This is a genomic window from Pseudomonas sp. 3B-A001-10F (assembly GCF_056313565.1).
Map to the genome: position 1 here is coordinate 57672 of NZ_JBQYFW010000021.1, position 49240 is coordinate 106911.

15 protein-coding genes (1 of these 15 running past the window's edge) are annotated in these 49240 nt (G+C 61.9%); 9 read left to right on the forward strand and 6 right to left on the reverse strand.

Annotation, left to right across the window (positions count from 1 at the left end; all coding sequences use genetic code 11):
* From AC0ZWN_RS19160 to AC0ZWN_RS19170, 3 genes are all read right to left on the reverse strand, one after another.
* Nucleotides 1-15539: the 5' portion of a non-ribosomal peptide synthase/polyketide synthase gene (locus AC0ZWN_RS19160; protein ID WP_476336126.1), read on the reverse strand. Its footprint begins 2305 nt before the window's first position; only the first 15539 of its 17844 coding nucleotides appear in the window; the start codon lies at nucleotides 15537-15539; its stop codon lies beyond the left edge, outside the window.
* Nucleotides 15536-28552, reverse strand: a complete 13017-nt coding sequence (locus tag AC0ZWN_RS19165; RefSeq protein ID WP_476336127.1) for an amino acid adenylation domain-containing protein — start codon at nucleotides 28550-28552, stop codon at nucleotides 15536-15538. The genes AC0ZWN_RS19160 and AC0ZWN_RS19165 overlap by 4 nt, the downstream gene beginning before the upstream one ends.
* Before the next feature lie 258 nt (nucleotides 28553-28810).
* On the reverse strand, nucleotides 28811-35221 hold the full coding sequence (locus AC0ZWN_RS19170) for an amino acid adenylation domain-containing protein (protein WP_476336129.1): 6411 nt from the start codon (nucleotides 35219-35221) through the stop codon (nucleotides 28811-28813).
* 486 nt (nucleotides 35222-35707) lie between these two features.
* On the opposite strand from AC0ZWN_RS19170, the gene AC0ZWN_RS19175 reads away from it, so the two are divergent.
* The 4 genes from AC0ZWN_RS19175 to AC0ZWN_RS19190 all read left to right on the forward strand — a co-directional run bounded on the left by AC0ZWN_RS19175 (nucleotide 35708) and on the right by AC0ZWN_RS19190 (nucleotide 39171).
* Nucleotides 35708-36502, forward strand: coding sequence for a helix-turn-helix transcriptional regulator (locus AC0ZWN_RS19175; protein ID WP_476336130.1), 795 nt, complete (start codon nucleotides 35708-35710; stop codon nucleotides 36500-36502).
* A 33-nt stretch (nucleotides 36503-36535) separates the two neighbouring features.
* Nucleotides 36536-37930: an efflux transporter outer membrane subunit gene (locus AC0ZWN_RS19180; protein WP_476336132.1), complete on the forward strand. Its 1395-nt coding sequence runs from the start codon at nucleotides 36536-36538 to the stop codon at nucleotides 37928-37930.
* Nucleotides 37931-38086: 156 nt separating this feature from the next.
* Nucleotides 38087-38692, forward strand: a complete 606-nt coding sequence (locus AC0ZWN_RS19185) for an SCO family protein (RefSeq protein WP_007915980.1) — start codon at nucleotides 38087-38089, stop codon at nucleotides 38690-38692.
* On the forward strand, nucleotides 38692-39171 hold the full coding sequence (locus AC0ZWN_RS19190; protein ID WP_116254890.1) for a copper chaperone PCu(A)C: 480 nt from the start codon (nucleotides 38692-38694) through the stop codon (nucleotides 39169-39171). Before AC0ZWN_RS19185 ends, AC0ZWN_RS19190 begins: the two co-directional genes overlap by 1 nt.
* Before the next feature lie 80 nt (nucleotides 39172-39251).
* Here the strand turns inward: AC0ZWN_RS19190 and AC0ZWN_RS19195 are convergent, their stop codons facing one another.
* A complete protein-coding gene (locus tag AC0ZWN_RS19195) occupies nucleotides 39252-39749 on the reverse strand; it encodes a cupredoxin domain-containing protein (protein ID WP_257355369.1) in 498 nt (165 codons plus the stop codon).
* Between the two features lie 221 nt (nucleotides 39750-39970).
* Here AC0ZWN_RS19195 and AC0ZWN_RS19200 point away from each other — a divergent pair, with 221 nt between their 5' ends.
* From AC0ZWN_RS19200 to AC0ZWN_RS19210, 3 genes are all read left to right on the forward strand, one after another.
* A complete protein-coding gene (locus AC0ZWN_RS19200) occupies nucleotides 39971-40345 on the forward strand; it encodes a hypothetical protein (protein ID WP_099756496.1) in 375 nt (124 codons plus the stop codon).
* Complete coding sequence (locus tag AC0ZWN_RS19205) at nucleotides 40342-40539, forward strand: helix-turn-helix transcriptional regulator (protein ID WP_093430734.1); 198 nt, start codon at nucleotides 40342-40344, stop codon at nucleotides 40537-40539. The genes AC0ZWN_RS19200 and AC0ZWN_RS19205 overlap by 4 nt, the downstream gene beginning before the upstream one ends.
* A gap of 103 nt (nucleotides 40540-40642) precedes the next feature.
* The gene (locus tag AC0ZWN_RS19210) at nucleotides 40643-42184 is read left to right on the forward strand and encodes an alkaline phosphatase D family protein (RefSeq protein ID WP_093430733.1); all 1542 of its coding nucleotides are present in this window, start codon (nucleotides 40643-40645) and stop codon (nucleotides 42182-42184) included.
* A gap of 33 nt (nucleotides 42185-42217) precedes the next feature.
* On the opposite strand, the gene AC0ZWN_RS19215 is transcribed toward AC0ZWN_RS19210, so the two are convergent.
* Nucleotides 42218-43234: an ABC transporter substrate-binding protein gene (locus AC0ZWN_RS19215; protein ID WP_476336134.1), complete on the reverse strand. Its 1017-nt coding sequence runs from the start codon at nucleotides 43232-43234 to the stop codon at nucleotides 42218-42220.
* A 420-nt stretch (nucleotides 43235-43654) separates the two neighbouring features.
* Between AC0ZWN_RS19215 and AC0ZWN_RS19220 the strand changes: the two genes are divergently transcribed.
* Complete coding sequence (locus AC0ZWN_RS19220) at nucleotides 43655-45865, forward strand: LTA synthase family protein (protein WP_476336135.1); 2211 nt, start codon at nucleotides 43655-43657, stop codon at nucleotides 45863-45865.
* Between the two features lie 45 nt (nucleotides 45866-45910).
* Here the strand turns inward: AC0ZWN_RS19220 and AC0ZWN_RS19225 are convergent, their stop codons facing one another.
* The gene (locus tag AC0ZWN_RS19225; protein WP_476336137.1) at nucleotides 45911-46309 is read right to left on the reverse strand and encodes a hypothetical protein; all 399 of its coding nucleotides are present in this window, start codon (nucleotides 46307-46309) and stop codon (nucleotides 45911-45913) included.
* 284 nt (nucleotides 46310-46593) lie between these two features.
* Between AC0ZWN_RS19225 and katG the strand changes: the two genes are divergently transcribed.
* A complete protein-coding gene (gene katG, locus AC0ZWN_RS19230; protein ID WP_476336139.1) occupies nucleotides 46594-48864 on the forward strand; it encodes a catalase/peroxidase HPI in 2271 nt (756 codons plus the stop codon).
* The last annotated feature ends 376 nt before the right edge of the window (nucleotides 48865-49240 follow it).

A 49240-nucleotide genomic window follows, 5' to 3' on the forward strand; every position in this document is an offset into this window, starting at 1 on the left:
TCCGCGCGGTAACGCACCAGATCGCCGGTGCGGTACAAGCGGTCCCCGGGCACAAACGGACTGTCGATAAAGCGCTCGGCCTGCATCTGTGGCAGTCCCATATACCCTCGCGCCACGCCGATGCCGCCGATGTGCAACTGGCCAATAACACCGAGCGGTACCGCTTGGTCATGCGCATCGAGCACGTACAAACGGGTGTTACAGATCGCCTTGCCAATCGGCAATTCGGTGGATGGCACGGGCATGTGCGGTTCCAGTGTCCACGCGGTGCTGTCGACCGTGGCTTCGGTCGGGCCATACACGTTATGCAGGCGCACCCACGGCAGTTGCTGGCGCACTTCGCGGGCCAGGGCCGCCGTGAGTTCGCCGCCACCGCAGAACACATCGGTGAGGCTGGTGCATTCACTGACGTCTTGCAGCTCGAGAAATTGCTGCAACAGCGCCGGCACGAACTTGACCACCGTAACCCGCTGTTGACGAATCACTTGCGCCAGGTACGCCGGTTCCCGATGGCCGCCCGGCCGTGCCAGCACCAGACGCACACCGGCCGTCAGTGGCCAGAAGAATTCCCACACCGAACCATCGAAACTGAATGGGGCTTTCTGCAACAACGCGCCCTCTGGAGCTGGCGGGCAAATCTGCGAGCCCCAATGCACCAGATTGCACAAGCCACGATGTTCGAGCATCACGCCTTTGGGTGTGCCAGTCGAACCTGAGGTGTAGATCATGTACGCCAGATTCGAAGGACTCAGGCCTGGCACTTGCGGATCGTATTCTGACTGGTCGTGCCAGGTGCATTGGTCAAAGTCGATCAGCACTGCCCCGGCTTCGGCAAACAGCGATCGCGTGGCCGTCTGCACCAGCACCGCCACCGGCGCGCAATCCCTGAGCATAAAGTCCAGGCGCTCCGCCGGATAAGCCGGATCCAGCGGCACGTACGCGCCACCGGCCTTGAGAATGCCGAGCAGCCCCACCACCAGATCAAGCCCACGCTCGACGCACAGCGCCACCCGCGCATCCGGCCCGACGCCTTGCTCACGCAGGTGATGCGCGAGGCGGTTGGCACGGGCATTCAGCTCGCGATAGGTCAGGCTGTGTTCGCCCGACTGCACGGCGATGGCGTCCGGCTGACGCCGCACCTGTGCTTCAAACAGGCTCTGCACCGGTTGCTCGACCGGGCAATCAAGCGCCGTCGCGTTGAAGTCGCCGAGCAGGCGTTGCTGCTCATCCGCCGCAAGCAACTCGACTTGCGCCAACACCGCCTGATCATCACTGACCAGCGCCGCCAGCAAGCGCTGGAAGTAACCGACAAAACGCTGCACGGTCGACTCATCGAACAGCGCGGTGGCGTAGCGCAGCGAGCCACGCACCCCGTGCTGGCTTTCGCCCAGACTCAGCGACAGGTCGAACTTCACAAAGTGATTTTCCCCGGCCAGGCCTTCCAGCGTCAGCTCGTCGAGTGCCAGGGCTGGCGCCACGCTGCTGTCCCAGCTCAGCAAAGTCTGGAACAACGGTGTGTGGGAAAGGCTGCGCAGCGGTCGGGTGACTTCCACCACGTGTTCGAACGGCAGATCCTGATGCGCCTGCGCGGCCAGCGTCTGCGCTTTGACCCGCGCCAGCAGCGCTGCCCCCGTCAGATCACCCGAGGTATCGATGCGCAGCGCCAGGGTGTTGACGAACATGCCGATCAACCCTTCGATTTCGGCGCGGGTACGGTTGGCGACGGGCGAGCCGATGACCACATCGGACTGCCCGGACAGACGCGTAAGCAGCATCGCCCAGGCGCTCATGATTACCATGTACGGCGTCACGCTGTGGCGCTGACACAACGCCTTGAGACCGGCGCTGGCCTGCGCGTCCAGTACGATCTCGACACTGCCGCCGCGGTGATCCTGTTGCGCCGGCCGTGGTCGGTCAGTCGGCAGGCTCAACAATGCCGGGGCGCCGGCCAGGGTCTGCTGCCAGTAATCACTCTGGCGCTGCAACACCTCACCGCTCAACCAGCGCCGTTGCCATACCGCGTAGTCGGTGTATTGCAAGGCCAGCGGTGGCAGCGGATCGTCCTCGCCACGGCTGAACGCCTGATACAGCGCCATCAATTCATGGGTCAGCACGCCCATCGACCAACCGTCGGAGATGATGTGGTGCATCGTCAGCAACAGCACATGGTGCTCATCAGCCAGACGCACCAGCCGACCGCGAATCAACGGATCGTCCTGCAAGTTGAACGGCCCGCGCGCTTCCGTATCGAGCAATGTGCGCAAGGCCTCCTCGGTCTGCGGCTGTTGTCGCCAGTCTTCCACAATCAGCGGCAGACCACTGTCGACCGGGGCAATCAGCACCTGTGCTTCGTCGTTCAGTTGGGTGAACCGACTACGCAGGGTTTCGTGACGAGCGACGATTCGCGCCAATGCCCGTTGCAGTGCCACGGCGTCGAGTCGGCCACGCAGGTGCAAGCCCAGAGGAATGTTGTAGGCGGTGTTGCCGCCATCCATTTTCGCGAGGAACCACAAGCGTTGCTGGGCGAACGACAACGGCAGTGCCTGATCGCGCGGCGCCGGCAGAATCGGCGGCAAGCTGCTGCGTTCGGCCTGACTCAACACTTCGGCGACCGCCGCCAGTTCCGGGTTGGCAAACAGATCGGCCAGCGCCAGCTCCACGCCCAATTGCTGGCGCACCTGAGAGAGCATGCGCATGGCCAGCAATGAATGGCCGCCGAGCTCGAAGAAGTTGTCATAGCGACCGACCTGCCCGACCTGCAACACCTCGGCCCAGACCTGCGCCAGGCTTGCTTCCAGAGGATTGGCCGGTGCCTCGTAGGCCCGACTGAGCAGTGCCTCCTGCGTCGGTGCCGGCAGCGCCTTGCGATCAACCTTGCCGTTGTTGTTCAACGGCAATACATCGAGTTGCACCCACGCGGTGGGCACCATGTATTCCGGCAGTCGCGCGTGCATTTGCGCGTGCAGCTCAGCGCTATCCAAGTGTTCATCGTGCGCCGTGTAGTACGCCACCAGACGCGGGGAATCCTGTCCGTCGCGGCGCGCCAGCACCACCGCTTCCTTGATCCCCAGGCAATTCAGCAGGCGGTTTTCGATTTCTCCCAGTTCGATGCGGAAACCGCGAATCTTCACCTGATCGTCGTTACGCCCGATGCAATCGAGTTGCCCCGGTGCCAGCCAGCGCGCGAGGTCGCCGGTGCGATAGAGCAACGCGCCCGGCATCTCGCTGAACGGATCGCAGAGGAATTTCTCGGCAGTCAGATCCGCCCGGTTCAGATACCCCAGCGCCACGCCCTGCCCACCGATATACAGCTCGCCGGTGACGCCCATCGGCACAGGCTGCTGATACGCATCAAGCACGTAAACCTGCGTGTTAGCGATCGGCCCGCCAATCGGCACGCTCTCGGCGTTTTCTGCCACTTCGCGCACTTCAAAGGTTGTGGCGTAGGTGGTGGTTTCAGTCGGGCCGTAGCAATGCACGATGCGCAGTGTTGGCGCCTCGGCCAACATTCGACGAAACGCCGCCGGATCGCCACGCTCACCGCCGCACAGCAGAATCCGCAGGCCCTTGAGCGCCTGCGGAATCAGTTGCACGTATTGATTGAACAGCGCGGTGGTGACGAACAGGATCGTTGCGCCACTGCTGCTCAGTTCACGGCCGAAAGCATGCGGATCGAGCAAGGTTTGATGGTCGATGATCACCACGCGACCGCCATTGAGCAGTGGCCCCCAGATGTCCATGGTGCTCGCATCGAACGCCGGGTTCGAGGCGAAGACCACACGATCCTGCGCATTGAAATCGGCGTAACCGTTGTTGAGCACCAAGCGGCCGATGCCCCGGTGCGGCACCATCACCCCTTTCGGCGTGCCGGTGGAACCTGAGGTGTACATGATGTACGCCAGCGACTCGGACGACTGCAGCAGGTTCGGGTTGTGCGTCGGCTGGCCGTTGAGGGTCAGCCTGTCGAGGTCGATACGCGGCGCGGCGTAGTCGATGACTTCGCCGCTCAAGGTCAACAACGCCACCGCGCGGCAATCCTCGACCATGAACGCCTGGCGCTCGCTCGGTGCATTGATGTCCAGCGGCACATAAGCGGCCGCGCATTTGGCAATGGCCAGTTGCGCGACCAGCAGCTCCAGCGAGCGTGGCAGCAGGATCGCCACGTGATCGCCCGGCTGCACGCCGTGCGCGATCAGGTGATGGGCCAGGCGGTTGGCTTGGGCGTTCAGTTCAAAGTAGCTCAGCGATTGCGCGCCATGCACGGCCGCCACAGCTTTGGGATGCGCGGCTGCCTGCTGTTGGAAAACCCCGTGTACGGTCAGTGTTTGCGGGTAGCCACGCGCCGTGGCGTTGAAGTCGTACAGCAAGCGCTGGCGCTCATCGTTTGCCAGCAATGGTACACGTTCCAGCACCGTTTGATCATCGGCAACCATCGCCTCGAGCAGACGTTCGAAGTAGCCGATGTACCGCTTGATCGTCAGCGCATCGAACAGCGCCGTGGCGTAGTTCAGCGTGCCGCGCAGCACTCCGTTGACCTCGCCCAGTGTCAGCGTCAGGTCAAACTTGGCGACATCGCCGGTCCCGGCAACACCCTCCAGCGTCAGCTCGGCCAAGGCCAGTTGCGGGCCAACGCTGCCGTCCCAGCTTAACGTGGTCTGGAACAACGGGCTGTGCGCCAGGCTGCGCACCGGGCGGACGATTTCCACCACTTGCTCGAACGGCAGATCCTGATGCGCCTGCGCTTCCAGTGTCCGCGCCTTGACCTGTGCCAGCAGCGCTTCGACGCTCGGCGCGCCTGAGGTGTCGATGCGCACGGCGAGCGTATTGACGAACATGCCGATCAGGCCTTCGATTTCGGCGCGGCTGCGGTTGGCCACCGGCGCGCCGATCACCACATCGGATTGCCCGGACAGCCGACTCATCAGCAACGCCCAGGCACTCATCAGGGTCATGAACAGGGTCGCGCCATGACGCTGGCTCAACGCTTTGAGGCCAGTACTCAGGCGCTCGTCCAGCAACACTTCGACGTTGCCGCCGGTGTAATCCTGCTGCGCCGGTCGCGGGCGATCGGTGGGCAGCGTCAACAAGGCCGGCGCACCGTCGAGGGTCTGCTGCCAATATTGGCTTTGCTGCTGCAGCACTTCACCGCTGAGCCAACGCCGTTGCCACACGGCATAGTCGCCGTATTGCAACGTCAGGACTGGCAACGGGTCAGGCTGTCCCTGGCTGAACGCCTGATACAACGCCATCAACTCGCCGGTCAGCACACCCATCGACCAGCCGTCGGCAACGATGTGATGCACGGTCAACAGCAGCACATGATGATCGTCAGCCAGACGCACCAACCGTCCACGAATCAACGAATCGTTCTGCAAATCAAACGTTGTCGAGGCTTCCTGCGCCAGCAATATTTGCAAGGTGTGCTCGGCCTGCGGCTGTTGGCGCAGATCTTCTACACGCAGCAGCCAACCGTTATCGACCGGGGCAATCGACACCTGCGCGCTGTCGTCGAGGCGGATGAAACGGCTGCGCAGGGTTTCGTGGCGGGCGACGATCCGCGCCAGCGCCGATTGCAGGGCATCGACGTCGAGGTGACCGCGCAGGCGCAAGCCGAGAGGAATGTTGTACGCCGAGTTGCCACCCGCCATTTGCGCGAGAAACCACAGGCGCTGTTGGGCGAAGGACATCGGCAGCGCCTGATCACGCGGTGCCGGCAAGATCTCCGGTAACGCGCTGCGCCCGGCGCGGTTCAATACTGCAGCGATTGCGCTCAATTGCGCATCGGCAAACAGATCACTCAGCGCCAGTTCGATGCCGAGGCGCTGACGGATCAGCGAGACCATGCGCATCGCCAACAGCGAATGACCGCCCAGTTCGAAGAAGTGGTCGTGACGGCCGACCTGCCCGACTTGCAGCACTTCGGTCCAGATCTGCGCCAGCGCGGTTTCCAGCTCGCCTTGCGGAGCCTCGTATTCGCGGGTCGGCAGCGCGGCCAGGTCCGGTTTCGGCAATGCCTTGCGGTCGACCTTGCCATTGGCGGTCAGCGGCAAAGCCTCGAGCCGGACAAACGCTGCCGGCACCATGTAGTCCGGCAACTGCGTCAGCAGATGCTCGCGCAACTCGCCCACTGCCAGTGGCTCGGCCCCCGCCTGTTCGGTGAAATAGGCCACCAGTCGCGGCTGGCCGGGTTGGTCCTCGCGGGCCAGCAACACCGCTTCGTTGATACCAGGGAGCTGATTGAGGCGAGTCTCGATTTCGCCCAATTCAATGCGCATGCCACGGATTTTCACCTGGTCGTCGTTACGCCCCAGGTAGTCGAGCGAGCCGTCTTCGCGCCAACGGGCAAGGTCACCGGTGCGGTACATGCGCGCATTCGGCAAGGGGCTGAACGGGTCGTGCAGAAAGCGCTCAGCGGTCAGATCGGCGCGGTTCAGATAACCCCGGGCCACGCCCGCGCCACCGACGTACAACTCGCCCATGACGCCCATAGGCACTGGCCGTTGCTGCTCGTCGAGCAAATAAACCGCCGCATTCGCCACCGGTTTGCCGATGTGCAACGCCGCGCCAACGTCGATACGCCCGGAAGTCGCGACCACGGTGGCCTCGGTCGGGCCGTAGTTGTTGATCACGGCGAAGCGCTGCTGACGGCTGAACTGGCGCAAGCGATCGCCACCGATCAGCAAGATGCGCAAGGTCGGATGATCGAGGTTCTGGCTGAACGCATATTCGGCGACCGGTGTTGGCAAAAAGCTCACGTCCAGCGGCTGCACACGCCACCAGTCGAGCAACCCATCGATGTCTTCAGCGCCGTCATGGGTTGGGGCCAGGTGCAGGGTCGCGCCCGCGCACAGGGCCGGCCAGACTTCCCACGCCATCGCATCGAAACCGAATCCGGCAAGGCTTGAGGTGTGGCTGCCGGCGCGTAAATCGAACGCTTCACAGTGCCAGTCGACCAGATTGGACAACGTCTGATGTTCGACCATGACGCCTTTGGGCAGACCGGTCGAACCCGAGGTGTAGATCACGTACGCCAGATGCGCAGCGCTCAGGCCCGGCACCGCAGGGTTGTGCTGCGCCTGCGCCGGCCATGCGCACAGATCGACATCAATCACTGGCACGTCCGGTTGTGGCAGTCTCTCGTGCAGATCGCTTTGAGTGAGCACCGCGACCGGTGCGCTGTCGCTCAGCAAATAACTGATCCGCTCGACGGGATGCGCCGGATCGATCGGCACATAGCCGGCGCCGGCCTTGAGGATGGCGACCAGCCCGACCAATGTATCCAGACCCCGGCGGGCGACGATGGCCACGCGGTCATCGGCTTTCACCCCGATGGCGATCAAGTGATGCGCCAAGGCATTGGCCTGGCGATTGAGCTGCAAGTAAGTCAGTGGCTGTCCGGCAAACACCGCTGCAATAGCCTGCGGACGCTCGGTGACCTGCGACTCGAAGCGCCGGGCAATCGTCAGCCCACGCGGGTAGTCAGCCTCGGTCGCATTGAAATCCACCAGCAACTGTTCGCGCTCAGCTGCCGGCAGGATCGACAACCGGTCAAAGCCCACGTGCGGCGTGTGCTCCAGTGCCTCCAGCAACGTCATCAACGCTCCCTGCATGTACCCGCAGATACGCTGCGCATCAATGCCGGCCCCGGCCAATACCTTCAGGCGGAAGTCTTCACCGAGATCATCAACGCTGAGAGTCAGGCGATAGTTGGTGTGTTCCTCGGCAGCGAGCAATTGCATGCCGTGCCACGCCGCTTGCACCTCAGCGGATATCGGCCCGACCGGCACGCTGTGACGATAGTTGAGCAGCGTGCTGAACAACGGTGTGCCCGCCGGCATCGCGCTGTACTGTTGCACCTGCGCCAGTTGCGCGTGCTCATGAGCGAGCAACTGACTCAGGCGTTCGTGGGTCGCCAGTGCCGCACCTTTAACGCTGTGCGCATTCAGTTCGATGCACAGCGGTAAGGTATTGATGAACACACCGAGTGCGCGCTCCGATCCTTCACCGCCCTGCAATCGCCCGAGCAACACCGTGCCAAACACCACAGCGTCGCGTCCGGACAATTGCCCCAGCACCTGCGCCCAGGCGAGGTGCATCAGGCTGGCGGCGCTGACCCCCAAACGCCTGGCCTGCTGACGGATGCTGTGGCTCAGCGCGTTTTCCAGGTCCAGTTGCGTCTCTTGTGCAGGGCCGTCACTGGCCAGATTCTGTCCGTAAGGCAAGGTCGGCTCATCAACAGCGCCGAGCATCTCGCCGAAGAAACTGGCGTGCGCTTGCGCGGTCAGGCCGGAACGGGTGTGCGCCACGTAATTGCGGTACGGCACCGGTTCGCTCAGCGGCCCGTCGTTGCCCAGCAGAAACGCCTGCATCTCGTGCTGCAACACCTCCAGCGCCACGTGATCCATCACCAGGTGATGGAACAGCAGCAACGCCACCACGCGTTGATTGGCCTCATCGCGGCCGTGCACCACGCGCATCAGCGGCGCCTCGGTGACGGGCATGCGGTAGTTATCGATGGTGAAGCGTCTGCGCAACTGGCTCAGCGCATCGCCCGCTTCGGCGTCTAGCGACAAGGCCTCGCAGCCCAGCGAAGCCTCACGCCAGACCACTTGCACCGGCTCTTCCAGCCCCTCCCAGAACAGCGACGTGCGCAGAATGTCATGGCGTTCGATTACCCGTTGCAGGGCATCAGTGAACACTTGCAAACGCTGTTCATCGGCGAAGGCAAACTGCGCCTGCAGCACATATGGATCGCCCTGCGCGGCCGACAGATGATGGAACAGGATGCCGGTTTGCAAAGGTGCCAGCGGGTAGATGTCCTGAACATTGCGTACACCGCCGGGGACGCTCGCAACAATACGGTCGATCGTCGCTTGGTCCAGCGCTACCAGCGGCAACAATTCGGGGGTGATGCGCGGGCAATCGGCCGCAATGAGGTTTACCGGCACCGCCGCATCAGGTTCGCCGCCCACAGCCGCAGCGAGCGCGGCCAATGTCGGCTGGCCAAAGAGCACACGAATATCCGCCGACAGGCCGGCCCGACGCATGCGCGCAACCAGATTGACTGCCAGCAACGAGTGGCCGCCCAGTTCGAAGAAATGATCGAAGCGCCCTACCCGCTCGACCTTCAGCAACTCGGCCCAAATCCCGGCAATCACGGTTTCGACTTCACCGATCGGAGCTTCGTATTCCCGGCTCAGCAGCGCAGTCTGGTCGGGAGCCGGCAAGGCCTGGCGATCCAGTTTGCCGTTGGGGCTCAGTGGCAACGCCGGCAGATTCACAAACACGGCAGGCACCATGTAGGCCGGCAGATGCTTGAGCAATTGGCTGCGTAGCTGATCTGTTTCGACGAGTTCGCCGCTGTAGTACGCGACCAGACGCTGATCGCCCGGCACGTCTTCACGGGCCAGCACGGCCGCTTCGCGGACACCGTCGACTTGCGCCAGATGCGCCTGAATCTCGCCCAGTTCGATGCGTAAACCACGGATTTTGACCTGATCGTCATTACGCCCCAGGTACTCGATATTGCCATCGGCCAGATACCGTGCGACGTCACCCGTGCGGTACAAACGTGCGCCGGGCTGATCACTGAACGGATCGTCGAGGAAACGTTCGGCGGTCAGCTCAGGCCGATTCAGATAACCCCGCGCCACCTGCACGCCGCCCAGATACATCTCGCCGACCACACCCAATGGCGTCGGTTGTTGGTGAGCATCAAGGATGTACACGCGGGTGTTGCACAGCGGTTTGCCAATCGGTGGCGCGCCTTGCGGTACCGGCGAATTCGCCTCCAACGTCCATACGGTGCTGTCGACGGTGGCTTCGGTCGGGCCATAAACGTTGTGCAGGCGTACCTGCGGCAGATGTTCGCGCACGCTGCACACCAACGCGGCCGTCAGCGCACCGCCACCACAGAACACATCAGTAAGGCTGCTACACTCGCCCACCTCTGCCACTTCAAGGAATTGCTGCAACAGCGCCGGTACAAACTGAACGACGTTGACCTGTTGCTCACGAATCAGTTGCACCAGCGCGGCTGGATCGCGGTGGTCGTCCGGGCCCGCGAGGATCAGACGCATGCCGCAGCTCAACGGCCAGAACAGCTCCCATACCGAGGCGTCGAAACTCAGCGGGGTTTTCTGCAACAGCGCGGCACCGGTAGAAAGCGGACACAGGCTGGCGCTCCAGTGCAGCAGATTGCCCAGGTTGCGGTGCTCGACCATCACGCCCTTCGGCGTGCCGGTGGAGCCGGAGGTGTAAATCACGTAGGCCAGGTTCGCGGCGCTCAGGCCTGGCACCTGCGGATTACTTTGCGCAAGGTCTTGCCAGGTGCAATGGTCGAAATCGACCAACACACCGGCCCACTCGCCGATCAGCGCACGCGTCGGCGCATGCACCAGCACCGCCACTGGTGCGCTGTCCTCAAGCATGTAGGCCAGACGCTCAGCAGGATACCCCGGGTCCAGCGGCACATAAGCGCCGCCGGCCTTGAGAATCGCCAACAGACCAACCAGCAATTGCGGCCCGCGCTCGACGCAGATCGCCACCCGCGAATCGCGGCCCACGCCGCACTGGCGCAGGTGATGGGCGAGCTGGTTGGCGCGATGGTTCAACTCGGCGTAACTCAAACGCAATTCACCGGCCACCACGGCATCCGCGTCTGGCGTGCGCAACACCTGCGTCTCGAAGCGAGCATGAACAGTCTGCTCAAGATCGTGGGTGACAGCGGTGGCGTTCAGATCAACCAGCAAATGCTGACGCTCATCGTCCGCCAACAACGTCACCTGCTCCAACACCGCTTGATCGTTGCTGACCATGGCCTGCAACAGGCGCTGGAAGTAGCCGACGTAACGTTGAATAGTCGACTCATCGAACAAGGCAACGGCGTACTCCAGCACACCGCGAATGCCGTCCGGCGCGTCTGCCAGCGTCAGTGACAGATCGAATTTGGCAAAGTGGCTCGGTTCGGCAACGCTTTCCAGCGTCAGCTCGCCGAGACTCAGGCTGGCACCGTGGCCACTGTCCCAACTGAACATCGCTTGAAACAACGGGCTGTGCGCCATGCTGCGCGCAGGCTTGGTGATTTCCACCACTTGTTCGAACGGCAGGTCCTGATGCGCCTGCGCCTCCAGCGTCCGCGCCTTGACCCGCGCCAACAGCGCCTCGGTGCTCAACTCGCCCGAAGTATCGATACGCAGCGCCAGGGTGTTGACGAACATGCCGATCAGGCCTTCGATCTCGGCCCGACTGCGGTTGGCCACGGGCGAACCGACGACCACTTCCGATTGCCCGGACAACCGACTCAACAGGCTCGCCCATGCGCCGAGCATGAGCATGTACATCGTCACGCCGTGACGCTGGGCCAAAGCCTTGAGTCCGGCACTCAGGCGTTCGTCGAGCACCACCTCGACGGTGTTGCCGGCGTAATCCTGCTGCGCCGGGCGCACGCGATCAGTCGGCAGCGTCAACAGTGCCGGAGCGCCCGCCAGGGTCTGTTGCCAGTACTCACTCTGGCGCTGCAACACCTCACCACTGAGCCAGCGCCGCTGCCACACTGCGTAGTCGGTGTATTGCAGCGCCAGCGGCGGCAGTGGATCTGGTTGACCGTGGCTGAACGCCTGATAAAGCGCCATCAGTTCACGGGTCAGAACCCCCATCGACCAGCCATCGGAGATGATGTGGTGCAGGGTCAGCAGCAGCACATGATGATCGTCGGCCAGCCGCACCAGGCGTCCGCGAATCAGCGCATCGTCTTGTAAGTCAAACGGCCCCGAGGCCTCGCCCTGAATCAGCGCCGCCAAGGTCTGGTCGGCTTGCGGGTGCTGGCGCAGGTCTTCAACGCGCAGCAGCAGACCGCTGTCGACCGGCGCGATCAGCACTTGCGCCTGGTCGTTGAACTGGGCGAAACGGCTGCGCAGGGTTTCGTGACGCGCAACGATACGCGCCAAGGCTTGTTGCAGCGCATGCTCATTCAGTTGCCCACGCAGGCGCAGGCCGATGGGAATGTTGTACGCGGTGTTGGCGCCTTCCATTTGTGCGAGAAACCACAAGCGTTGCTGGGCGAACGACAGCGGCAAAGCGCCGTCACGAGCCACCGCGACAATCTCCGGTTGCGTGCTGCGCCCGGCTTGCGCCACCGCCTCGGCAACCGCTGCCAGTTCGGCGTTGGCGAACAGATCGCCCAGCGCCAGCTCGACACCAAGACGCTGGCGAACCTGGGACACCATGCGCATGGCCAACAGCGAATGACCACCGAGTTCGAAAAAATGATCCTGACGCCCGACTCGCTCGACTTGCAGCACCTGCGCCCAGATCTGCGCCAAGGCGCTTTCCAGTTCGTTGTGCGGCGCCTCGTATTCGCGGGTGAACAGCGCCGCTCGCTCGGGTTTCGGCAGGGCCTTGCGGTCGACCTTGCCATTGGCGGTCAACGGCAGCGCGTCGAGTCTGACGAAGGCCACCGGCACCATGTACTCCGGTAACTGGGTCAGCAGGTGCGCGCGCAACTCGGCCACGGCCAACGGTTCGACCTGGCTCTGCTCGGTGAAATACGCCACCAGTCGCGGCTGGCCGGGCTCATCTTCACGCGCCAGCAGTACGGCTTCCTGAATGCCGGGCAACTGATTGAGGCGGGTTTCGATCTCCCCGAGTTCGATACGCACGCCACGGATTTTCACCTGATCGTCGTTACGCCCCAGGTACTCGATCGTGCCGTCCGCGCGCCAGCGTGCGAGATCGCCGGTGCGATACATGCGCGCATTCGACAAGGGGTGGAACGGGTCGTGGAGGAAGCGCTCGGCGCTCAGGTCGGCACGGTTCAAATAGCCGCGAGCGACCCCGGCACCGCCAACATACAACTCGCCCATGACGCCAATCGGCACCGGACGCTGCTGTTCATCGAGCAGATACACCGTGGCATTAGTCACCTGTTTGCCGATGTGCAAGGCATCGCCTGCCTCGATGCGTCCAGAGGTCGCAACCACGGTGGCTTCGGTCGGGCCGTAGTTGTTGATCACGTCAAATTGCTGGTTGCGGCTGAACTGGCGCAAGCGGTCGCCACCGATCAGCAGTGTGCGCAGCGTCGGGTGTTCAAGGTTCTGGCTGAAGGCGTATTCGGCGACGGGCGTCGGCAGGAAACTCACGTCCAGTGGCTGCGCGCGCCACCACTCGAGCAACGCATCGATGTCCTCGGTGCCCTCGTGAGTCGGTGCCAGATGCAGGGTCGCGCCGGCACACAGCGCCGGCCAGACTTCCCAGGCCATGGCGTCGAAACCGAACCCGGCAAGGCTTGAAGTGTGGCGACCGGCGCACAGATCAAACGCGGTGCAATGCCAGTCGACCAGATTCGACAAGGTGCGGTGTTCGACCATCACGCCTTTGGGCAGGCCGGTGGAGCCGGAGGTGTAGATCACGTAGGCCAGATGCGCGGCGGTCAGGCCCGGCACCTGCGGATCAAGGGTCTCGCTCAGCGGCCAGGTGCGCGGGTCAAGATCGATCACCGGCACCGCCAGCGTCGGCAAGCGCTCCCGCAGATTATTTTGGGTCAGCACAGCAACGGGGGCGCTGTCGCTGAGCAAGTAGTGCAGACGCTCGGCCGGGTGCGCCGGGTCGACCGGTACATAACCGGCACCGGCCTTGAGAATGGCGACCAGCCCGACCAGCGTATCGAGGCCACGGCGGGCGACGATGGCGACGCGATCATCGGGTTTCACACCCAGTGCGATCAGATGATGAGCCAAGGCGTTAGCATGCCGGTTGAGTTCGGCATAGCTCAGTTGCTCACCCAAGAACTGTGCTGCCACAGCTTCTGGCCGCTGCGCCACTTGGGCCTCGAAACGCTGGGCAATGGTCAACGTCGCGGGGAAATCGGCGTGACTGGCATTGAACGCCAGCAAAACCTGTTCGCGCTCGGCCGCCGGCAGAATCGGCAACTGGTTGAGCGCGGTGTCCGGCGCCTGCTCCAGCGCCAGCACCAGACTTTCCAGGGCGCAGTGCAAGTAATCGCAGATGCGCTGTGGATCGACCTCGGTGGTGGCCAGCAAGGTCAGGCTGAAGGTATCGCCGAAATCGTCGACGCTCAGGGTCAGCGGATAGTTGGTGCGTTCTTCGGAGCTGATCGTGCTGATGCCTTCCCAGGCCGCCAGGGTCTCGGCACTCGCCGTCGCCGCGTTGTGGCTGTGGCGGTAATTGAGCAAGGCACTGAACAACGGCGTGGGTGCGACCACGCCACTGCAACGCTGGGCGAGTGCCAGTGGCGCGTGCTCGTGGCGCATCAATGTGGTCAAGCGTTTGTGGGTCGCCTCCACCGCCGCACGCACGCCTTGTGCATCGACATCGACCCGCAACGGCAAGGTGTTGATGAAAATCCCCAGCGCCCGCTCGGTGGCTTCGGCGCCTTGCATACGGCCCATCAGCACTGTACCGAACACTACGTTTTGTTTGCCGGTGAGCACCGCCAGTACCTGCGCCCAGCCCAGATGAAACAGGCTCGCGACACTCACGCCGAGCTGCCGCGCCTGTGCGCGCAGACGCTGGCCGAGCAACGGGTTGACCGGCAGGCTCAGCTCAGCGATACCGAGGCCGTCGCCCTGCACATCCTGCAAACCGCAGGGCAGCGTCGGCTCGGCTATGTCAGCGAGCATGTCGCGGAAAAAAACCTCGTGCTCAGCTTCGCTGATGCCCAGCCGCGCCTGCGCCACGTAATTGCGAAACGGCACCGGCCGGCCGAGCGATTGAGCCTGGCCAGTGAGGCAGGCGAGCAGTTCGTGACGCACCACGTCGAGCGCCGAGTGGTCCAGCGCCATGTGATGGAACAACAACGTCGCGACCACGCGCTGACCGCCCTCATCCCACGCGTAGGCCAGACGCATCATCGGCGCGCACCGGACGTCCAGACGGAAATGCCGCGCATCGAAACGCTCGTGCAGTTGCTGCAGCGCATCACTTGCGCCGTCTGCCAGCACGATCTCTTCCATCGGCAACGGTGCCTGACGCCAGACCACTTGCAGCGGCACGTCCAGCCCTTCCCAATGCACCGCCGTGCGCAAGATGTCGTGGCGATCGATGACCTTTTGCAAGGCTTGAGCGAAGTCCTGCAGACGCTCGCGGCTGCTGAACGCAAAGTACGATTGCATGACGTAGGGATCGCCCTGCTCGTTGCTCGCGTGGTGATAGAGAATGCCTTCCTGCAACGGTGCCAGTGGGTAGATGTCCTGCACATTGGCGGCGCCGCCTGGTACCTCGGCGAGCAAGCGGTCGAGGGTCGCCTGATCCACGTCAGCCAGGGTCACCATCGCTGGCGTGATGCGCGTGGTGCCGGGAAGAATGCCGTTGGCCGGAACGTCAATCTGGCCGACGCGGGTGGCCGAGTATTGGCCGGCCTTGATCAGTTCGATCAGCGCCGGTTTGTGCTCGCGCAGCGCGGCCAGCAGCGCCGGATCGCTCAACGCCTGTTTGTTGCCGTTGACGCGCAATTGCTCATCGGTCACCGCCAACTGAATGTCTTTTGTCTTCAGGGTTGCCAACAGTTCGAGCACATTCACAGGACGATCTCCATTCTTTCCGTAATTGCGGCGTAGCCGGCCAGGGTCGGTTGTTCGAACAACCCCCTGACATCGGCTTCCATGCCTTCCTGACGTAACCGGCCGATCAGACTGACCGCCAGTAATGAGTGACCACCCAGTTCAAAGAAATGGTCGTGACGCCCTACCCGTTCGACGTTAAGCAGCTCGGCCCAGAGCCGTGCCAGGGTGATTTCGACGTCGCCGACCGGGGCTTCGTATTCGCGGGTTTTCAGCGATTGCTGATCCGGCGCCGGCAAGGCCTTGCGGTCGAGTTTGCCGTTGGGGCTCAGCGGCAAACTATCGAGATGCACAAACACCGTAGGCACCATGTAATCCGGCAAATGCTCGAGCAGTTGACTGCGCAGCAGGTCGATTTCCAGCCGTTCGCCGGTGTAATACGCGACCAGACGTTTGTCGCCGGGCACGTCTTCGCGAGCCACCACCACGGCTTCCTGCACACCTTTGATCTGGGCCAGGCGCGCCTGGATTTCGCCCAGTTCAATACGCAGACCGCGGATCTTCACCTGATCATCGTTACGCCCCAGGTACTCGATATTGCCGTCCGGCCGATACCGTGCAACGTCGCCGGTGCGGTACATGCGCCCATGCGGATGAAACGGATCTTCGAGGAAGCGTTCGGCCGTCAGTTGCGGCCGATTGAGATAACCGCGCGCCACCTGCACGCCAGCGATGTACAGCTCGCCGATCACGCCTTGCGGCACGGGCTGCTGTTGCGCATCGAGGATGTACATACGGGTATTGGCGATCGGTTTGCCAATTGGCGTGTTGTCCGGGGTCTGCTCGATCGATCCGGCGCAATCCCAAGCGGTGACGTCGACGGCCGCTTCGGTCGGCCCGTAGAGGTTATGCAACTGGCTGCCCGTTAACTGAAGTTTGAAACGCCGCACCAGACTGCCCGGCAACGCCTCACCGCTGCACATCACCTGCCGCAAGCTGTCGCAGCGTGTGGTGTCGCTGTTGGCGAGGAACACATCGAGCATCGACGGCACAAAGTGCAGCGTGGTGATGTGTTCGCGCTCGATCACTTCGCTCAGGTACTGCGGATCCTTGTGCCCGCCGGGCTGCGCCATGACCAGGCGCGCGCCGGTCATCAGCGGCCAGAAGAACTCCCACACCGATACGTCGAAACTGAACGGGGTTTTCTGCAGCACCGAATCGGCAGCGGTCAGGCGATAGGCGTCCTGCATCCACAGCAAGCGGTTGACCACACCGGCATGTTCGTTGACCACGCCTTTCGGTTGGCCGGTGGAGCCGGAGGTGTAGATCACGTAGGCGCTGTGCTGTGGTGTCAACGTCGGGATTTGCGGATTTTCAGCGGACAAGGATTGCCAGCTGTTCTGGTCAAGATCGACCATTGCCGCCGTGATATCTCCCGGCAACTCGCTGGTAGCCCCGTGCACCAGCACCACGGCCGGCGCGCTGTCCTTGAGCATGTAGGCCAGGCGCTCCGGCGGATAGGCCGGATCGAGCGGCACATAACCAGCGCCGGCCTTGTTGATGGCGAGCAGACCGATGACCATTTCCAGGCTGCGCTCGACGCAGATCGCCACCCGCGAATCCACTTGCACGCCAAGGCTGATCAAGTGCCCGGCCAAGCGATTGGCGCGTTCGTTCAGCTGCGTGTAGCTCAATGCCTGTTCGCCGGCAACGACGGCCACAGCCTGCGGCGTACGCTGCACCTGCGCTTCGAACAAGCCGTGCAGCGTCTGCTGCAAATCGTAATCGACGTCCGTGGCATTGAGGCCGAACAGCAACGCCTGCCGCTCCTCGTCCGGCAACACCGTCAGGCGATTCAACGCTTGCTGCGGTGTGTGCTCCAAGGCTTCAATCAGCGCAGTCAGCGCGTTCTCCATGTACTGGCCGAGGCGTGCCGCACCGATGCGCGAAGGGGTCATCACCGTCAGTTCAAAACCGCTGCCCAGATCGTCGACGTTGAGGGTCAACGGGTAGTTGGTGCGTTCCTCGCCGGCCAGGGATTCGATGCCCTGCCAGGCCTCACGCTTGGTAGTTTGCTGAGCTTCGCTGTCGCTATGGCGGTAATTGAGCATCGCGCTAAACAGTGGTGACGGCGCCGCGACACCGCTGCAACGCTGGGCCAATGCCAGCGAAGCATGTTCGTGTGCCAACAGCGCACTGAGCCGCGCATGCGTGGCCTTGACCCCGGCGCGCACGGCGGTTTCGTCGACATCCACGCGCAATGGCAAAGTGTTGATGAACATGCCCAGCCCGCGATCTGCGCCCGCGCCGCCCTGCATGCGACCCAGCAGCACCGTGCCGAAGACAACGCGCTCCTGAGCCGACGTTGCCGCCAGCACCTGCGCCCAGGCGAGATGAAACAGACTGGCGACGCTGACGCCGAGCAAGCGCGCCTGACTGCGCAAACGCTGCGCCACCGCGGCAGGCAGTGGCTGGCAGACTTCCTCGATGTCATTCCCGTCGCCATGCACATCCTGCAAACCGAACGGCAGTGTCGGCTCGTCGATGTCGCCGAGCATCTCGCGGAAGAACGCTTCGTGCTCTTGTTCGCTGACGCCGAGGCGGGTTTGCGCGACATAATTGCGGTATGGCACGGCGGATACAGGCAGTCGCTCATCGCCCTGCAAAATCGCCTGCATTTCTGCGCTGACCACCGCCAGCGCGGTGTGGTCCATGGCAATGTGATGGAACAACAGCATGGCGACGACACGCTGATTGTCCGGATCGAGGGCATACACCAAACGCAGCAACGGTGCCTGATCAAGTTCCAGACGCCAGTGCCGCGCATCGAAGCGTGCACGTAGTTGATCGATGGCTTCGCCCTGCGCGGGTTCCAGCGCCACCGCTTGGACCGGCAACTCCGCACGGCGCCAGACCACTTGCACCGGCGCCGCCAAGCCTTGCCAGACAATCGATGTGCGCAGGATGTCGTGGCGCGTCATGACCTGACGCAACGCCGCCGCGAACCCTTGAAACCGTTCAATACTGTCGAACGCCAGACACGATTGCAGCAGGTACGGATCGCCCTGAGCCGCACTGAGGTGGTGATACAGAATCCCTTCCTGCAACGGTGCCAGCGGATAAATATCCTGCACATTGGCCGCGCCGCCCGGCACCGTGGCGACGATGCGCTCGATACTGGCCTGATCCAGTTGCACCAGCGTCAGCATGTCCGCAGTGATGTGCGTGCAATCGGCAGGAATCAGATTGTCCGGCACGGCGACCTCGCGGCCACTGCCCACCGCCGCCGCCAGCGCGGCCAGGGTCGGTTGGCTGAACAGCACACGCACGTCGGTGCTCAGATCGACCTGACGCATGCGCTCGATCAGCGTCACCGCCAGTAATGAATGCCCGCCCAGTTCGAAGAAGTTGTCGTGACGGCCGATCTGTTCGACCTTGAGGACGTCCGACCAGATCTGCGCCAAGGCGATTTCCACCGAACCTTGTGGCGCGGCATATTCGCGGCTCAGCCACGCCATTTGATCCGGTTCTGGCAACGCCTTGCGGTCGAGTTTGCCGTTGGCGGTCAGCGGCAGTGCTGGCAGGCGCACGTAAGCGGCAGGCACCAGGGCTTGCGGCAACTGCGCTTGCAAATGACTGCGCAAATCTTCGATCTCGACGTTCAGGCGCTCGGTAAACCACGCCAGCAACTGGCCGTCGCGCACCAACACCACGCAATCCTGCACAGCCTCGTGAGCGCTCAACGCCGCTTCGATTTCGCCCAATTCGATGCGCACGCCGCGCAGTTTGACCTGATCATCGTTGCGCCCCAGGTATTCGACGTTGCCGTCAGCCAGCCAGCGTGCGAGGTCGCCGGTGCGGTACATGCGCGCCTGCGGTTCATCGCTGAACGGATCGTCGAGGAAGCGTTCGGCAGTCAGCTCGGGGCGATGCAGATAACCGCGCGCCACGCCGGCACCGCCGACATACAACTCTCCCGCAACGCCGACCGGGACTGGACGCTGCTGGTCGTCGAGCAAGTAAATCTTCGCGTTGGCCATCGGCCGACCGATATGCAGCACTTGCCTGGCCTCGACCGCGCCGCAGGTGGCAACCACCGTAGCTTCGGTCGGGCCGTAGTTATTGATCACCGCGAACGTCTGCTGACGCGGGAACTGGCGCAATTTGTCGCCACCGATCAGCAGCTTGCGCAAGGTCGGGTGGCCGAGGTCACGACTGAAGGCGTATTCGGCGACAGGCGTGGGCAGGAAACTCACCTGCAACGGCTGCGCGCGCCACCACGCCAGCAACTCGTCGAGGTGCTCATTGCTCACCGATTGCGGTGGCAGATGCACGGTCGCGCCGATGCACAGCGCTGGCCAGACCTCCCACGCCATGGCATCGAAACCAAACCCGGCGACACTCGATGTGTGGCTGCCCGCGTGCAGGTCAAAGGCGCCGTTGTGCCAGTGCACGAGGTTTTCCAGCGTCGCGTGTTCGACCATCACACCTTTCGGCTGGCCGGTGGAGCCCGAGGTGTAGATCACGTAGGCCAGATGCGCCGGGGTCAGCGTCGGCACCTGCGGATTGCGGTCCGGCAGATGCGCCCAGTCACTGCCATCGAAATCGATCACAGACGCAGCACCGAGCAAATCACGCGTCGAAGCCTCGGCCAGAACCGCCAACGGCGCGCTGTCCTCAAGCAAGTAGGCAATGCGTTCCGCCGGGTAGGCCGGGTCGACCGGCACATAACCGGCGCCCGACTTGAGGATCGCCAGCAGCGCCACCAGCATCTGCGGGCTGCGCCGCACGCACACGGCGATGCGGTCGTCAGGCTGCACGCCAAGGCTGAGCAGATGGTGAGCCAGGCGGTTGGCGCGTTGATTGAGCTGGCCATAGGTCAACGCTTGCCCGCCCTGCACCACCGCCAGCGCCTCCGCCCGTTGTGCCGCCTGAGTCTCGACCAGCGCATGAAGGGTTGCGCCACGGCGAAACGCGACGGCACTCCGATTGAAATCGACCAGCAGTCGCGCCTGCTCCGGCAGCGACAGAATCGGCAACTGATTGAGTGGCGTCTGGGGCTGCTGCTCCAGCGCTTGCACCAGTTGCTCCAGTGCGGTGTGCATGTAACTGCAGATCCGCTGCGCACCGATCTCGGCGAGCGCCAGCACGTCCAAGGCAAAACCGTCGCCCAGATCATCCACCGACAGGGTCAGCGGATAGTTGCTGCGCTCCTCGCCACCGAGCATGCGCACGCCTTGCCAGATCCCCTGGCCGTCGCGCGGCTGTTGTGCGGCGGCGCTGTGCCGGTAATTGAGCAAGGCGCTGAACAGCGGCGCAGAACCCGGCATGCCGCTGCAGCGTTGAGCCAGCGCCAGTGACGCGTGTTCATGAGCGAGCAGCGCCGTCAGCCGCGCGTGGGTGGTTTTCACCCCGGCGCGCACGCTTTCAGCGAGACCCACCCGCAGCGGCAGGGTGTTGATAAACACCCCCAACGTGCGGTCGGCGCCCTCACCGCCCTGCATACGCCCCATCAACACGGTGCCGAAGACCACGTCGCGACGGCCGGAAACGACGCCCAACACTTGCGCCCAGGCCATGTGCATCAGGCTCGCCGGGCTGACGCCCAACTGCCGGGCCTGTTCACGCAGGCGCAGATTGAGCGTGGCATCGACCGCTTGCAGCGCTTCTTCGATGCCACGCCCGTCGCCCTGAACATCCTGCAGACCGAAGGGCAAAGTCGGCTCGTCGATGTCGCCGAGCATCTCGCGGAAGAACGCTTCATGTTCCTGCGCATCGGCGCCCAAGCGTGCCTGCGCCACGTAATTGCGGTAAGGCATCGGCGGCGTCAGCGTGTCGAGCTGATCGAACATCAACGCGTGCATTTCCCGGCCGATCACGTCCATGGCGGTGTGGTCGAGAATCGAGTGATGGAACAGCACGATGGCGACGACTTGCTGGTTCAACGGATCCTCGGCGTAGACCATGCGGATCAACGGAGCTTGATTGAGGTCGAGGCGGAAATGCCGGGCATCGAAACGCGCGTGCAGCTGTTCGAGAATGTCGCCGTCCTGCGCATCCAGCAGCACCTGCTGGACGACCATCTGCGCCTGCCGCCAGACTACTTGCTGCGGGCTCGGCAAGCCTTGCCAGACCACGCTGGTGCGCAGAATGTCGTGACGGGCGATGACCTGCTGCAAGTGTTCAGCGAAGCTGTGCAAACGTTCAAGGCTGTCGAAGGCCAGACGCGATTGCAGCAGGTACGGATCGCCCTGTTCGGCACTGAGGTGGTGATAAAGAATGCCTTCCTGCAACGGTGCCAGCGGATAGATATCCTGCACATTCGCAGCACCGCCCGGCACCGTCGCGACGATACGATCAATGCTGGCCTGATCCAGCGTGGTCAGGGTCAGCATGTCCGGGGTGATGTGCGTGCAATCGGCCGCAATCAGATTGGCCGGCACTGCGATTTCCCGGCCACTGCCCAAGGCTCGCGCCAGTGCGGCCAGACTCGGCTGGTTGAACAGCACGCGCACATCGGCGCTCAGACCGGCCTGACGCATGCGTTCGGTCAGGCTCACCGCCAACAGCGAATGGCCGCCGAGTTCGAAGAAATTGTCGTGACGGCCGATCTGTTCGATGTTGAGTACGTCGGCCCAGATCTGCGCCAGCGCCATTTCGACCGGGCCTTGTGGCGCTTCATATTCACGGCTGAGCCACGCGTCCTGATCCGGTTCGGGCAAGGCCTTGCGGTCGAGTTTGCCGTGAGCCGTGAGCGGCAGACTGTCCAAGCGCACGTAAGCCGCCGGCACCAACGTGTCCGGCAAGAGTGCTTGCAGATGCTGGTGCAAATCGCCGATCTCGACAGACTCGATGGCGGTAAACCAGGCGACCAGACGGCCGTCGCGCACCAGCACCACGCATTCGCGCACCGCGGCGTGAGCGCTCAGCGCCGCTTCGATTTCGCCGGGTTCAATGCGCACGCCGCGCAGTTTGACTTGATCATCGTTACGCCCCAGGTATTCGATATTGCCGTCCGCCAGCCAGCGCGCGAGGTCGCCGGTGCGGTACATCCGCGCATGCGGTTCATCGCTGAACGGGTCGTCAAGGAATTGTGCTGAGGTCAGTTCCGGACGATTCAGATAGCCGCGCGCAACCCCGGCGCCGCCGACATACAACTCGCCTTGCACACCGGTCGGCACTGGTTGTTGCTGACGGTCCAGCAAATAGACTTTGGCATTGGCAATCGGCCGGCCTATGTGCAAAACCCGCCCGGGTTCGACGCGCCCGGACGTCGCCACCACCGTGGCTTCGGTCGGGCCATAGTTATTGATCACGGCAAATGTCTGATCACGCGGGAACTGGCGCAACTTGTCGCCACCGATCAGCAGCGTGCGCAGGGTCGGATGGCCCAGCCCGCGACTGAAGGCGTATTCGGCCACCGGAGTCGGTAGAAAACTCACCTGCAACGGCTGCGCGCGCCACCATTCGAGCAGTTCATCAAGATGTTCGTTTTTGATCGAAGACGGTGGCAGATGCACGGTCGCGCCAACGCACAACGCCGGCCAGACTTCCCAGGCCATGGCATCGAAACCGCAACCGGCGACGCTGGCGGTGTGGCTGCCGGCATGCAGATCGAAGGCTTCGGCGTGCCAGTGCACGAGGTTTTCCAGGGTGCGGTGCTCGACCATCACGCCTTTCGGCTGTCCGGTGGAACCGGAGGTGTAGATCACGTAGGCCAGATTCGCCGGGGTCAACCTCGACAGCACTGGGCTGGTGTCAGGCAAGTGCTGCCAGTCGGTGGCGTCCAGATCGATCACGGGGACAGCGCCAAGCAGGTTACGCGTCGACGCCTGCGCCAGCACCGCGATCGGGTCGCTGTCCTGCAACAGGTAGGCGATGCGCTCTGCCGGGTAATCCGCATCGATCGGCACGTAACCGGCGCCGGCCTTGAGAATCGCCAGCAGCGCGACGAGCATGTCCGGCCCGCGACGCAGGCACAGCGCAACACGGTCATCGACATGCACGCCGAGGCCGATCAAGTGATGAGCGAGACGATTGGCGCGCTGATTCAGTTCACGGTAGCTGAGCCGTTGCTCGCCCTGCACCACCGCCAGCGCTTCGGGATGTGCCGCCACTTGCGCTTCGAACAGGCGCGGCACGGTCTGCGCCGGCGGGAATTCACGACCGCTGATGTTGAAGCCGACCAGCACGCGCTGCCGCTCACTCGGCGACACGATCGACAGTTGCTGCAACGGTGCCTGCGGCGTGTACTCCAGTGCCGTGACCAGACTGTGCAACGCGGTTTGCAAGAAATCGCAGACCCGCGCGCCGTCCACCTGTGGCACAGCTTGCACGCTCACGCGAAAGCCTTCGCCGAGGTCGTCGACGCTGACCACCAACGGATAATTGCTGCGCTCGCGGGAGCTGAGAATCTGCACGCCGTCCCACGCTACAGCGGCCGACTCGGGCGCGCTGTGGCGGTAATTGAGCAAAGTGCTGAACAGCGCCTGCGCACCGCCGACACCACTGCAACGCTGGGCCAGTGCCAGCGAGGCTTGCTCATGGCCGAGCAATTGCGCCAGACGCGCATGGGTTCCCCGCACCCCGCTCTCCACCGAATCAGCCCCGACGCTGACGCGCAGCGGCAAGGTGTTGATGAACATGCCCAACGCCCGATCTGCACCTTCGCCGCCCTGCATGCGCCCGAGCAATACCGTGCCGAACACCACGTCCTGATGGCCGGACACCTGCGCCAACACCTGAGCCCAGGCCTGATGCACCAAACTGGCCACACTGACACCGAGCCGCCGCGCCTGCTCACGCAGACGTTTACCGAGGTCGGCATCGAGCTCGGAATGACTGTCGAGAATGTCGCTGCCGTCGCCGTGCACGTTCTGCAGACCGAAGGCCACGGTCGGCTCGTCGATATCGCCAAGCATCTCGCGGAAGAACGCCTCATGGGCCTGATCATCAACGCCGAGCCGCGCCTGGGCGACAAAGTGGCGGTATTGCACCGGCGGCGGCAGATCCTCGCTGCGACCAAGCATGACGTCATTCATTTCCGCGACCAGCACGTCCAGTGCGGTGTGGTCGAGGACGATATGGTGCATCAGGAGAATGCCGATCCAGCGCTTGTGCGGCTGATCTTCGGTGTAGACAAAACGCATCAGCGGCGCGCGATTGAGGTCCAGACGATAGTGGCGTGGATCGAAACGCGCCTGCATTTGCTCGAGCACGTCGCCGTCGAGTTCGTCGGCATCGACGCGTTCCAGCGCCAGTGGCGCCTCGCGCCAGACCACTTGCACCGCCTCTTCAAGCCCTTCCCAGACGATGCCGGTGCGCAGAATGTCATGGCGCGCGATCACGCCGTTCAAGGCGCGAACGAAGGTTTTGATCTGCGCCAGACCGTCGAAGGCAAATTGCGCCTGCAACACATACGGATCACCGGCAGCGGTGGCCAGATGGTGATAGAGAATTCCCGCCTGCAACGGCGCCAGGCCGTAGATATCCTGCACATTGGCGATGTCGCCCGGCACGGTTGCAACGACACGGTCGATCGCGGCTTGATCGAGATTGCTCAGCGGCAACATGGCCGGGGTGATGCGCGTACAACCTGGCTTGATCAGGTTGTCGGGAACGACGATGCCGCGTTCGCTGCTCAAGGTCGCCGCCAGCGCGGCCACACTCGGCTGACCGAACAGCACGCGCACGTCACAGTGCAGATCCTGTTGGCGCATGCGTTCGATCAGCTTCACTGCCAGCAGCGAATGACCGCCGAGCTCGAAGAAATTGTCATGGCGGCCGACCTGCTCGACACCAAGCAATGTCTGCCAGAGACCAGCGATCAGATTCTCTACCGCTCCGACCGGCGCTTCGAAACCGCGCCGCGCGAATGCATCGCTGTCCGGTGCCGGCAAGGCTTTGCGGTCGAGCTTGCCGTTGGTGGTCAGCGGGAAGGCTTCCAGGCGCACGAAGGCGCTCGGCACCATGTAGTCAGCCAACCCCGCCAACAGATGATCACGCAATTGCGCCACATCCGGCGCCGCACCTTCATCGGCCAGCCAGTAGGCGACCAGACGCTGATCGCCGGGGCTGTCCTCACGGGCGATCAACACGGCTTCGCGCACACCTTCGCAAGCGCTTAGCCGCGCCTCGATCTCGCCCAATTCAATGCGGAAGCCGCGAATTTTTACTTGATCGTCATTGCGACCGAGATATTCGAGGCTGCCGTCGGCGGCCCAGCGCGCGAGGTCGCCGGTTTTGTACAGCCGCGCATCGACATTTTCAGTGAACGGATCATTGATAAAACGCTCGGCAGTCAATGCTTCACGATTCAGATAACCGCGCGCCACCCCGGCCCCGCCGACGTACAACTCGCCAATCACGCCGACCGGTACCGGTTCGCGCTGAGCATCGAGGATATACAGTTGCAAATCGGGAATGCGCACGCCAATCGGGCTGACGCCGAGCAACTGCGCGTCGGCGGCTTGCAGCGGTCGATAGGTCACGTGCACGGTGGTTTCGGTGATGCCGTACATGTTCACCAGCCGCGTGCCGGCATTGCCGACCCGCGCATACCACGGCTTGAGCAAGCCCGGCTCCAGCGCTTCGCCGCCGAACACCACCTCCCGCAACGAGTGTTGCAGCTGACTGCGGCCCTGCGCGGCGATCAGTTGGCGGAAGGCGCTCGGCGTCTGGTTGAGTACTGTCACGCCGGTCTGGCAGAGCAATGCATAGCAGTCGTCCGGCGAACGGCTGACGGCTTGCGGGATCAGCAGCAGTTGCCCGCCGAACGCCAGCGCGGCCCAGATTTCCCAGACCGAGAAGTCGAACGCGAAGGAATGGAACAACACCCCGATGTCTTGCGGGTTGAACTGGAACCAATCGTGGGTGGCGGAAAACAGCCGCGCGACGTTGCGGTGCTCGACCATCACGCCTTTGGGTAAACCGGTGGAACCGGAGGTGTAGATCACGTAAGCCAGATGCGCCGGGGTCAGCTCGGGGATCTGCGGGTTGCTGTCGAGTTCGGCCTTGAGGTGAGCGCTGTCGAGGTCGACCTGCGGCACTTCGAGAGCGGCCACGCGCTCGCGCGTCGCCGCCTGCATCAGCACCGCTGCCGGGGCGCTGTCCTGCAAGGTGAAGCTGATTCTGTCGAGCGGATAGGCCGGATCGATCGGCACGTAACCGGCGCCGGCCTTGAGCACACCAAGCAGGCCGATGATCATTGGCGCGCCACGCTCGACGCAGATCGCCACGCGGTCGTCGGGACGAATGTTCAGGGCCAGCAGATGATGCGCCACCTGGTTGGCACGGCGGTTGAGTTCGCCGTAACTGAGGGTTTGTCCGTCGAATATCAGCGCCGTGGCCTCAGGCTGGGCCTGGGCATGGGTTTCGAATTGCTGATGAATCAACAGGGTTTCCGGGAACTGTGCCAGCGGCGAATTGACGCCGTACAGCAAGTGTTCGCGTTCGCTGGCCGGGAGGATGCGCAGCGTTTGCAGCGCCACATCGGCGCTGGTTTGCAAGGCTGCGAGCAGACTCTCCAGCGCCGTGTTCAGGTACGCGGCCATGCGCTCGGCCCCCAGCGCTGCATCCGCCAGCGCGGTGATGCGCAAGTCGGCGCCGAGGTCATCGATGTTGATGGTCAGCGGATAGTTGGTGCGCTCACGGGCACCCAACACCTGCACACCGGGGGCAATGTCGATCACCTCCGCCACTTCCTCAACGCTGCTGTGTCGGTAGTTGAGAATCGCGCTGAACAGCGGCGTCGGCACCGCAACGGCGCTGCAGCGTTGCGCCAGGGCTAGCGAAGCCTGCTCGTGCGCCAGCAGCGCGGTCAGGCGCCGATGGGTCGCCAGCACGCCGGCGCGCACGCTTTGCTCGCCAACATCAACGCGCAGCGGCAAGGTATTGATGAACATGCCCAACGCCTGCTCACCGCCCTCGCCCGCGTCCATCCGCCCCAGCAGCACGGTGCCGAACACCACCGCCGTGCGCCCGGACAATTGCCCGAGCACCCGCGCCAGCGCCAGATGCGTCAGGCTCGCGACGCTGACGCCGAGCTGCCGCGCCTGCTCGCGCAACTGCCGGCTCAAGCGGCTGTCGAGCATCAGCGAGGCTTCCTCGATGGCGTGGCCATCGCCCTGCACATCCTGCAAACCACAGGGCAGTGTCGGCTCGTCGATATCCGCGAGCATGTCGCGGAAAAACGCTTCCTGTGCCTGCTCATTGCCGGCATTGCGTGCCCTGGCCAAGTGATCGCGATACGGCACAGCGGCAGGCACTTGCGCGGTCTGCCCGAGCAGACAGGCCTGGATTTCCCGACGCAGCACATCCAGCGCCACGTGATCCATGATCATGTGATGAAACAGCAACAGCGCGACCACGCGGCCCTGCGCGGGATCCTGCGCATACACCAGACGCAGCAAAGGCGCTTGCTGCATATCGAGACGGAAGTGCTGCGGGTCGTGGCGTGCGAGCAGTTGCGTGAGCACGTCGGCGCCACTGTCGACGGGGACTTCCTCACACACCAGCGGCGCCTCGCGCCAGACCACTTGCAGCGCTTCGTCGAGGTATTCCCAGACGAACGAGGTGCGCAGGATATCGTGACGGTTTACCACCCAGCGCAGCGCGTCGGCGAAAGCGTCCAGCCGTTCCTGGCTGTCGAATACGAAGCGCGCCTGCGAGATGTAAGGGTCACCGGCAGCGGCCGAGAGGTGGTGATAGAGCATGCCTTCCTGCAACGCGGACAACGGATAGATGTCCTGCACGTTGGCGGCGCCGCCCGGCACCGTGGCGACGATGCGGTCGAGGGCATCCTGTTGCAGATCCACCAGCGGCAGCATGTCCGGGGTGATGCGAAAGGCCGGGCTCAGCCAGTCGCCGCCGTGTTGGGCGACCAGCTCCAGCAGTTGCACCTTGTGCGCCGCGAGGCTGTCCCACAACGCGTCATCCAGCGCGTCGTCGCTGCCCAGAATGACCAGGTCTTCATCTTCCTGTTGAAGGCGGATCGCACGGGTGGAAATGGCAGCCATCAGTTCGCTGAAATGCATGAGGTAACCTGCTGTAAATTCGAAAAAAATGAGCGCGCAGCAGCGAGTCCATGCAGGCGGCGCGCAGCCTGGAAAAACTAAAACATCGGGGCGTGGGTGTCTGACATGGGAAGCGGGGACAAGCCGCCGGCGCGAGCACCGCAAGTCCCCTGTGGGAGCGAGCCTGCTCGCGAAGGCGGTGTATCAGTCACCAGCAACATTGACTGAACCAGCGCTTTCGCGAGCAAGCTCGCTCCCACAGGTTTTGTGTCCGGCCCGTCAGAGCCGGCGTCTGCGGTTGAGGCTCGGGATGGTGGTCTGGGCGATTTCGACTTGCTTGGCCTGCCGCGAGGTCTGTGTCGCCAGCGCGGCCAGTGTCGGCTGGCTGAACAGCGTGCGCGCGTCGACATGCAGACCGGCCAGACGCATGCGCGCGACCAGACTGACCGCCAGCAACGAATGCCCGCCCAGCTCGAAGAAGTTGTCGTGCCGGCCCACCCGCTCGACCTTGAGCACCTGCGCCCAGATCTGCGCCAACGCGGTTTCCACGTCGCCTGCGGGGGCCTCGTAAGGACGGCTGAGCAGCGCCTCCGCCCCCGGTTCCGGCAACGCCTTGCGGTCGATTTTGTCGTTTGGCGTCAAGGGCAACGCCGCCAACCTCACGTAGGCGCCAGGCACCATGAACTCCGGCAACTGCACCAACACATGCGCTCGCAATGCTTCCAGCGTCGGTGCAGCCAGTTCGGCGCGCAGGGTGTAATAAGCCACCAGCCGCTCATCGCGTACCAGCACCACCGCCTCGCGAATGGCCGGGTGTTCCAGCAGGCGGGCTTCAATCTCGCCCAGCTCAAGACGCACCCCGCGCAGCTTGACCTGAAAGTCGTTACGACCGAGGAATTCGAGGTTGCCATCGGCGCCATAACGCACCAGATCACCGGTGCGATACAAGCGATCACCAGGCACGAACGGACTGTCGATAAAGCGTTCGGCCTGCAATTGCGGCAGTCCCAGATAGCCCCGCGCCACGCCCACCCCGCCAATGTGCAAATGCCCACTGACGCCTGACGGCACTGGCTGATCAAAGGCATCAAGGACGTACAGCCGCGTGTTGCTCAGGGCCTTGCCGATCGGCACCAGTGTCTGAGGCACCGGCTCGCCGGGTTGCAGCGTCCAGCCACTGCTGTCGACCGTGGTTTCGGTCGGCCCGTAGACGTTGTGCAGGCGCACCCACGGCAGGCACTCGCGCACTTGCCGGGCCAGCGCGACGGTCAACTCGCCGCCACCGTTAAGCACATCGGTCAGGCTGGTGCACTGGCTGACATCGTCCTGTTCGAGGAACTGCTGCAACAAGGCCGGCACGAACTTGACCACGGTGATGTTCTGCTCACGAATCACTTGCGTGACATAAGCCGAATCGCGATTGCCATCGGCTCGCGCCAGGACCAGGCGCATGCCCGAGCACAGTGGCCAGAAGATCTCCCACACCGAACTGTCGAAACTGTACGGGGCCTTTTGCAGCAACGCCCCGTGTTCAGTCGGCGGCGACAACTGCGAACCCCAATGCACCATGTTGCAGGCGCTGCGGTGCTCGATCATCACGCCTTTCGGCGTGCCGGTGGAGCCGGAGGTGTAGATCATGTAGGCCAGATTCGCCGCGCCGAGACCGGGCACCTGCGGATTCTCGTGCGGTTGGTCCCGCCATACACCGAGATCGAGATCGATCAGTGGCACGCCGGGTTCGCCGAGCAAATCACGCGTTGCGGCATGCACCAGCAGCGCGACCGGAGCGCTGTCCTGCAACATGTAGTTGAGCCGTTGCTGCGGATAATCCGGATCGAGCGGCACATAAGCACCGCCGGCCTTGAGAATGCCCAACAGACCGATCACCAGTTCAGGCCCGCGCTCGACGCAGATCGCGACCCGCGAATCCGGTTGCACGCCGAGCCCGCGCAGATAATGGGCCAGGCGGTTGGCCTGCTCGTTCAACTCGCGATAGCTCAGGCGTTGCTCGGCGAACTGCACGGCGATGGCATCCGGCTTGCGCTGCACCTGTTGTTCAAACAGCGCCTGAAGTGGCTGATCCAGCGGGCAGTCGACTGCCGTATCGTTGAACTCGATCAGCAGCCGTTGCAGTTCTTCCTGCGGTAACAACGGCAGGCTATTCAGCGGCCGCTGCGGCGTGTTCTCCAGCGCTTCGACCAACACGCTCAGCGCTGACTGCACATAACTGCAAATCCGCTGTGCGCCGATGCTCGACAGGGTGCGGGTGGTCAAGCGCAAGCCTGTGCCGAGGTCATCGACACTCAGGGTAAACGGGTAATTGGTCCGCTCCTCGTTAGCCAGGGTCTCGATGCCCTGCCAGGTTTGCCGCGAGGTTTTTTGCTCGACATCATCGCTGTGCCGATAGTTGAGCAAGGCGCTGAACAGCGGTGCCGGCGCAGCAACGCCGCTGCAACGCTGGGCCAGCGCCAACGAAGCGTGTTCATGGGCAAGCAACGCGCTCAGGCGCGCATGGGTGGACTTCAGCGCTGCGCCCGCACCCTCGCCGACATCGACCCGCAGCGGCAAGGTGTTGATGAACACCCCGAGCGCCCGATCGGCACCCGCGCCACCCTGCATGCGGCCCATCAACACCGTGCCAAATACGACACTTTGCTGCGCGGAGGTCGCCGCCAATACTTGCGCCCAGGCGAGGTGGATCAGGCTGGCGATGCTCACGCCCGCCAGGCGCGCCTGCTGCTGCAGGCGCTGATAGAGAGCGCTGGCCAGCGCCTGCTCGGCTTCTTCGATGTTGCTGCCGTCGCCCTGCACGTTCAGCAAAGCGAACGGCAAGGTCGGCTCGTCGATGTCGCCGAGCATCTGCCGAAAGAACGCTTCATGCTCCTGCTCGCTGACACCCAGGCGCGTCTGCGCCACATAGTTGCGGTACGGCACCGGTGCTGCCAGCGGTTCGCCGTGCCCGGACAGGCTGGCGTGGATTTCTTCGCGCATCGCCTCCAGCGCAATGTGATCCATCGCCAGGTGATGGAACAACAAGATGCCGACCACCCGATTGTGCGCGGGATCACGGGCATACATCAGGCGCAGCAGCGGCGCCTGACTGACATCGAGGCGATAACGCCGCGCGTCGAAACGCTCGTGCAATTGATCGATGATCGCGCCACGGGCAGGATCAAATTCAACCTCCTGCACCGGCAAAATCGCCTCGCGCCAAACGACCTGAACCGGCGACGTCAGCCCTTCCCAAACCACCGCCGTACGCAGAATGTCGTGCCGCGCCATGACCTGACGCAGCGCAGCGGCAAAGGCCTCGACCCGCTCGAGGCTGTCGAACGCCAGCAGCGATTGCAGCAAATACGGATCGCCCTGCGCAGCGGTGATGTGGTGATAGAGAATGCCTTCCTGCAACGGGGCCAACGGGTAGATATCCTGCACATTGGCGGCACCGCCCGGCACGGTCGCGACGATACGCTCGATCATCGCCTGATCCAGTTCAACCAATGGCAACAGGTCCGGCGTGATGTACGTGCAATCGGGCGCAATGCGGTTAGCCGGCACCTCGACTTCGCGGCCGCTGCCCTCTGCCGCCGCTAACGCCGCCAGTGTCGGTTGGTTGAACAGCACGCGAACATCGCTGCTCATGCCAATCTGGCGCATGCGTTCGATCAGGCCCACGGCCAACAAGGAGTGGCCGCCCAGCTCGAAGAAATGGTCGTGACGCCCTACCCGGTCGACTTGCAAGACCTCGGCCCAGATCTGGGCGAGAGCGATTTCGACGTCACCTTGTGGCGCCTCGTATTGACGGCGGATCAGCGCGTCCGGCCCCGGTGCCGGCAACGCCTGGCGATCGAGCTTGCCGTTGGCGGTCAGCGGCAAACTCGCCAGGCGCATGTAAGCGGCCGGCAGCATCGTGGCCGGCAAGCGCGATGTCAGGTGCGCGTGCAGTTGCAGGATGTCCAGCGCTTCACGCTCGGTGAACCATGCCAACAGTTGACCGTCGCGCACCAGCACCACGGCTTCCTGCACCGCGTCATGGCTGGCCAGTGCGGCTTCGATCTCGCCGAGCTCGACACGCACCCCACGAACTTTCACCTGGTCATCGTTGCGACCGATGTACTCAAGATTGCCGTCGGCGCGCCACCGCGCGAGGTCGCCGGTGCGGTACATGCGCGCATCAGGCTGCGCACTGAACGGGTCGTCGAGAAAGCGTTCGGCCGTCAGGTCCGGACGGTTCAGATAACCCCGGGCAACCCCGGCGCCGCCAACATACAGCTCGCCAATGATGCCGATCGGCACCGGACGCTGCTGATCATCGAGCAGATAAGCCGTGGCATTGCTCACGGGTTTGCCGATGTGCAACGCCTGCCCCGGGCTGATCAGCCCCGAGGTGGCGACCACCGTGGCTTCTGTCGGGCCGTAGTTGTTGACCACCGCAAAACCTTGCGCTCGGCTGAACTGGCGCAGACGATCGCCGCCAATCAGCAAGGTGCGCAAGGTCGGATGATCGAGTTGTTGGCTGAAGGCGTATTCGGCAATCGGCGTCGGCAGAAAGCTGACGTCCAGCGGCTGCGCCCGCCACCAGGCGAGCAGCGTATCGATGTCTTCGCTGCCGTCGCTCGCGGGCGCAAAATGCAGCGTTGCCCCGGCACACAGCGCCGGCCACACCTCCCAGGCCATCGCGTCAAAACCGAAGCCGGCCAGGCTTGAGGTGTGCTGCCCGGGGCCAAGTCCAAACGCCGCGCAGTGCCAGTCGGCCAGATTGCCCAGCGTGCGGTGCTCGACCATCACGCCTTTGGGCAACCCGGTGGAGCCGGAGGTGTAAATCACATAGGCGAGGTGGCGGGTGTTCAACCCCGCCACGTCGGGATCGGTCAAGTTTTCGAGCGGCCACTGGCGCCGATCCAGCTCGATCACTGGCAGCGTTGTGGCGGGCAGACGCTCACGCAGATCGCTTTGCGTCAGCAGCGCCACCGGCGCACTGTCGCTGAGCAGATAACTCAGGCGCTCGGGCGGATGCGCCGGATCAATCGGCACATAAGCAGCGCCAGCCTTGAGAATCGCCAGCAACCCGGCCAGCGTGTCCAGGCCACGGCGGGCAACGATTGCCACACGATCGTCAGGGCACACGCCGAGGCCGATCAGATGGTGGGCCAACGCATTGGCTTGCCGATTCAGCTCGGCATAACTCAGGGTTCGCCCCTGATACGTCGCGACCACAGCGTCCGGCTCTTCGGCCACTCGCGATTCGAAGCGCTGATGAATCAGTCGGCCTTGCGGATAACTGACCCGGGTGTCGTTCCACTCATTGAACAGGGCCAATTCTGCCGGGCTATTGAGGTTGAAATCGGCGATCGCCAGCGCCGGGCATTCCAGACCTTGCTGCAGAATCAGCAGCAAGCGCTCGGTCAACGCCGCGATCTCGTCAGCCGTGAAATAGGCTGGCGAGTACACCAGATGCAGCCAGGCTTTGTCGGTGTAACGGTTGCTGCGCAGGTGAATGGCCAGCGGAGTCGCCTCGTGCTGATTAGAGACCTTGACCGAGTGTCCCGACGCCTCACCGTAACGGTAGTCGTGGTCGTCCTGCTCGTAGGACAGCGACAACTCGAACAGTTGCGCACGGTCTTCACGCAACAGCCCCAACGCGCGGTTCATCTCGCTCAGCGGGTAGCGTTGATGGCGGAAATCCTGCTTCAGGCTATCGCCGATCGCCTTGATCAATTCAGCGAATGACAACGTTCGACCGAAGCCCATGCGCATTGCACTGACCTGGGTGAACAAGCCCAAGGTGCTTTTGAAGCGGGCACCGGAGCGATTGAGAATCGGCAGACCGACCACCCACTCATCACGTTGCGCGGTGCGACTGAAATACACGTGCAACGCCGCCAGCAATACATGAAAGGCCGAGCCACCGAGGTGCCGCGCAGTGTCTTTCATGCGCTCGTGCAGCACGGCTGGAAAAGCCTCGACGTGGATGCGACTTGGCGCTGCTTCAACATCAAGGAATTCGCGATGACGGGGCGTCAACAAGGGCTCGGGCAAGCTACGGTACTTGTCCAGCCAGTAACGTTGATCGCGCTCATAGCGAGGTGACTGATGGTAGCGCGCGTCTTCTTCGATAAAGCCGACATAGGACGGTGCCGCCCTGCGCGGATGCTCGCCACGGCACAACGCGCTGTAGATCTCGCCCACCGACTTGAACAGCAGCGCGAAAGCCCAGCCATCAATGATCAAGTGATGGGCCTGGGCTGCCAGCCAGTGACGATGGCGATCGAGGCGAATCAGACTGAAGCGGAACAACGCCTGCCCGCTCAACACGAAAGCCTGCGCCATCTGTGCTTCAACCAGCGCCCGGGCCGCCGACTGCGGATCGGCTTGGCCGCTGAGATCAAACAGCGGCATGGCCACCGGCAGTGCCGGCGCAAACCCTTGCAACGGCAGTCCGTCGTGCCCCACGTCCGCGAGCAGCACAATGCGCAAGGCATCATTCGCTGCCACCAGAGACTCAAGCGCCGACTGCAGCAATGCCGGATCCAGCGGCCCGCTCAGCTCCACGTAACCGCCAATGTTGTACAGCGGCGAATCGCCGCGGCTCAGTTGGTCCAGCCAGATATCCCGTTGGGCGGCAGTCAGCGCAAATGTCTCGACAGGCACGGACACATCGTCCGCCACGTTGGCAGAAGTAGGCTGCATAAGATCCATCTCATGAAATTTTGCCGGTATTCAAGCATCGGCCCCGGCGCCGACATGACACCTGAAACCCGGACAACCACCAGGCTCGTTCGCGCCTGTCTGACCTTGCGGGCGTGTTTACCGTAGGCACTGTCGAAAAGTTCGGAGAGGAAACACTGAAAAGCTTGTAGGAAAAAAACCACATAGCAGCGCCGCCATTTACCCGAGTGCTGCCGATCAGCATTCCCCTTCGCCAGGTTTTCCGGGGCTTGAGCGTGACTGAACAGTCACTCTCGCCGTTACGCCGGCGTTTAACAGCGTCAGAACCCCGGCGCCAATATTCAGAAATAGTGGCACTTTGTGTCCCTGTTTTCCCCTACAGACGTAGGACAAATCCATAGGCTTAAATCCCGCTCCAGATCATGTTCAAGGAGAAATGACTGCGTGGGCGGCTTTTACAGAGACGGCAGACGATTCAGTGATGGCTCTGAACCAAGGATGAAGGATATGAATCTGACCGGCAGCATTCGTAATATGGAAAACCCACACTTCTACTGGCAACTGGGTGAGTTGATAGCCAGCACCGGCGATGATCACTTCGCCACGAACATGTTCCAGTTGGTCGACACCTTGGTGCCGGTCAACCGCGTGGATCTCAGTGAGTGGACGCTGGATGAACGTCAGGCCAGCGTGGTCGACATCAAGCCGTTGGGCAGCGCCGGTTTGACGCAGACCTGTGCCCCGCCCGATCTGCTGGAGAGCCCCGACGATCATCCGCTGTTGCAGAAGATGATCGAGATGAACGACTCGCTGCTGATTCAACTGAAAGCCTCGCTCCAGCCTCGCCATCCGCAACACAGTGCCCATCAATGCAATCTGGTTTCGCGTACGTCCAACCGCCGTTGCGTGATTTCGTTTTACCGACCGCATACCCAACGGGTGTTTTCCCTGCCGGAGCTGTCGTTTCTCAAGAGCCTGTCCGACACCCTGCTGCCGCTGATCGAACGTCACGCGCAGATCAGTCGGCAAATCCTCGCCCGGCAACCGCGCCAACCGTTGGCCGAGCTGGATCAGGCGCCGCTGGCGCAGGTGTTCGATGAGCGCCTGGCATTAAGCGACATCGCCCTGTCGGTGCGCGAGAAAGAAGTCTGCCTCGGCCTGTTGACCGGCGGCACCGTGCCGCAAATGGCGGAAAAGCTGCGAGTCAAAAACAGCTCGATCGAGACGTACCTGAAACGCGCCACCGCCAAACTCGGCGTGAGTGGCCGCCATGGCCTGGCGAAATGGATGGCCGGCGCCTGAGCACAAAGCTCTCTAAATGCATGAGGCAGTTCGATGTTGACGTTGCGACTTTCCCTGCTGTCCATCGCGGTGCTGATGGGCGGTTGTTCATTGATTCCCGAGTATCAGCGCCCCGCTTCCCCCACCGCCGCGCAGTATCCGACAGCAACGCAGCCCGCCACGAGCGCCGAGGACTGGCGCACGCTGTTCACCGATCCGGCGCTGCAACAACTGATCGAAAGCGCGCTGGTCAACAACCGCGACCTGCGCGTGGCGGCACTCAACGTCGAAGCCTTTCAGGCGCAATACCGCATTCAGCGCGCCGACCTGCTGCCGGCGGTGTCGGCCAATGCCAATGAATTGCGCCAGCGCATGCCGCCGAGCGTGACCCAAGGCAAAGCGCTGATCAATTCGACGTACTCGGTCAACCTCGGGATAAGCGCTTATGAGCTGGACTTCTTCGGCCGCGTGCGCAGCCTCAGCGAGCAAGCGCTGCAAACCTGGCTTGCGACTGAAGAAGCGCGGCGCAGCGCACAGTTGAGTCTGGTGGCCAACGTCGCCAACGCCTACCTGACCTGGCGCGCCGATCAGGAGTTGCTGGAACTGACCCGCGACACCCTTGCTGCCGATGAACAGAGCCTGCACCTGACCACCCGCAACCGTGAGGCCGGCAAATCTTCGGCGCTGGAACAGGCGCAAGCGAAGACCAGCGTCGACAGCTCTCGGGCCAATCTGGCGCGCTACCAGCGCCAGGTCGCTCAGGACTTGAACAGCCTGACCTTGCTGGTCGGCGCGCCGGTGCCAAACTCTCTGCCCGCGCGTCCACTGGCCAGCGAGCTGGTACGGCAACTGCCCGCCGGCCTGCCCTCGGATCTGCTGCAACGGCGTCCGGACATCCTTCAGGCGGAGTACAAACTGAAAGCAGCCAACGCCAATATCGGTGCAGCGCGGGCGGCGTTTTTCCCGAGTGTCAGCCTGACCGCCAATGCGGGGACGTCGAGCCGCGATTTGTCGGGATTGTTCGGCGGCGGCTCAGGCGCCTGGACCTTTCAGCCGCAGATCAGCCTGCCGATTTTTAACGCCGGCAGCCTGCGCGCCAGCCTGGATTATTCGAAATTGCAGAAAGATGTGGCGGTGGCCGAATACGAAAAATCGATTCAAACCGCATTTCAGGAAGTCGCCGACGGCCTCGCTGCGCGCAGCACGTATCAGCAGCAATTGCAGGCGCAGCGCGATCTGGTCGCGGCCACACAGACTTACTACAACCTGGCGCAAAACCGTTATCAGAATGGCGTCGACAGCAGCCTGACGTTCCTCGATGCGCAGCGTTCGCTGTTCAGTTCGCAGCAAGGCCTGATCACCGATCGCCTCGCGCAACTGGTCGCCGAGGTCAACCTTTACACCGCGCTGGGCGGGGGCTGGAGCGCCGCTGAATCAAGCGTCCAGTAAGCTGTAGTCACTTTTTCTTACACCTTTTGTCGCGCGATCCTCTGCCGTGCGGCGATCCGTGGCCGGCGTCTGCCTGCAGTTTGGTATCATGCGCCGCTTTTACGGTTAACCCCCCGCCAGTCCTGCTGACTGACGGGCTGCAAAAGGCGGTATTAGATGACGGCTTTGTTGACTCGCCGCAAGGTGCTTGCGGGAATGGGCGTACTCGGGCTCGGCCTGCTCGCCGGCTGCGACACCCGCGGCCAACTGTCGTACAAGTACGGCAAGGATCTGAGTAACAAGATCATGGGGCGCACCTTCAAACTGAAGAACACCGATGGCGAAACCATGACGCTGTCGAGCTTTCGCGGCATGATGCCGATGGTCTTCTTCGGCTTCACCCAGTGCCCGGCAGTCTGCCCGACCACCCTCGCCCGCGCGGCGAAAATCAAGAAACTGATGGGCGCCGATGGCGATCGTTTGCAGGTGATCTTCATCACCCTCGATCCCGAGCGCGATACCCCGGAAATCCTCGACGCCTACATGAAAGCCTTCGACCCGACGTTCGTTGCGCTGTACGGCACACTCGAGGAAACCGCGGCCACCGCCAAGGAATTCGACGTGTTCTACGAGAAAGTCCCGGCCGGCGACACCTATACCATCTCGCACACTGCCACCAGTTACGTTTACGACTCCAACGGCGGCTTGCGCCTGGGTCTGTCCACCTCGCTTTCGGCAGAACAATGCACGGAAGATTTGCTTACTGTTATGGAGGTTTGCTGATGCAACCTGTTCTGAACCACATCAAACGCGCTGTCATCGGTCTGTCTCTGCTGGGCCTGGCGTTCCAGGTGTCCGCGCAGACCAAAGTCGACGAAGCCTGGGTCCGTGCCACCGTGCCGACCCAGTCCGCCAGCGGCGCGTTCATGACCCTCACCGCCGACAGCGACAGCAAGTTGCTCAGCGTCGCGACGCCGGCGGCCAAAGACGTGCAGATCCACGAAATGACCATGAAGAACGACGTCATGAGCATGGGCCCGGTGAAGTTCGTCGAGCTGCCGGCCGGCAAAGCCGTCAAGCTTGATCCGAACGGCTATCACGTGATGCTGATGGGCCTGAACGGTCAGCTCAAAGAAGGCGAAAGCGTACCGCTGACCCTGACCGTGGAAAACGCCAAGGGCGAAAAAGAAACCATCGAAGTGAAGGCACCGGTTCGTGCGCTGACCAACATGGAAGGTCACGATCACAGCAAAATGCACTGATCTGACTGAGCGGCAATAAAAAAGGGGCGGCCTGATCGATAATCAGGCCGCCCCTTTTTTTGTCTTTGATGGGCGCCGCATTAACGCCTGCGGGCCAATGCCTTGCGCACACTTTCCCGTGACATTCCCGAGCCGGAACGGGGCACGGCCTTATCTACGGGCGCCTTGGCCAACTGTCCCTTGCGCTTTTCCACCTCACGCCACTGGTAACCGAGATATCCGCCTGCCGCCACAATCCCCAGCCAACCGAACACCGAACTGACGAAGAACCACAGCCCGAGGGTGATCCACACGTTTTTCGAGGTGAACAACTTCAAGCTGTCATCGGCACGCACCGGTTCAACCGGTTCAACCGCTGCCTGCGTCACCGGTACTCTGTGCACCCCATCCAGATCAATGCGCCAAGCGAAGTCCGCCCCGGCCACCGGAATGTCTAGCTGATTGCCTTCAGCACGATGCACGCGAATTTCGCCATCGACGAGCGACATGGAGCTGAAACTGATCTGGGTTTCATGGTGAATCTCGCCGTTGACCAAGGTCACGACGGTTCGTTGTGGGTCATTGGGGGTCTCGCGCATGTCGATTCCTTGAGCGTTGCACGTCGGACGACGTGCGAAGGGATAATCCGTTGAGTTCGAATGCTACTGAGTGGTTATTACGCTGTCCAGAACGCGTGCCCCTACGCTGCAACTGCTCCGACACCAGCATGTTCGAGGCGACCAGCGTGATGGAAAGCGTGCTTTACATCGGATAAATCTTCGGCGACCATGTAAAGGGTCTTTTACATAGGAAGTGAAGAATGAACCGGTACTACCTCGAATTGGGCGCAGCATTAATCATCTACATGCTGGTGCTGACAGCCTCATTGATTGCCTCGCAATACCTGATGGACGCCCCCATCGTGCTGCGCTCGGCCGTCGCACTGACGCCGATCATTCCGGCGGGACTGATGTGCTGGGCGATCGTGCGCAACATGCGGCGTATGGATGAGATGCATCTGCGCATCCAGTTTGAGGCGTTGGGTTTTGCCTTCGCCGCCTCGGCACTGCTGACCTTCAGCTACGGTTTTCTGGAAAACGTCGGCGCTCCGCACATTCCGTGGACGTGTGTGTGGCCGGTGATGGGGCTGATGTGGATTGTCGGTCTGCACATTGCGCGACGCCGCTACCAATGAAAAACCGCCTCAAGGAATTGCGCGCCGAGCGCAAATGGTCGCAGGTCGATCTGGCTGAACGCCTGAGCGTGTCGCGTCAGACGATTAACGCGATTGAAAACGAACGCTACGACCCGAGCCTGCCACTGGCCTTTCAGATTGCTCGGGCGTTCGAGTTATCAATCGAAAGCATTTTTGATGATGGCATGAACTGAAACGCTCCCCTCGCGTCCTCGCTACTTGCAAAAACGGACTACGCTCGGAGACACCACGGCATTGCGTGGCATCTGTTTTTCTATTGTCAGCGAGGACGACAACATGAGTCCCTTTGGCCCGGTTTTGAGCTTTCGCGGTATTCAGAATCAGAAATACTGTGTATCTGCCCTGCTGGTGCAAGACCTCAACGCACCGGCACCCACTACGCAGGTCGCGCAGGCACACAATCCGACGATCAAACGGATTGCCCGGATTCCTTTGATCAAACCGCGCATGGCCGTCTGGCGACTGGACATGCAGATCCAGCAAAGTAAAACGCAGTTGAAGATCGACTATGACTTGGGAGATGTGTCGGGCTCATTTCACGTCCCGCCTCTGGATCAGGCTCCCCGCATCGCTTACACCTCGTGCAACGGTGTGTCGGACGTCAAATACCTGAATTCGCTGGCAGATCGCTATGCCGAACGCTGGAGTCATCTCGCGCAGACCCACAAGCAAGCCGAGTACCATCTGTTGGTCATGGGAGGCGATCAGATTTACAGCGATGAACTGTTACAGACTCAAGGCCCCTTGAATGAATGGTACAAACAGTTCTCCTGGAATCGTGATGACACTCTGTGGACTGAAGAAATGGAAGTTCAGGCAGACGAGTTTTTCGCCAGTGTTTACCCGCGATACTGGGCCAGACCACAGATACTGAACATGCTCAGTTGCGTTCCGACCCTAATGATGTGGGACGATCACGACATCATCGACGGTTGGGGTTCCTATCCCCAGGCCCTGCATGAAAGCCCCGTACACCAAGGGCTGTTCCGTATTGCCAGCTATTATTTTCGTCTCTACCAATTACAGGTTGACGAAACCGAGAGCCGCCCGGGAGCGATCACTCGCCAGGGGCATACCTTCGCTTTTGAGGGCCTCGGCGGCCTCGCCATTGTCGTTCCCGACCTCAGGTCTGAACGTGCACCCGACATCAAGGGCAGAAACGGCCAGCTCAAACAGCCCACGCAAATCATGTCGCAAAAAAGCATCTCGCAGATGTTTACCTGGATCAAAAGCCTGACGGCCAGCAAACCTTCACACCTACTGTTCATATCCAGCGTTCCAGTATCGTTCGTCAACCTTGCGCTGCTTGAGGCCCTGATCGGATGGATTCCGGGAGAGATCGGACCGGAGGATGATTTCCGCGACCACTGGCGCCATCAGCCGCACAAAAACGAGCGCAAGCAACTGATCAATGGATTGCTCGATTTCGCCAAGTTGGCGAAATGCAAAGTCACCATTGTCTCCGGGGATGTCCATGTAGCGGCCGCCAGCGTCATTCGTTCGGCCAACCCCCGGCATATCGACAATGGTGCAGAAGTCATCCATCAGTTGATTTCAACCGGCATCGTCCATCCTCCTCTGCCTGTGCTGACGATCAGAAGCCTGGAAACGATCACCGGTACCCGGGAAAAGATCGACACCGACCTTACTGCCGAGATGCAAGCCATTGGATACGACGGAAATTGCCTGATTGCCAGTCGTAACTGGCTGTCCATCGAGCCAGACAAAAGTTCCGACGGGCGCAATCGGTTGTGGGTGAAATGGCACGTCGAGGGGCACGATCACCCCATTACGCGACTGATCGAGCCTGCCGGTTGAGTTCCGGAAATCCCCTGCACCGGGCCGGGTTCTTCAGCTACCGGCCCCACCATGCGCCTCTTCAAAGAAGTAATCCTTCCAGCTGTCGGCCTTGTTCTTCAGCACGCCCAGTTCCTGCAATTTCTCGGCATAAATAAAGGTGCGCTGTGGCACCACGGTGAAGTCGATTTCCGGGTCTTTGACGATTTGCTCGACCAGGGCCAGCGGCAACTTCGACTGCTCGACACGGATATAAGCCTGAGCCGCCGCCGGTTTGTCGGCCTTGATGATTTTCTCAGCCTCAGCCAAAGCGTCGTAGAACGCCTTATAGGTTTTCGGGTTTTCGTCGTGGAATTTTTCCGTGGTGTACAGCACGTTGAATGTCGCCTGACCGCCGAGCACATCATAAGAGCTCAGCACTTTGTGCACGTTGGGATTCTGCAACGCCTGGTACTGGAACGGCGGGCTGGAGAAGTGCGAGTTGATCTCAGAGCCGCCGGCGATCAGCGCGGCCGTTGCATCGGGATGCGGAAGGCTGACTGAGATGTCATCGAATTTCTTGTACTGCGCGTCACCGAATTCCTTGGCGGTTTCGATCTGCAAGGTGCGTGACTGGAAACCGACACCGGCGGCCGGCACGGCAATGCGGTCCTTGTCGGAGAAGTCCTTGAGCGTCTTGATGTTTGGATTGTTGGTCAGCAGATAGTTGGGCATCGAACCCAGCGCGGCGATGGCTTTGACGTTCTGTTTGCCTTTGGTGCGATCCCACACGGTGAGCATCGGCGGCACACCGGCGGACACCACGTCGAGGGATCCGGTTAGTAATGCTTCGTTCATCGCGGTGGCCCCGGAGATGCTGTTCCAGTCGACCTTGATGTCGAGGCCCTGCTCCTTGCCGTGTTTTTCGATGAGATTCTGGTCGCGCACTACATCGAGAATCAGGTAACCGATGCCGAATTGCTGGGCGATGCTGATCTTGCCTTCGGCCTGGGCGCCGGTGCTGAACAACGCACTCGCGGCCAGGGAGGCGGCCAACAGAGTCAGTGCAGAACGTTTGAACGGTGTGGCCATGACAACCTCGCAGCATGGGGGTGGTGTGCTGAAAGGCCTGACTTTATAGCTATAAAAAATAGAAATTAAATATCTTTATCGCATATCGATAGCACGGGTTGTCGAGCGAAAGGAGGCTGCAATCTTTTGATTCCGGGTTTCGATAACAAGATCAAAAGATCGCAGCGTGCCGCAACTCCTACATTGGAATCCGGTGGCGGCTCGACGGGTTAAACAGCCTGAAACAATAAATCCACCAGCCTCAATATCGTCGATTGCCGTGCCACGCGAAGGCGGGTCAGGCCTGCAGACACTCCATCACCTTCAGAGGCCACCGCACCAGCGCATCAGATGAGGGTTTAAAAGGGCGATCAGACAGCTCACCCTTGGTATCATCGCGCACACTTTTATGACGATTTAATGGCTGGAAGGTCTTTTTTTGTGAGCGCTCTTTTTAACCGGTTGCGGCAGCCGCATGCCCGCCTCTTTTCCCTGATTGTTCTGGTGCTGGTGGTGCCGCTGTGCCTGCGTGCGGCACTGGGTTGGTCGGCACCGCTGGGCTATTTGTCGGATCTGGCCATCGGCAGCCTGTTGGTGGTGTTGCTGCATCGCCGGGCGTGGTGGCTGGCCTTGCCGGTGTTGCTGTTCTGGGGATTGCTGGCGGTGGCAACCGCTGAACTGGTCAGCGCGGTCGGTCGGCTGCCGACGCCTTCGGACATTCATTACCTGATCGATCCGCAGTTCGTGGAAAACTCCACGGGTGGTGGCCTGGCCCATCCTGCACTGGGCATCACTTTGCTACTGGCCCTGCTGTTCTGGCTGCTGACCCGGTTTGCCAACCGCAACCTGCCACGTCCGCCCCTGCCACGCGCAGCCTGGGGCGCGCCGCTGGTATTGTTCGCCGCCCACTGGGGCGCGCAGAACCTGTGGCCGAGCGAAGCGGATCCGTGGCGCCAGTACAACCTGCCGCACCAATTGCTGGCCAGCGAGGTCGCCGATCTGCAGATCCAGGCCGAGGAATGGCTGGACGGCGATGTCGAAGAACCCGCGCCGGCGATGGCTGGTCTCACCGACGTCGACCTCAACGGGCAGAAACTGCTGGCCGCGCCGGGACAAGCACGCAACGTGCTGATCATCGCGCTGGAAGGCATTCCCGGGGCTTACATCCGCGCCAACCGCGAGGCGATCGGCAGCCATTATCAGGAAGACCTGATGCCCAACCTCAGCCGCTGGGCCGAGCGCGGCATGAACACCCCGGACTACGTGCTGCATACGCACCAGACCATTCGCGGTCTGTACGCGATGCTCTGCGGCGATTACGACAAACTCAACAACGGCACGCCCAAAGGCGTGGAAATGCTCACCCTCAACGAGCGCAATCAGGCCTGCCTGCCGGCGCAACTGCGTGAACACGGCTTCAGCACGCACTATCTGCAAGGTGCCGGGCTGCGCTTCATGGCCAAAGACAAGATCATGCCGCAAATTGGTTTCGATGCGACGCACGGTCTGGAATGGTTCAGCAACAGCAATTATCTGGAGTTCCCGTGGGGCAAGGATGACAAGGCGTTTTTCGAAGGTGCGCTGGATTATGTCGGCCAACTGAAAAAGCAGAAGAAGCCGTGGATGCTGACATTGCTGACCGTCGGCACCCATCAGCCCTACTCCGCGCCCGAGGAATACCTGGAGCGCTACGAAACGCCGAAACAGGCCGCCGTCGGTTATCTCGACGATGCGCTGGAGCAATTCCTCAGTGGCCTCGAACGCCAGGGCGTCCTGAAAGACACGCTGGTGGTGATCACTTCGGACGAATCCCATGGCATTGACGGCGTGCGCCTGGCCTCTTCATGGGGCTTCAACCTGACCCTGGCGCCGGAGCATGAACAACTGCCAAGGCTCAACAAAGGCGTGTATGGCCACGTCGATCTGAGCACCTCCATCCTCGACTACTTCGACCTGCCGGTGCCTTCCGCGCTGAGCGGCCGCTCGCTGTTTCGCGACTACGACAGCGGCCGTGAAATCATGTCGTTCACCAACGGCAAGCTGCGCTATCACAACGGTCAGGGGATTTTTTCCGAGTGCGACATGCCGCGCCGCTGCCGCTATTACGAAAGCGCCGGGTTCATCGCTGAAAGCGCCACGTACAAAGGCAACTACAGCGGTCATCCGGCCCGGCAGATCGCCGCCCGCGCCAACGCCCTCGACCTGTCGCTGCTGCGTACGCCGCTCAATCATCGCTACCAGTTCGGCAGCACCAACGTCATCCCGCTGCAAGCGCAGATCAAAGATGACTGGGCCGACAACCTGATCGGCGCGCAGTACCTGGAGATGCCAAAAGGCTCGCACACTCGGGTGCGTTTGACCGTGCGCTCAGTCGATCCGCAACAAGCGGCGTACATTCAGCTCAAGGCCAAGGAGTTTGAACAGGACGTGCAGATTGGCCTGCCGCAGGAGATGGTGGCAACCGCCGAGCAGCCACTGGAAATGAACTTCAGCTTCGACAACCCGCAAGAGCGCAAAGCGTTTTCTTTCCATTTGCTGGGGTATGGCTTGGGCGCGGTTGAGGTGACAGATTTCAGTGTGATCACGGAATTGCCGGGGCAAGAGGACATTCTTGATGACGTGCCGGATGACGAGGCGGCGCAATCGAGCTGAGCCTGAGAATGGGGACGAATCAACCAGACCCGTCCCTGAGCGGGATCAGTTCGAGATATTAAATTGCCCCGTTACTTTTCTGCCCCCCTCCAATTCCAAATCAACGTGCCCGCCTATGGCTTTTCGCTGTTGGTCCTTGAAGGTGACAGTTACAACACCTGATGTGACAGGATTTGGGACATTATCAATCAGGACTTCCCAGGCCAGAGCATCATCTGAACTGTAATGCTTTACTCGATGAGGCCCGTTACCGTCCAACGCTGTGGGGATTGAAAAGGTGATCCAGTTTTTGTTGTTAGCACTGCCGATAACGGCATAGCTTTTCCCCCAGTCAGCGAAATAAACAAAATCGCTGTCAAGAAAAGGGATGCCTTCAACGGCAGCAGTAAATCTCCCTTGGGCGCTTTTTTCTTCCAGGAGTTTGCGTACTTTTTCATTGCTCATTATTTAGTCCTTCCATAGTTATTGTTTCGGAGGCTGCTCATCTCGCCACGGACAATCTATTCAACTCAAGAGTTGACCACCACTGTCATATCTGACAGTTTTTTAGAGTTATTTGAAATAAACGCCGGGCGTTATTATTCAAATCAATTCAATCACTACTACAAAAGACTTTGCCTATCAGCCTCCAATAGCCTGCCTATTAGCTGACTCTCCAAGTCGGGTCTAGCCTTACTAGTCCGAAGTCGGCACGAGCCGGCCGTAGCAGACCTGATAAGGACCCGAACATGGCAAACGAATCGAAATGCCCGTTCAACCACGCCGCCGGTGGTGGCACGACGAACCGTGACTGGTGGCCGAATCAACTCAACCTGAAAATCCTCAGTCAGCATTCGCCAAAGTCCGATCCGTTGGGCAAGGATTTCGACTACGCCAAAGCCTTCAAAAGCCTGGACTTCCAGGCGCTGAAACAAGACCTCAATGCGCTGATGACCGACTCTCAGGACTGGTGGCCAGCCGACTTTGGCCACTACGGCCCCCTCTTCATCCGCATGGCCTGGCATAGCGCCGGCACCTATCGCACCGCCGATGGCCGTGGTGGCGCCGGCTCCGGGCAACAACGCTTTGCACCACTGAACAGCTGGCCAGACAACGTCAGCCTCGACAAGGCCCGGCGCCTGCTGTGGCCGATCAAGCAGAAATATGGCCGCAATATTTCCTGGGCCGACCTGATCGTTCTCACTGGGAACGTCGCGCTGGAATCCATGGGTTTCAAAACCTTCGGATTCTCCGGTGGCCGCCCCGATGTGTGGGAGCCGGACGAAGACGTCTACTGGGGTTCGGAGCACGAATGGCTGGGCGGCGACAGCCGTTACGGCAAGGACAAGTCCGCCATGCAGGAACCCGGTGACGGTACGCTGGTCGCCGAGCCGGATTTGCATGGCAAAGAAGAGAGCCGCACCGATCAGGGCGAACGCAATCTGGAAAACCCGCTCGCCGCCGTGCAAATGGGCCTGATCTACGTGAACCCCGAAGGTCCGGAAGGCAATCCAGATCCGGTCGCTTCAGCCCACGACATCCGCGAAACCTTCGGCCGTATGGCCATGAACGATGAAGAAACCGTCGCGTTGATCGCTGGCGGTCACGCCTTCGGTAAAACCCACGGCGCCGGCCCAGCCGATAACGTCGGGCCTGAGCCGGAAGCGGCCGGCCTCGAAGAACAGGGCCTCGGTTGGCGCAACGCGTTCGGTACCGGCAAGGGTGGCGACACCATTACCAGCGGTCTGGAAGTGACCTGGACCACCACACCGACGAAGTGGAGCAACAACTACCTGGAAAACCTGTTCGGCTTCGAGTGGGAGCTGACCAAAAGCCCGGCCGGTGCGCATCAGTGGATTCCGAAAAACGGCGCCGGTGCCGGTACCGTTCCCCACGCCCATGATCCGAACAAGAAACTCTCGCCGACCATGCTCACCTCTGACTTGGCGCTGCGTTTCGATCCAGCCTACGAGCAGATCTCCCGGCGCTTCCTCGCCAATCCGGATCAGTTGGCCGATGCCTTCGCCCGTGCCTGGTACAAACTGATCCACCGCGACATGGGCCCGCTGTCGCGCTATCTCGGACCGGAACTGCCGAGCGAAGAACTGATGTGGCAGGATCCGATTCCCGCTGTCAGTCATCCGCTGATCGACGAACGAGACGCGGCTGCGCTGAAAGGCAAAATCCTCGCGTCAGGCCTTTCGGTGTCGCAACTGGTCTCGACCGCATGGGCCGCTGCCTCGACGTTCCGTGGCTCCGACAAGCGCGGCGGCGCCAACGGTGGTCGCCTGCGTCTGGCACCGCAAAAATTCTGGCAGGCCAATCAGCCTGAGCAACTGACCAAAGTGCTGCAAACCCTTGAGGGCATTCAGAACGACTTCAACAGCGGCGCTGCTGGCAAGAAAGTCTCGCTGGCAGACCTGATCGTATTGGCCGGGAATGCCGGGGTCGAGCAAGCAGCGAAAAACGCTGGCCACTCGGTCACGGTGCCGTTCACACCGGGGCGTACGGATGCAACCCAAGAGCAAACCGATGTTGATTCCTTCGGTTTCCTTGAACCGATTGCCGATGGCTTCCGCAACTACAGCAAAGGCAAATACACCGTCTCGGCCGAGGCATTGCTGATTGACAAGGCGCAACTGCTGACGCTTACCGCACCGGAGATGACTGTGCTGCTGGGCGGTTTGCGGGTGTTGAACACCAACGTCCGACAAACCCGGCATGGTGTGTTCACCTCGCAGACGGAAGCGCTGACCAATGACTTCTTCACCAACCTGCTGGACATGGGGGTGGAGTGGAAGCCAACGTCACGGGATGCGGATGAGTTCGAGGGGCGTGACCGTAAAACCGGCAGCGTGAAGTGGACGGCGACGCGGGTTGATCTGGTGTTTGGTTCCAATGCGCAATTAAGGGCGTTGGCTGAGGTGTATGCCAGTTCGGATGCGAAGGAGCAGTTTGTTAAGGACTTTGTTGCGGCGTGGACGAAGGTCACCAACCTGGATCGTTTCGACCTGAAGTAACTTTTAGTCAAAAAAAACGCCGCATTGGTTAATGCGGCGTTTTTTTATGTGTACGGCTTGGGGTTTGTGGTGATGCGTGAATCCTACCCCCTCACCCCAGCCCTCTCCCCCCAGGGGGGCGAGGGGGAAAGGGAGCCGATCTTCGTGCTTTTCAAGTCCTGAGTTCGGCTCGGACTTTCAGGTCGGTGTAACTCAACCATCCACCTCAGTCAGTCCCCTCTCCCACTGGGAGAGGGCTAGGGTGAGGGGTGCAGTGGTCTAATTTCCCCGGACACCCCGATAGGTGGAAAATACATCTATCGAGGAGTTATTCATGACTAAAAAACGCAGGGCATTCGACGACAGCTTCAAGCTGCAAGTCGTGAAGATGATCAAG

Excerpts from the sequence above, each read along its gene's own strand:
- AC0ZWN_RS19165 (WP_476336127.1), bottom strand. The coding sequence starts at position 28,552 with ATGCATTTCAGCGAACTGATGGCTGCCATTTCCACCCGTGCGATCCGC.
- AC0ZWN_RS19170 (WP_476336129.1), bottom strand. The coding sequence starts at position 35,221 with ATGCAGCCTACTTCTGCCAACGTGGCGGACGATGTGTCCGTGCCTGTC.
- AC0ZWN_RS19175 (WP_476336130.1), top strand. The coding sequence starts at position 35,708 with ATGAATCTGACCGGCAGCATTCGTAATATGGAAAACCCACACTTCTAC.
- AC0ZWN_RS19180 (WP_476336132.1), top strand. The coding sequence starts at position 36,536 with ATGTTGACGTTGCGACTTTCCCTGCTGTCCATCGCGGTGCTGATGGGC.
- AC0ZWN_RS19185 (WP_007915980.1), top strand. The coding sequence starts at position 38,087 with ATGACGGCTTTGTTGACTCGCCGCAAGGTGCTTGCGGGAATGGGCGTA.
- AC0ZWN_RS19190 (WP_116254890.1), top strand. The coding sequence starts at position 38,692 with ATGCAACCTGTTCTGAACCACATCAAACGCGCTGTCATCGGTCTGTCT.
- AC0ZWN_RS19195 (WP_257355369.1), bottom strand. The coding sequence starts at position 39,749 with ATGCGCGAGACCCCCAATGACCCACAACGAACCGTCGTGACCTTGGTC.
- AC0ZWN_RS19200 (WP_099756496.1), top strand. The coding sequence starts at position 39,971 with ATGAACCGGTACTACCTCGAATTGGGCGCAGCATTAATCATCTACATG.
- AC0ZWN_RS19205 (WP_093430734.1), top strand. The coding sequence starts at position 40,342 with ATGAAAAACCGCCTCAAGGAATTGCGCGCCGAGCGCAAATGGTCGCAG.
- AC0ZWN_RS19210 (WP_093430733.1), top strand. The coding sequence starts at position 40,643 with ATGAGTCCCTTTGGCCCGGTTTTGAGCTTTCGCGGTATTCAGAATCAG.
- AC0ZWN_RS19215 (WP_476336134.1), bottom strand. The coding sequence starts at position 43,234 with ATGGCCACACCGTTCAAACGTTCTGCACTGACTCTGTTGGCCGCCTCC.
- AC0ZWN_RS19225 (WP_476336137.1), bottom strand. The coding sequence starts at position 46,309 with ATGAGCAATGAAAAAGTACGCAAACTCCTGGAAGAAAAAAGCGCCCAA.
- katG (WP_476336139.1), top strand. The coding sequence starts at position 46,594 with ATGGCAAACGAATCGAAATGCCCGTTCAACCACGCCGCCGGTGGTGGC.